This window comes from Marinobacter salinus, assembly GCF_001854125.1.
In the GTDB taxonomy this organism is placed as follows: Bacteria; Pseudomonadota; Gammaproteobacteria; order Pseudomonadales; family Oleiphilaceae; genus Marinobacter; species Marinobacter salinus.
This window is the reverse complement of the sequence record NZ_CP017715.1, coordinates 745,312-802,982: the sequence shown is the minus strand read 5'-3', so window position 1 is coordinate 802,982 and position 57,671 is coordinate 745,312. Positions and strand designations below refer to the sequence as shown.

Genomic DNA, 57,671 nt, shown 5'->3' with positions numbered 1-57,671 from the left:
AGCCTCCGGGGCCGGAGAGCCAGAACGGCGGCTCTGGTAACTCAGCTCGTCCTTGAGGGCCGGTTCCACCTGGCCTTCGAAGGCCTGGAACTCAGACCTTGCAAGTACAACGCGGCCGTTGACCAGGATATCGCTATCGGTGACCGTCAATGCGAGAACATCTTCCGGCTGCTGCTCGGCGGTTGAATCCGGCAATTTGATGGTGCTGTTCTGATTCAGAACCTGAACATCTGACGAAGAATTCACCATCAGGAAAAACACCAGAATGGTAAAGATGTCCATCAGCGACACCAGGTTCATCTTGCCCTGATTCTTGTTGCGTCGATAATGACGTTTAAAACGTCTGGCTTTGGCGGACTCCTTCATGAACTCACCTCATCGCCCGTCTGATCCTGCTCCGGTGCGTCCCCCAGGGAAATATCCGGAAACAGCTCAGCCTCAACCATATTGCCGGCGACAACAGCCTCATAGGAACGGACAGTATCCATCACGGTTACGAGTACCTGATACGACGTTTCCCTTGAGGGCATGATGATGACGTCTTTTTTCTCCGGCACCCGGCTTTTGAGCTCCTTCATGACATCCTTCAGCAGAACGAAGTCGAAGTCGCCTTCACGCTCGGGAATTTTCTTTATGACCCCTCCCTGGTTATCCGCGACTACGAGGTGGTGGTCATAAATGACAACCTGAATCTGGAGCTCTTCCTGCTGCCCTGAAGACACGCTTTCACCCGTGGGGAAGTTGAGCTCCAGCACGCTCGTGTGAGCGAAGACCATGTTCAGCAGGAGTACAGGCACCAGAACGATCATGAGATTCATGAACGGCGTGATGTCGAGGTCCGCCTCACTATGTAGCCGACGATGCTTTCGTCTCATAGCCTGATTTCCTTCTCGCTGATGATCAGGCCACTGATCCGGCCGGCGCTGTCACCGGTGACGCAGAGGGTGCACCCTGGCTCTGTGCCGGGGCACGCTGGCCTGTCCCGTCACTCAGCAGGTTGAGCACCTTGATGCCGGCCATCTCAAAGCTGTCAACAATCTCGTTGGTTTTGGTCTGCAGCAGTGAATGGATGAGAAGCATCGGAATAGCGGACATGAGGCCAAATGCGGTGGTGTTCATGGCCACAGAAATACTCTGAGACAGCAAGCTGGCCTTCTGGGCCGGATCGGCTGCGGCAACCGCGGTAAAGGCCGAGATCAGACCGATAATGGTGCCGAGCAGACCAAGCAGGGTTGCGATGTTGGCCAGGGTAGCCAGATATTGGGTCCGCTTTTCCAGCCGCGGCATCACGTCCAGCAGCCCTTCTTCCATGGCGTACTCGATTTCTTCCCGGCCCTGACGGCGTGCGAGACGTTGCAGCCCGAAACCAATCATGGTGGACATTGCACTGCCGGAATCCTGGGAAAAATTAAGCGCACCTTTCAGGTCTCGCTTGGCAATCATCTGGTGCAGACGATTGAAGTCCCTGCGATTGGTCAGTTTCTGAGCAGATAGATATACGTATCGTTCGATGGCCACAATGAGTCCGACAATCAGTACAACGGCAATCGGATACATAAAAAAGCCACCTTCCTGGAAAAAGCGAACGGCGGTATCAATCATCTTCTGGGCACTCCATGGTCCGGGTTTTGAAACAGTCTAAACGGTCAGATCTTACAAAGGCGTAAGTTCACGAAAGTCTTTGTTGCGGTTTGTTTTACCTTGCACTCAGCCTCAAGGCTTATGTGACAGGGTTCTCACTTGGACGTGTCAGCCTGCTGACGGCTGAAGGCCTGGTAATAGCCCATCAGTCGCTGGAATTCATATCGCTCAAGTGGTGAAAATTCCTGCGCCACCATCAGGCGTTCGTCAGGCGCCTTCAAATCCTCAACTTCGGGTGGCTGCCATGGCACCAGGTACATTACAGTGGGAACCTCCTGGTCGCCGCGAATAGTCGTACCCTCAATGGTCACAACACCCGATTCCTGAGCCTGTGCCAGCCCCACAAGCGAAGTCAAAAGTACAGAAAGAGCAACGACGAATGTTTTTCGGGTGTTCATTGTTCGTACCCCCATTCCATCAAATCCGGTTTTTTGCATCGAAAATCCAGTCCTCCAGCCGTGGATTCGGGTCTGAAGCCAGGGTCTGGTACTGCTCGTAAAGGGACAGTGCTTCATCCGGACGACCGAGATAGATATCCAGAAGGAACGCAAGATTGAGTATGGCAGGTAAATACGCAGGATCCGCCTCAAGCGCCCGCCGATAAAAACGTTCAGCCTGTTCAAATTCGCCCGCTGTCCGGGCGAGCACACCCAAATGATTCAATGCCACCGTATGTGACGGGTCCAGATCAAGAACCGCCGAAAAATACTTCGATGCCAGATCCGGATTGCCAGCCCCGAGAGCCAGTATTCCAAGGTTGGCCAGCGGTCCTGTGTGCCCTGGATGTTGTTTTGCCAATTGTTCGAATCGCTCCGTCGCTTCCTCGACATTACCTTCTTCCATTGACGTCACTGCGGCTCTGAATTCCTCAAGAAGCCTGGCCTGCACCTTCTGCTGTTCCGCCTCCGAGGCAGTCAGAGTAGCTTCGTCGGTCTTGGGACTCACGGCGCACGCAGACACCAGGCCAGTCATAACAGTCACTATTACCAGTCGCTTAACCCAGTTCATCGACCACCCCGGCGGTAACTTCCTGCTTGTTATATCGACCCGGCAGCAGGCTTCTCAGCGCCTCATAACTTCTCTTGACCCACTCGTCATAGATTCCATCCCGGGCCCGGCGAATATTCTGCTCGTGAATGTCGATAGCGTTGTCCTCAAAGGGGTAGGCCTGCTCTTCGAGTAACAGCTCATACTGCGCCAGTTCAAGCTCGCTCAGCCCCGGCGGCCGCTCCGAATCCATCAGATCCGCCCCCAGGCGGCCATAGATATGAGCGATCTGATAACCAGCCTCGGTGGCAAACGAAGACAGACCGTATGTGGCCGTCTTCTGATAGGCGGTCACCGCCGTCTCCAGAGCATCAGTTTTGGCTACCATGCTTTTGTTCAGGGGTAATGTCAGTCTGATGGCGTCGTAACGGGCAAGCGCCTCCCTTGCCAGAGTTGCAGACGCAGACGCTGCAAGCCATCGCATCCGGTCATCAGCCGCTTCAGGATTCTGGTCGACAAAGGTCATCTGTTTCCGCAGCCAGAAGTTCCTGCGGGTGGTATCGTCCACCGACTGGTAAAGCTCGGCCAGCCGGTTAGCCGCCTCCATATAGGAATCCGAGGGCTCAGGGTAGGTATTCGCATATCGGCGCCAGGTATCAATAGCTTTGTCGGTATTCCCTGCCTGGTCATAAAGCTCCGCAGCAATTAACAGGTTTTCACGGCGCTCCTCCGGGGTAGAAGCCAAAGCTACCATGCGACTGAGCTCGTCACCGGCTTTTTCCCATTGCCCCGTTTCCCGGTAGCCGAGCGCCAGTTTGGCCGGTACGGTATCTATCAACTCGTGCTCGGGGAAACGTTCCCGGAAGCCATTCAACACCGATATTGCCTGCTCCCAGCGAGAAGCTGTAATCAGAAGGGAGGCGGCATCGTATTCGGCATTGGCACGCAAAGCAGAGGCTGGCACCACAGTGCCCACCCGGAGGTACTCACTGACAGCTGCGTCTACCTTACCCGCAGCTGCGAGTTGCTCAGCCTGTCGGAAAACCGATGCTGCGAGGTTTTCCGTGATGCCGCCACGCCTGTCGTCGTTTTGAGGCATACCAACCAGTGCCTCGCGATAGGACCGTTCAGCCTCGGCAAATCGCTCCAGTTCAAAGAGGCTATGCCCTGAGAGCAATAGTGCCTCGGTTACCAAGGATTGCCTTGGGGTAGGCTGCCAAGCCACCAGGCGAGCTGACATGGTCACCACTTCTTCCCAGTTTTGTCGCTCAAACTCATGCTGCAGTGCGATATAAAAGACATCCGGGGCCCGGGCATCAGCTGGGAAGGCATTGACGAACCGCAGACGATTCAGTTGCTGCATTTCACGGTAAGAGCGCAACTCGGAAACTGGCTCCTTCTGCCACGTTTTTGCATACTCCCGGAATGCCAGTACGGACGCATACCCAGCCTCTGCAGCCTGCTCCGGCGCTTCGCCTTCATAGGGAAAGTCATAGGCTACACGCTCAAATGCCTCAATGGCCGACGCCCATTCGCGCAATTCGATGTTGGCTTCGCCCAGAAGGAATAACCTCTCCGGTGTCCGGGGATGGACCGGAAATGTGGCTGCAAATTCTGCGTAGTAACCTGCAGCCTTTCGATAGTGGTCCCGAGCCTCGCGCTCATTCCCGGATTCGCGGGCCAGCAGATAATGTCGATCCGCCAGCTCGGGCAGCAACTGCTCAAGCTGTTCTTCGATGTAGGCTACGGTTTCCGGTTCGGCACCTGCCCAGTAGTCGCTGTGGAGCCCGTAACCGCGGACAAATTCCGCTTTGCGCTCGGGAATCGTACTCGTGAACCCGGCAAGTTCCAGAGTCCGGATAATATTGATCTGATACCTCGGCGCCCAGCGACTGTCCGGGTGATCCTCGATAAAGACCTCGTAGACCTCAATCGCATCGCTGTAGCGTTCTCTCTCCAACAGAAGATCGCTATAACGGGAGTAAATCAGGATTTCATAGGGACGACCTCCGGTCTGACGAAACAGGGTCTGAAGTGTCTCTGCGCCATCCAGATAGGAGAGGGACAGCCCAAAAACCCGAAACAGGTCTTCAATCAGGGTCTGGTGTCGCTTATCAACATTCTCTACCAGCTGCCCCTCAGGCATCACCAGATCAAGCACCTCAACATAGCTGAACAGGGCCTGCTGATAGTCACCTTGCTTGAACTGGCTCCACCCTTTCATGTAGTGGGCATTGACAAGAAACGATGCATCGGCCTGCCTTTGTTCGCTGGCAAGGGCCACTTCATCAAACGCCTGCTCAGCTTCACGGTATCGGCCGTCAATAAAGAGCAGATCCGCCCGCCGGAACTGGGCTTCAATCCAGTAAGGCGACTGCGGATAGCCCGTAACCAGTGTATCCAGCGCCGCCAGCTGTTCCGGGGTCATTCCCCGCAGTTCCCAAGCCCGGGCCAGTTGATAGTAGATCTGATCATTACCTTTACGTTCGGGATACTCCGCCAGCAGATCTTCGTAGGCAGCAATGGCGTCGGAAAACTCGTCTTCCGCGGTATCTGCAAATTTACGCTCTGCCCGCATGAACTCAAGATCTGCCAGGCGATGCCGTATGGTCACCCGCTTGAGCGGGTCGTCTACCAACGGTAACAGCGCCCTATAGCTGTCAATGACCATTCCCAGTGAAACCAGCTCGCCCTGTACATCTGTGTCATCGACATTGCCTGTTGCAGGACCTGCGAGAACCGGCTCCCGCACCGCGGGAAGTGATGCCAGAGTACCGGCACGCGCCTGCGGCATTGCTTCCCCGGAACTTCCCGGCAGCCACTGAACGGCCTGGCAGCCGGTGAGCAACAGAATGGCCACACCCTGCAGAACGGAGCAGGCTGATAACCGGGCAAACAGAAGCAAGCCATGCCTAGTCATTGGCTGCCCCCTGTTGCCCTGCCTGGAACAGCTTGTCTGCCAAGCGCGCCTGAGCGTGACGGGACGCCCGCAGATAACCCTGTAACTGAAGGCGGCGCTCGGCGAGTGCTGCGTCCATGCGCCCCATCAGCCTGCCTCGTGCCTCTGCCAGTGCTGCCGACAGCTCACCTCTGAGAGCTTCGACTTCCGCTTCTTTCTCCGCGAGGCGGCGACTCAAGAGATTATGCTGACGATCTTCCGCCATCAGACTCTCAATGATTTGTCGCTGGTCACGAAACGTTGACATGGCATTGCCCAATTCCCTGAGCTGCTTCTGGGCCGCCCACCGATTGACCCCATATTCATCGGCAACCCACCAGTCGAAATAAGCCTGCATGCGGCGGAACTGGGCGCGCTGACTGGCCGTGCTTCCATCATCAGGCAATTCCTTCAGAGTTTCGGCCACTTGATCCAGCCTTGCTTTCAATGCTTTCTGCTCTGTTGTCATGAAAAACTCATGGTCTTCCCTGGCCAGGGCTTCATTGACTTGTACACTTAACCGGGCGTGCTCTGCAGCCCATTTGTCGGCTTCCTGCCTTGCCAGAACGGCCCGAGTCTCCCGGATTCGGATATCCCGTTGCAGCTTGCGGGTTTCCAGCATCACGGCAAAGGAACCGAGCTGTTTTTGCCAGTCTCCCAGGAACGACTGCATCCCGTATAACTGGTGCAATTCGCTCAAGGCCTGCTGAAAGGACTCTGCGGCAAGGATCCCGGCAATGCCAAAGTCTTCCGGAATAACGCGCAGTCGGCCATAGGCATCCGTCATCAGGCCATCACCATCCCGCATGAATTTCAGCAGGGACATGAGTGTCTTTTCGGTTAATTCCTGGCGCGCAGCAACCAGCTCGCGGTCCAGCGCCTGATAATGCCGGGCCGCATCCCGAAAAGCCTTGAGCGCCGGCCCCGGTCGGCCCATCTCTTCAAGAAGGTATCCCCGGGCGTAGGGAACCTGTTGCAGCCATGGCGTAAACAACTGCTTCCGGGACAACGTTTCCAGTGCATTAAAGGCTCTCGCCACCTCCCCCTGACCCGCCGCGGCAACCGCGTAGTCAAACAGTGCCCGGTCCGAAAAAGGCCCGTCGACTGGCAATGCTTCCAGTACCCGCAAGGCATCATCAAAATGGTTTTCATCCAGGTAAAGGCGTGCAAGAGAAAGTCTGGTCCTGTCCAGCAGCCCTTCGTGTTCCAAACGAACGTCTTCAGCGACAGGGGCCCGTTCAGTCATGTGGTCAATCAAAGCACGAAGGGTTTTGCCTGCGGCAGCTGAGTCCCCGGCAGAGATCTGCGCCATGGCCACGTTGTAATCCAGGTATGCTGACCAGATATTCTGGCCCCCCAGTTTTTTCCGCAAACCATCAAGAGCCGCCGGGTCACCGATAGCTGGTGACGACATCACCAGCCGGCACTGGAGGTACAGCCACTCTTGGTAAAGAGCGAGGTCACTGTCTGCGAGAACCCTGCCATCTACGCGTTGTAGATTCGCGTAAGCACCGTCGTAGTCCGCTTCCAGATAAAGCACCTTGCCAAGGTAAAACCATGCCTGATTGCGAATCTCCGGCGACAGTGAGCTCCCGTTGCCACCCTCCCCAAGCAAACTTGTGAACAGACGACCCGCCTCACGGGTCATACCGTAGGAGAGCATCAACCCGCCCTCCACCAGGCCGGGGTGATCACCGTGGCCCTCAATGCCGCCTTTTTCCCGTGCCACGGCCAGCTGAGTCAGCGCATCAAACGCCTGCCCCTGGTGGTAGTTGTAGAGTACCCACCCATATCTAAGATCCTTCACCCGCTCCGGTGCAGGCTCGTCCGCCTGGATAACAGCGGCAAGTAACAACCACAAGCACCCACCGACAACCAGAGATGGCAGTTTGCAGAACCGGTATCGAACCATCATTGCCACAGCCCGACTCACTCCCACTCCACAATGGAGAGCTTTGGCTGGTAATCGGAGGAACTGTCTTCCACCCGGATTTCCAGGGCCGCCGTACCGGTCTCTTTTTCGAACTGCATAGTGGCAGCCTGTTTGTAAGCGCGATTGTCAGGCCCGATGCCCTCCACAAACGCTGTCACCTCATGATTGCCGGTTTTCAGATTACCAACGTACAGGCGCTGCATACCTCCACGCTCCAGTGCACGGACCTGACGGTCCGTGTAGAGGTAGGAAGCGACCACCTCCTCATCCACTTTCAGCTTTACCGCATCAAGTTTCAGGAACTGACCGGTATCAACGCTCAGAAATACAGCAAACTGGGTGCTGGCCGGGAACAGAAGATCTTCTTCCAGAATAAAGAGGTCCCTGTTTAACCGAATGACTTTCTTCTTCAGGGCTTCAACAGTCTCCGCGACAGCTTTGTCCTCAGAGGTATCACCCGATTGGGCCAGTGCCGCCCCCGCCACCATCAGTGAGAGGCCGGCAATGAGGGCATACATAAAGGGCTTCATCGAAATCGCCATGGTCAGTCTTCCTGCAAACTCAGTATTCAAGAATCAACGACGCGCGAGTCACCAGAGCGTCAAATGAATAAAGCGGTTCCTCTCCCGGGAGGTAATTGCCGGAGGCCGTCACATCGCGGAAGTCGTCATATTCGAAATTCAGCCAGTCAACGAGCAGGCTGAACTGTAATCGTTTGATGCCTGGCAGCGATGTCTGCTTCCACTCATAAACCGCTCCGGCCGCCAGGGTTGTTCCAGAGAGCGTGCTCAGCTCTTTGTCACGCGCCAGGTGAGTCTGGGAATTTTCAAAGGGAAACAGGTCACTGTAGAAATCGGCAGCGTCCTGAGTGTAGTAGCGAACCGAACCTTCCAGGGTCCAGCGCGCATTGACCCCGTGTACATAAGCCAGTTCAACCGTATGGGCGTCGATACCCCAGCTATCAGTGAAATATCGGTACTCTCCGCGAATGGAGGCCCGATAGGGCAGATAGTACAAGGCTCGGGTGGCAATCGATGTGCTGGTGCGGGTTTCAGGATAACGTTCGGGCTGATAGAGAAAGGACGTCGGATCGTTGGGATCCACATAACGGTTCTGGCGATAGGGATTCTGAAGAAAGCCCTCATCCGAAACCACTTCAAGGTCGATACCCAGCAGACTGTTCCGCGTAAGAACCTGGCTCAGTCCCAGTTGGTAATTACGACGATCGGCCTGTTCACTGAAGGTCTCATTGCCGACACGGCCAACATCGTCCCAGCCGTTGGCATAGCCCATCGTGATAGTGGACATACCACCAAAGAACTCCTGGCTGACGGAGAAATAAACCGTATTCGCCTCGTAGTCATTCTCGGAGCTGTTGGTGTAACCAAGACTCATAATGGCGTCTTCGTGGAGGTAATCCACGCCTACCGTATACTCGTCACGTTCTTCGGTGTAAGGGCTTGCCGTCGCCAATACATCAACGGAGGCCGCCGATACCGAATCCACATAATACTGTCCGGTAAAAGAGACCTGCGGGCCGGCATTCTTCCGAACCAGAACCGATGGTCCATCAATCACCATGCCACCGCCGTCGTATCGGTGGTAAAGCATATCCACATTATCTGCCGGCAAGGTGGCTGAGACAGCATACGGAGCGCCCAACACCATCGCCGATACGGTTACCATGTGCGCCAGCAACCGACGACAATCAATTACAGCCACAGCCACCTCCCGAGCCACCCTCGGAGCCCCGCGCCGATTCCCGGGACTGATAGACGTGATGCATATAAACGTCAGCCTTGCCGTGACGACTCAAGCTCATGACCGGGTCTGCGAGTTTGTCTCGCTCATAGGGCTTGACCCAGGGTTTGACGGAACTGCATCCCGTGGTCGTTATGATCAGTGATACCAGCAACACCGGTATCACAAGGGATAACTTACGCATAGCTTCTTGCCCACTCAGGATCACTCACGCACCAGCTTTCGAATCTGCTGTTCGTATTCGTCTTCATATCCGGGCTGATAACCGTAATGCACGTAACGGGCGTTACCGTCCCGATCAATCATGATCGTGGTAGGCATCGCCTGAACCTCGTACAACTCGCTGACCGAGCTTTCCGGGTCATACAGGATCGGATAGTCCACCGGCACACTGTCGAGGAAACGCAAAGCCTCGTCCCGATTCTCATCCACGTTGACTGCCAGAATGGTAAACCCCAGATCCTTGTAACGGTCGTATATCTCATTCATCAGAGGCATTTCCTGGCGACAAGGACCGCACCAGGAGGCCCAGAAATTGAGCATCACTACCTCGCCCCGGTGATCCTCAAGACGCAGGTTTTCCCCCGACCGGCTGTGCAAGGTGAAATCGGGGGCCGGAACATTCATAGACTCGGCAGATGCAGCCGTTGCGACACCTGCCAAAACAACCAGCAATGCAAGAGGCTTGAAAAACGGTTTCATATCAAATTGCTCCCGTGTTCAGAAAAAAACCGACAGGCCGGAACTGACTTCGGTGTTCATTGAGGTTTTCTCGGCACCCAATACGTCAATGCGGTAATAGTGCTGGCGCACGCCAATATGGACGGCCACACTGTCCGTCAGCAGTATCTGATAACCGGCACCGGCATTGAGGGTGAAACGTGTATCTCCGGCAAAATCCGTCGCGCCCGCACCTGCAATGAGGTAGAAGTTGGTGTTAAAAGCATAGTTCTCGGAAAAAAACGCTTCGCCGGGTAGCACGTTGTAGCCAAGGTTGATGTTGTAATAGGTGTAATCCCGCTCATCACCCGTCAGAACCTCGACGTTCCCTGCCAGCTTCTCGAAACTGGTTTCGCCACCTTCGGCAAAACCGACACCCGCTTCGAAGAAGAAAGTTTCACTCAGGTGATAGGTAAATTTACCCCCGTACAAGAGCGAGGACTCGAAGTCCTCTATGTTGAGAACACCGACGAACGCGCCAATTTCAAAATCCTCGGTATCGATCAGGGACTCGTCCACGGGAACGGGTTTGACGTCCGGCTCGATTAGCGGACGCTCTTCCTCAGCCGCCATCGCTGTGGTTGAGACTGTCATCAACACCGACAGGCAAAGCCGGGTCAGAAAAAAATACTTAGTCCGATTTTCCATTCTATCGCTTCTTCGTTGGTCGAGCGGGTCGTGAAGATTTTGTAGTCTTTCACCTCGGCTCGAATGAAATATCGATCGGTTATGTAAGCCCTGACGCCAAAGCCGGCATGCCCGATACTGTTATCGCGCTCTTCCGGTTCCGCCAGCGTTACCTTGGGGTCTACCCAGATATGCCCGACCCCGAGGGTGAAAAACGGTGACACACGCCAGTGCGGAAAAGGCTGATGCACAATGTTGGCATTCAGCATCCGGATCTCGGAGGCATTCCCCAAAACCTGTGACCCCCAGAGTTCTGCAGAAAGATTGCGCGTCATCCAGTATCCACCGTACGCTGAAGTCACCGCCGCTCTCTCGAACTCTCCCATCATCAGGCCGACCTCCAAGCGTCGCTCCCTGAACTCGTCGAAGCTTGGCACTCTGAGGTTGACCCTGGCACCGGTTTCATCCCGGGCCTCAGCGATTGCTGCAACGGCAACCCAACCTTCCCTGCCTTTTTTGTCCCGCACCTTGATCCAGCTGGTTTTGCGCTGGAGTATCTCCAGCCATTCCCCTTGCTCACTGGCATGAAACACCGGGTAGCCGACGGCCGGCCCCGTTCTCCATTCAACGAACGGATTCACCACCTGGACTCTGGGCGCTTCTTCGCTGTCTTTTCCCCACAGCCAGCCAGCCCAGGATGTGACAGGCATGAATAGAACAAGAAACAGAATGGCAAGGCGCATGGTTAGGATGTCGGTCCTGTCATCAGTTTTCCGGAGCATCAAACGGATTGTTGTAATACTGGGCACCGATATCCAGCCACTCGGCAATCAGGCGCAGTTCTGCCGGCGACAGGAAGTTTTCGTGTACCCCCCCGGCTCTGAAAACGCCCATGAAGCGACTGCTCGCAGCACCATTGACCGACATGCTGGCGGCCACCGGCACCGGCGCAAAGATCGGTTGCTCCATGCCATTGGCATCCAGAATGGGAACGCCTTCCTCATCCCTCAATACCTCTCCGGTATCTACGCTTTTATCCACCAAAGCTCCGTTCACAAGCTCCTGCTCGTTATCCGGGAACAGCAATTCCCTATAGGCCGTGAAGTGCAATGGCTCGTCCGGTGACGGACCGTCGCTCAGATCGAGCTGCGCCTCCGGGACCTGGGCGACTCCCCCATCGTCGCGATTGGTGTGACAGCTGGTGCAGGTGTAGTTATCGATGACAGCCCCGGTCCCATCAAGGATTTCCCGGTTCAGCTTCCACAACGGATGGATATGTTGCTCGTAGTTAATCACGATTCGGCAGTTCGCTGCCCAGTCGTTCGCACAAACACCTGAAATGGGCGGCGTGGTTTCAAGGTCACTGTAAGCCAGAGTGAAACTCCCGGCCTTGGGCGTCACGGACGGATCGGTCCATTCATCCACATAAACCACGTCGGGCTGGGGCTTCCGGATGTCGTCATTCACCCTGGTCCAGGTCTGAGCCATGGTGTCACCCATGTTCGCGAACAACGACGACTCAGTATTTGGAAATGGCAGCCCCGTTGTTGTCGCGCCGGCCCAGACCGATGCAGGTCCGGCGCCCTCACGCCCGTGGGGCACCGGGTTGTTTGGATTATGGCAGCCTTTGCATTCGAGCGTCTCACCCGGGCGCACGGTGAGCCAGTTCTGATGTCGCGGCCCTATTCTCTGCCCCTCTGAGTCCAGAATGCTGATGGCGAAAGCCACATTGGCAGGCACTGCAACCTTGATCGACCCGTCCGGCTCCACGGGCACGTAGCCAAGAATCTCCCGCATCAGCTGCCCGCGGCTGCGCCCGAAGGCACTGTTATCAAAATCACGGACATTATCGTCGGGGATAGAGACCGGCTTCTCAAGCCGCAGGAACCGTGCCGGGCGATCCGCCGGCGGAGTCTGCACCGGGTCGGCAATGGCGGCTATACCCACTGGCAAAGTGTCATCAACACCATCAATATCGTAAACACTGCGGATATCCAGAACACCGTACCCGGCGTCCCCCAGTAACCCCTCATCGCCGGGAAACTGCGATTCCGGAACAAAGGTTTCCAGAGCCCGCTCCCTGAGAAGCACAGCCTCATCAAACTGTTCACCCTCTGCGGGCTCAACTACCGGACGCTGGGTACCGCTGGCGACATCAAGCAACCAGAGGCCATAAACAGGAGGAGCCGGCGAGTAGTCCTCGGATTCAAGGCGCTCTTCTGTGCAATTCACAATACGCTCAGTGACAATCTCCTGCAGCCGGCAGGGTGTCCAGCTCACCAGATAGCGTCCGGTGCCATCAAGAAGGGGTGAGACAGCACCGTAGCTTCCTTGCAGGGAGGGCTCACCGCCCAAACCTGTCCCGGTTACCAGCATCTGTTGGCCTGAACCGGGAGTTCCATCAACCCGAAGATCCGATTCCACATACAGGCCAACGTCGACTTCGGCCAGCACGGACGCATAATCTGTGCTTTCAAAGGGCCTGAGCTGAACCAGCAGGGAGCCATTATCTGTCTTTCGTGGCTGAAGATACTGAACGTCTGTGGTTTCAGAGACGGAGTCATGCGAATGACGCCCGTAAAGGTAATCAAGCCCTGTTCCGTCCGGGTTTACCCGATAAAGATTTACGCCGTTGTTGCCAGTCTGGCCAGCGTTGTCCCAACGACTGAAAATAATTCGACCATCATCTGCGACCACCGGGTCCAGATCATGACTCTGGTTGAATGTAATCTGCTCAATGTTTTCGCCATCATCATCCATAACATGGAGGACGAACGCCGAAACATCACCATCCTCTTCCAGCGCCGCATACTGAGGCTTGCCTTCATCCAGCAGGATCGCCTTGGAGGTCCGCTGTCGCGTCGATGAAAAAACGATTCGGCTGTCCGGCAAGTAAGCCGGGGCTACATCCTGGCCGGCGTGAGCGGTGACATCTGAGGAAATAATCCGGCGGAGCGAATCCGTGGTGACCACGTATTCCCAGATATTCCATGTGGGTTGGTCTTCGTCATCAGCGCCTTCAATGTCCGGAGCACGCATGGCAAATAGCAGGCGCGAACCATCCTGGGACACATGGAGGTCTTTTACATCGTACCGCAACTGCCCATTTTCATTCAGGAATGAGCTTCCGGCAAAGGCCTGCGAGGTAATGTCTTCAGACTTGGCACTGGCTGAGGCGCTGGCTTTGAGGTACAACCTTGCGCCCGGCCGGAATTCAGACGGATCAGCGAGGTTGTCGCCGACCAGAGCGCCGGAGTTTTCATCGAACAACAGCGGGCGCTTGACGAACGCGACCGCGTTTTCCACGACCACCGGATCCGCCTGCTGGCTGTCGCTGCTAGACAGGCATCCGGCCAGTAACAGCAGCGGCCCGAGGCAAAGCATGGCCCTGGCAGCCCAATGGATTTTCCGAAGCAATGACTTAATCTCCAACGCAACTCATCCCGTGTGATCGACATTCCATGACATAAATTAAGTCTGTTCGGTTATCAGGCTCCAAAGCTTTTAGGTAACGCAATGTAATAACGTGGGCCAGCACCCAAAACGGAGGATATAGCAACGCCTAAACTTTTAACAATTGCAAAATCGTATTAATGTGCGGATGCGAACGACCATCGAGGACCAGGAAATGAAAGCCCGATACAGGACCAGAGCCATGATACGCAAGGCGTGCAGTACATCGCTCTTCGTTGCGGTTGTTCTCGGACAGGCAGGACTTGCCCAGGCAGGCCCCCGGGAACAGGCGAAACGGATCCACGACAGAATCGCGGGCGTTCCTCCCTCCGCCTCCACACTGAATACCATGACGACCTACATCCAAAACGGCAATGAGATCGAAGCGGCTCGCACTGCGATGGCGGACAGTGCCTTTTACGACGTCACGCTGAAGAATCTGGCTGCCCCCTGGACCAACGAGGCGATGTCAAGATTCGTGCCCCTGAATGATTACACAGCCACAGTGATTGGTCTGGTTCGTGATGGCGAGGACTTCCGGAAAGTGCTGTATGGTGACGTCCTCTACATCGGGGCCGACTCCCTCGGATTGCCTGGCTATTCCACAACCAACAACAATCACTACGAGGCACTGGAGAACGGTGGTTACAGCCTCAAAGACAATCTGGTGAGAGTCAATCAGTCCACGTACACCGGCCTGCCAGTTTCTGCGACAGCAGGCGTGATCACATCCCGCGCCTCTGCCAGGGCCTTTTTCAGCGCCGGAACCAACCGCGCCATGTTCCGCTTCACACTGCTCAACCATATGTGTAACGACCTGGAACAGGTCGCGGATGTTACCTTGCCGCCGGATCGCATTCGCCAGGACGTATCACGGAGCCCCGGAGGCGACAGCCGTGTCTTTCTGAACAACTGCGTGGGGTGTCACAGCGGCATGGACCCCATGACCCAGGCCTTCGCCTATTACGATTACGAATACGATCCGAACAATGACCCGGATGGCGAACTTGGCCGACTGGTTTACAACACGGCCAACGACCTGGACCCGGTCACCGGCAGCCGGGTTCAGGAAAAATATCACATCAACTCAACCACCTTTGAGCAGGGCTACGTTACACCCGATGACCACTGGGATAATTACTGGCGCTCTGGAAACAACCGCCGCCTGGGCTGGGATTCTTCCCTCAGCGGCAGCGGCGTTGGCGCCAAGAGTCTCGGGAAAGAGTTTGCACACTCCGATGCATTCGCTGAATGCCAGGTTAAAAAAGTGTTTAAAAATGTCTGTCTGCGCCCGCCCTCGAACAGCGCGGATCGCTCCAAAGTCAGCAGTATGGTTGCCAGCTTCCGCAGTCAGGGTTTCGACCTGAAGCAGGTATTTGCAGAGTCCGCTGTTTACTGCATGGGGGAGTAAGGAAGCCATGACCATTTCAAGCCGTCAGGGAAAACGCTCCCTCAAATCGATTCTGGCTATCTTTACTGCCGCCATACTGCTGACAGCCTGCGGTGGTGAATCCACCGAGCAGCTTCCAGACACCTCCGCCAACACCGGGACTGTTTCCTATAATGGCCCTGCCCCAGCCACAGATGACGTGCTCAATTTCAAACAGAGTGTCTGGGACAATCTGGTCACTCAGGACAAGTGCGGCGCCTGTCACAATGCCGGAGGACAGTCACCTGCGTTCGTTAATGAGCAGGACATTAACGCAGCTTACGCACAGGCAAACACCGTCGTTAACCTCTCGGATCCCTCTCAGTCGGCCATGGTGACCAAAGTCGCCGGTGGCCATAACTGCTGGGTCAGCAGTACGTCCGTCTGTGTCGACCTCCTCACAACTTATATCTCAAACTGGGCCGGCGGCTCCGCAGGTTCTGTCAAAACCGTGGAGCTGAGGGCGCCAACGCCCAAAGACCCCGGCACAACCCTCGCCTTTCCTGCAGACAGTGGCGAGTTTGCATCCACGGTCTACCCGGTGCTCACAACCTACTGCAGCGATTGTCACGTGGAAGGCATCCAGACGCCTTATATTGGCAGTACCGATATAGATACAGCCTACGAACAGTCCAAGAGCCGTATCAGTCTTGAATCACCTTCGGACTCTCGCTTTGTCCAGCGGCTGCGTACCGACTTCCACAACTGCTGGGACGGCGACTGTGCAACCTCAGCAGATATCATGCAGATGGCCATTGAAGACTTTGCCGGCCTTCAGCAAGCATCACCTGTGGACCCCGCACTGGTAACAAGCAACGCCCTTAACCTGGCTGATGACGGCCTGCTGGCCAACTCCGGTGGCCGCTACGAAGACAACATCATCGCCCTGTACGAATTCAAGACCGGTGAGGGCCAGACAGCCTTTGATACCAGTGGCATATCCCCTGCCCTGAACCTGACACTCAGCGGTAACGCCGAATGGGTCGGCGGCTGGGGCATCGACCTTGGCCCCGCCTATGAGAACGAGCAGCAGCTCATGGTTCCGGCCGGTAAAGCTCAGGGCTCAACGTCCGACAGCAGTAAGCTCCACAACCTGCTGACGGCATCAGGTGAATACAGCATTGAGGCCTGGGTCGCTCCGGGTAACATCACCCAGGAAGACGCCAGGATTATCACTTATTCCGGTTCTGCGACTACCCGCAACGTAACCCTGAGCCAGACCCTTCAGCGTTACGAAGTGCTTCACAGAAGTACCGCCAGCGATGAGAACACGCCATTCGCAACCCAGGACGCGGACGAGCTGCTTCAGGCAACGCTTCAGCACGTGGTGGTGAACTACTCCCCTGGAACTGGCCGGCAAATCTTCGTTAATGGTGAGCCAACCGGCGACATAGATCCGGACGGAGCGGGCCTTCTGTCCGAATGGGATGACAGTTTCGCTCTGGTACTGGGAAACGAAACTGACGGCAATTCGCCATGGCAAGGTGCCATCCGAATGGTGGCCATACACAATCGGGCGCTGACACCTGAACAGGTCAAGGTAAACTTCGATGTGGGCGTTGGGCAGAAGTTCTACCTTCTTTTCGGAGTCTCGGATCTTGTCAGCCTGCCCCAGAGCTATATCGTATTCGAAGTAAGCCAATTCGACAGTTACAGCTACCGGTTCACCAGCCCCTTCTTTATCAGCCTGGATAACTCCGTGGAGCCCTCCAACATTCCACTAAAAGGCATGCGACTGGGCATCAATGGCAAAGAAGCGACGGTTGGCCAGGCCTGGGCCAATCTGGATGTAGTGCTGACCGGCGACGACTATGAGCCAGGCACCGGCCAGCCACTCTCAAGACTGGGCACTGTCATTGCGCTGGAAAACGGACCGGAAAGCGACGAATTCTTCCTGACTTTCGATCAGCTGGGGAGCGGCAACACCTTCGTCAGGTCTGAACCAGCCGCGCCCCCGGCCGCAGAAGCCGGAGATCTGGACCCATCGCCGGAGATTGGCCTGAAGACCTTTGACGAGATCAATGAGTCCATGGCACGCATGACTGGTGTTTCAAAAACACAAACTGATGTCTACGACACCTACATCACGGTAAAACAACAGCTGCCAACGGTTGAGAACATCAGAGGCTTCCTGTCCTCCCACCAGATGGCTGTCACTCAAATGGCGATCCAGTACTGCAATGTGCTGGTTTCCAACAGCCAGCTGCGGTCAGACTTCTTTCCGGGCTTTGACTTCTCCGCGCCAGTCGCCACAGCCTTTGACCATGGCGGAAGAAGCCTGATCATTGACCCCCTGCTACTGCGCTTCGTTGGCGTCAACCTGGCCTCGCAGCCAACCGATCTGGAGATCGAGAACGAACTGAACAACCTTATGGATAGTCTGACCAGCTGTAGTGGATCCTGCCCCGCAGACCGCACAGAAACCGTTGTTAAGGCCAGCTGTGCCGCCGTTCTGGGCAGCGCTACCACCCTGGTTCAGTAGAGGATACCAACATGTTTATTCGCAGATCACGCAAGAAGACCCTCGCCAACGGTGAACCGCTCCGCCACTCTGATCATGGCAAGCCGCGCACTCGACGGGAGTTTATCGCCCAGGGTTTTCAGATGGGCGCGGCGACGGTGTACGGTGCATCCGTGTTCAGCCTGTTTGGCAATCCCCGATCCGCCTCCGCAGCACTGTCTGCTGACCTTAATACGCTGAAGGAAAGCTGCGGCATCGCCGTCCAGGGTGCAGGAAAGATTCCTTTCATCTGCTTTGACCTGGCCGGCGGCGCCAACATTGCCGGTTCCAACGTACTGATGGGCAAGTCCGGCGGACAAATGGATTTCCTGAGCACCGCGGGCTACAGCAAGCTTGGATTACCGGGGGATATGCTCCCGAACAATCCGGCATTCGTGAATAACGAAATGGGACTGGCTTTCCATTCTGACAGCGGCTTCCTTCGGGGTATCCTGCAAAGCACCCGTGCCGGCACCCGTGCCGCGGTTAACGGAGCCATTATTGCTGCCCGCTCGGAGAACGACACCGGCAACAACCCTCACAACCCCATGTATGGCATCCATAAAGCGGGGGCGGATGGCTCTCTTCTGTCACTCGTTGGATCCCAGAGCTCAGAGTCTGGCGGCAACTCCATGGCGCCCATGAACCTTATCGACCCCAAGGTTCGGCCCACGAAAATTGACCGCCCCTCTGATGTAACCGGCCTGGTGGATGTGGGGGATCTGATTGGCATTCTTGATCAGAATGACGCAGTGGCCGTCATGGAAGCCATTCAGCGCATCAGCGATGCCAAGATGAAGAACGTCAGCACCAATCTTAGTGTCTCTACCGATGAAGCCATCAAGGAGTTGGTGAACTGCGGCTATGTCAAAAGCGCCGATCTGGCGGACCGTTTCGGCAATCCTGCTGCCCTGGATCCGATGGCGGACCCAGACATAGTGGGGCCTGCCGGAATATTCACCAGCGAGGAGTTCAACAGCAATCGGGAATTCCGGAAAACCGCTTCCGTCATGAAGCTGGTGCTGGAAGGGTACGCCGGTGCCGGTACCATTACCATGGGTGGTTACGACTACCACACGGGCGAACGCGGAACCGGAGAACGCCGGGATGAGCAGGCTGGCCGGTGCATGGGTGCCTGCCTCGAATACGCCGCACGGGTGGGAATGCCACTGATGCTTTACGTATTCAGCGACGGGTCGGTCGCCAGCAATGGTCGTATCGACGACTCTATGGACGGCCGTGGCAAAGGTGAGTGGACAGGCGACAACCAGCAAACCGCTGCCTCGTTTTTCATGGTGTACAACCCTACGGGACGGCCTCAGACCATTCGCAATCAAATCGGTTTCATGCGGTCCGATGCGTCGGTGGAGACAGCATCAAGTCCTGCAGCCAATAACGTCAACCAGCTGGTTCAGACAGTTCTGCTGAACTACATGGCGCTTCACGGTGAGCAGAACCTTTTTGACAGCAGTTTCAATGGCCATGGCCTCGGCAATTCCACCATGCAGGATAGCCTGATTGCCCTGCAAAGTGTGGTCAGTGGCACCATTCCTCCTTCACCCTGAGGCACCGGCTGCATAGAACAGCCGCCAATATCAGTTCACTGATTCCGGCGGCTGCAACCCCTCCGAATAATGCATTCGCCGGTGTTCGTCGATGATAATGGCATCAATACCCGGCAACCGGTTAATCATCTCCAGACCTTGTTCCGAACCAAGCACAAACACAGCCGTGGAAAGCCCGTCAGTGGTGAGTGCATCCTCCCCCAGTATTGTCACGCTCTGAACGCCTCGAACCGGCTTGCCGGTGCCAGGTGCAATGATGTGATGGATCCGGTTTCCGGCCTCATCAATGAAAAACCGCTCATAATCACCCGACGTGGAAACAGCGGTATCGACCAGAGGCAAAACAACAGCATTTCGGTCTTCCGTGCGCGGGTCCCGGACACCAACAACCCACGGTCTGCCCCGGCGATCGCCAATCAGCCTCATATCGCCGCCAGCGCTGAGCCGTGCGTGACGAACGCCAGCCTTTTTCAGAATGCCGACGCCCAGGTCAACGGCGTACCCCTTGGCAATGCCTCCCAGGTCCACGAGCAAGCCCTGCTGGCGATAGGCTACCGAAGAGTTCTCTTCATCGAGGACAATGTCACGGTAATTGATCTGGCCCAGGTGTGATGCGATGTCTTCGTCGGTCGGCTGTTGCTTCGCGCGGTAATCGTAAAGGTACCCCACAGAGCCGAAGCTGATATCAAATGCGCCGTTGCTCAGATCAGAGACCATCCTGGCCTTCTGCAGCACTCGTAAAAGACCGGAACTGACCTTGACGGGATGACCAGCCGCTTCCCGGTTTACCCGGGAGAGTTCAGAGTCCTCCCGATAACGGCTCATCTGTTGGTCAACCTGATGAAAGACAGAGAGCACCCGATTCGCAGTCCGCTCAGCAAATGCCCTGTCTTCGGCCCAGAACTCAAGGTCGATGGATGTGGTCATCGCGGTATCGGTATAGCGATACCACTGTGCCTGCACAAGCGTGGGCAATAGCATCAGCACTGCGAGCACTCCGATGCTCACCAGGCTTCGACGCAAGGTCTCGCTTTCTGGCCTGACTGGAATAACCCGCACTTGATTCTCCCGATTAAAAACCGGCAGCGTACGCCCGCCGGTGACCCGGCAAGTTTATCCAGCTCTGCAATTTAATCCAATCCTGTTTTTCTGCTTGATCCGGTATCAACGCTCGGACAACGATTGCTCATGAGTCAGCAAAGCCTGTTTGCGCCTGACACCCCACCTGTAACCTGACAAGCTACCATCGCCTCTGAGAACCCGGTGACAGGGAACCAGCACCGCCAGGGGATTGGCAGCACAGGCGCTGGCAACCGCTCGCGATCCGGAGGGCACCCCCACCATTCGCGCCACTTCGCCATAGCTGGCACTGCTTCCGGCTGGAATTTGACGGAGCGTCTGCCAGACCCGTCGCTGGAAGTCGGTTCCCCGTATATCGAGACTGACCGGCAGGGTTTTCCGACTATCCACCAGATAATCCATAACACTGGCAAACCAGTCATCCCTGGAACCGTCGGCATGTGTGAGGGTCGCGCCCGGAAACCGCCGGTCGAGTTCCGTCACAAGCTCTTCTTCAGAGTCTCCGGGCAGCACGGCGCAGACCCCCTGGGACGTTCGAGCAACCAAAACCGTTCCGAGATAGCAACTGCCAACCTGCCAGGTAATGGCCTCACCCTGAACACTGTTTTTTCTGGTCATGGCTTAACCGCTCCCCTACGGTGTGCTTACCCCGGAGTTCGTATACAGGCACCCTTTCTAAAATAGGCAGAACACCCGGTTACTTCAGTATGGCTCAAGTCCGGTTGGGTGGAAACGAATAATAAGGATCACCACTAGTAACCCCCAGTCTACAATTCGTTACGCAAACTTCCACTTAAGTCCCATTGTTGACCCCATAATCAAAGCTGACACTACTGCCTGACTAACAAATAACCAAAAAAATGCGCAATTCCGTTGCCTTGCGGGATCGCAGCCCGGAGACCAACACCCATGAATTTCAGAAAAGTGCTCTTTTCTGCCTGCCTGCTGTTGCTGGCATGCACCACTGTATCCGCCGAAGCCCTGAAAATTGGTCTGAACTACCCACAAACCGGCCGATATAAGGACCAGGGGCTGCAGCAGCGCCTTGGGGCCTTTCTGGCGGTTGATGAGATCAACAAGGCTGGCGGCGTTATGGGGCAGCCACTGGAGCTGGTGATTCGAAACACTCGCGGAGAACCGGCTCGCGGCGCAAAAAACACAGCAGAATTGATCGATCGTGAAGGCGTCAAAATGGTGTTCGGGGGCGTATCCAGTGCTGTGGCTATTGCTTCGGGCAAGGCCGCAAAGGAGCGCGACCGTATCTACTTCGGCACGCTGACCTACTCCAACGCCACCACCGGCAGCGAAGGCCACTCTCACATGTTCCGGGAACCGTACAATGCCTGGATGACCGCCAAGGCTCTTAGTAAATACCTCAGTGCCAATCATGCCGATGAAAAATATTTTTACATCACAGCTGACTATACCTGGGGCTGGTCTGTTGAAGAGTCTGTCCGGAAATTCTCCGAAACAGAAAACCCTGATGCCCACCCGGGTGTCAAAACACCGTTCCCTCGCGCCCTGATCAGCGACTTCCGTGAAGCTCTCAAAAAAGCCGAAGAGAGCGATGCCAAGGTTCTCATGATGGTACTGTTCGGTGACGACATGGTTCGTGCCCTCAACGTGGCCTATGAAATGGGGATTACAGAGAAAATGCAGATAGTTGTCCCCAACCTGACCCTCGGCATGGCGCGGCAGGTAGGCCCAACAATCATGGAAGGCATTGTCGGAGGTTCACCCTGGGTCTGGAATGCCCCTTACGAGCTGAACTACCCCCGTGGCAAAGAGTTCGTGGAAGCATTCTCCAAGCGCTATGAAATGCGCCCGTCAACAGCAGCGGCCTCAGCCTACAGCATTGTCTATCAGTTCAAGGATGCCGTGGAACGGGCGGGCACCACAAACACCCGACAGCTTATTGGCGCCCTCGAAGGCCACCGCTATACCTTCTTGAAAGACGAGCAATACTGGCGGGAATTCGACCACCAGAACGTCCAGACCGTCTATGTAGTCAAGGTCAAGCCACGGAACACCATCGTTGCTGACGAGTACAGCTCGGACTACTTCAGCATCATCGATTCCATGCCTGGCGATGAAGCGGCCCAGACCCGTGAGGAATGGGAGGCAAGGCGTCGTGAAGCAGGCAAGCCATTGACGCTATAACCCGTACCCGACTCAGAAAAGGCCTCCCCGGACATAACCCGGGGAGGCCTTTTTGTTTTGAAAGCATGTCAAAGAACACCTAAACTTTCGTTTCCGAAAATAACCGAAAGGCTAAAACATGCACCAGAATCGCCGCCTCGACCAAATAATGGAAATCATCGGGCGAAATGGTTTCGTTACCACGGAACAGCTGGTGGAACACTTCCAGGTCACTCCACAAACCATCCGGAGAGACCTGAATGAACTAGCCAAACAGAACAAACTGCGTCGCCATCATGGGGGCGCGGGAATCGACTCAAGCACCGTCAATACCGCTTATCAGGATCGAAAGATCATGAACCTCGCAGCCAAGGAACGGATTGCAGAGTCTCTGGTCGAGCACATTCCCGATGGCGCATCAATGTTCATAAACATTGGCACCACCACGGAAACGATTGCCCGGGCATTGCTTTCCAGGCATGGTTTAAGAGTTGTTACCAACAACCTTCACGTTGCCTCCATACTGTCTGCCAAAGAAGATTTTCACATCATCATTGCCGGTGGAGAGGTTCGGAATCGTGACGGAGGTATTGTGGGAGAAGCTGCTGTCGATTTCATCAGTCAGTTCAAAATGGACTTTGGGATTATCGGAATTAGCGGTATCGACAATGACGGCTCACTCCTGGACTTTGACTACCGGGAGGTTCGCGTCGCCCAGTCCATTATTGGCAACTCCAGCCAGGTGCTTCTGGCAGCTGACCATTCGAAATTCGGACGAAACGCCATGGTGCGCCTGGGCAGTATAGAGCAGGTCGACCATGTGTTCACCGATGCCAGACCACCAAGAGAGATCCTCCAGATACTTAACCGCCACGACATTGCCCTGCACATTGTTTAATGTTGCCGAATAGGTCCAACATTTTCCTTTACGAACCTTTTAGCGTTATTCATAATCGAAAACACACATTTGCATACGATTCGGGAAATAACGCGTGGAAAAGGAATCCAATTTTTATGATGTCGTCATTGTTGGCGGCGGCGTCAACGGTACGGGCATTGCCATGGATGCGGCGGGGCGGGGTCTCAAGGTGCTGCTGTGCGAAATGAACGATCTGGCATCAGCAACATCCTCAAGCAGCAGCAAGCTGATTCATGGTGGTTTGCGCTACCTTGAGCATTATGAGTTTCGACTTGTGCGCGAGGCGCTGGCCGAGCGCGAGTCTCTGCTTCGCAACTCACCACATATTATGTGGCCGATGCGATTCCGACTCCCCTACCGCCCCCACCTTCGTCCTGCGTGGATGATAAGGGCCGGGCTATTCCTTTACGACCACCTGGCAAAACGGGAAATACTGCCGGGTTCCCGCGCTATCAGGTTTGATGAAAGCGGCCCGCTGAAGCCTGACATTACCAAGGGGTTCGAATATTCAGACGGCTGGGTAGACGATGCCCGCCTGGTGGTGCTCACGGCAAAGAAAGCGCAGCAGTCCGGCGCCCGGATAATGACCCGGACAAAATGCGTCAAGGCCGAGCGTGGCGCGGATGACTGGGCTGTTACGCTTCATGACACCCGCAATGAAACCGAGAGCACCGTGCGGGCAAAGGCAGTTGTGAATGCCTCTGGACCCTGGGTCAGCAAACTGTTCAGTGAGACACTTTCCATGCCCGCGCCCAGGACGATCCGCATGGTCAAGGGCAGCCACATCGTAGTGCCCCGCCTTAACCAGGGCACCGAAGCCTACATTCTCCAGAATGAGGACGAACGCATCGTTTTCGTCATCCCCTACGAAGATGAATTTTCGCTCGTGGGCACGACCGATGTGGACTACGAGGGAGACCCCAAAAAAGCCAGGATCTCGCCGGAGGAAACGGACTACCTGCTCAACATTGTAAACGCCCATTTCAAGCGCCAGCTCACGCCCGAGGAAGTGATTTGGTCATATTCAGGTGTTCGCCCATTAATGGAAGGCGAGGAAGAGAACGCGCAAAAGGCCTCACGAGACTATACATTCGAAGTCAATAGTGATGAAAACAGGGCACCCCTGATTTCTGTATTCGGCGGCAAAATCACCACATACCGAAAGCTCGCCGAAGCAGCCACCGATAAACTATGCCAGTTTTTCCCCAAAGCAGGCGGCCGGTGGACGAAAACGGCACTGTTGCCTGGTGGTGACTTTGACAATCACGAACAGCTTGAACAGCGGTTGCACAAAGATTTCCCATGGCTATCAGGAAAAGTTATCAACCGTTATGTTCGCACCTATGGCATGACCTCATACGACATCCTGAAAGACTGTGGCTCAATGGAAGACCTGGGCATCCTCTTCGGGGGCACCTTGTATGAAAAGGAAGTTGAGCACCTTGTTAAAAACGAGTGGGCGATGACCTCCGAGGACATACTCTGGCGCAGAACCAAACAGGGACTCTACGCAAACCAACGGGACAGGGAGGCTCTGGACACGTTCCTCGGACGCCAGCCATCGTTCCGGACGCCAAAAGCGGTCGTTCACGACGGCGTCTGACGCGCCCGACCATCAGCTCTCATCATTGTCCGAGAGCAGCGCAGAGATTCGTGCCCGGAGGACAGGTATTACCTCCTCCTCAAACCAGGGATTTCGACGCAACCAAAGATTGTTTCGGGGGCTGGGATGGGGCATTGGCAGAACATTCGGCCAATAGTCCTGCCAGTTACGCACGTTTTCGGTTACCGACCGGACACCATGGGGAAGATGCCAGGCATGGGCGTATTGGCCAATCACCAGGGTGAGGCTAATATCAGGAAGCCGCTCCAGCAGTGCCACCCGCCATGCAGGGGCGCATTCAGGTCGAGGCGGCAGGTCGCCGGATTTCCCGGTACCCGGATAACAGAAACCCATGGGCAGAATGGCCATTTTCTGCTCATCATAGAACGTGTCCCTGGTAACGCCCATCCATTGACGTAACCGGTCCCCGCTCGGGTCATTAAATGGTAATCCGGTCTCATGGACTTTTCTCCCGGGCGCCTGCCCAACCACAAGAATCCGCGATGCTTCGGACAACTGTATGACCGGCCGGGGGCCCAAGGGTAAAGCATCAGCGCAAATTCGACAGGCTCGCACTCTGCGAACCAGTTCATCGAATGACAGCTCGTCAGGATTGTCGTTCATTTTTCCCCAGCATTGCAGCAATTGCATAAAGATGTGTTTAACGTAACCTTAGAGCGACGAAAACAACACAACAAGTCAGCTTTCAAGGACACAACATGAATGCTAAGGCAGATGCTGGGCTTCCGGTGATCGACGTAGAAGAATTCCGAAAGGTTGTCCGAAGCCGTCGCTCGGTTCGCCGCTTCACCGAAGAACCTGTACCCGATTCCGTGCTGGACGACTGCCTCGAGCTGGCGACCCTGGCGCCGAATTCCAGCAATCTCCAGCCCTGGGAGTTTTTCGTCGTAAAAACACCGGCGTTGCGGGCCAAACTGGCGGAAGCCTGTTTGGGACAGAATGCCGCAAAAACAGCTCCGGTCCTTATCGCGATTGTCGCTCGTACCGACACTTGGCGGGAGCATGCTCGCCTTGCTGTGGAAGAGTGGCCTGAGGAAAAGCTACCCTCCATTGTGGAGAAGTATTACCGTAAAATCACGCCGATTCATTACAACCAGGGACCCCTGGGGCTTCTGGGCGTGGCCAAGAAAGCTGCCGGCCTGGTTGTCGGCTTGTCCCGCCCGGTTCCCAGGGGGCCCTACTCTGCCAACGAAATGAAAGTCTGGGCCACTAAATCCACCGCCCTGGCCGCTGAGAATCTCATGCTTGCACTTCGGGCCCACGGATACGACTCCTGCCCAATGGAAGGATTTGACGAATGCCGGGTGAAGAAACTACTGAAAATTCCGCGCAAGGGACTTGTCACTATGGTACTGGCCGCGGGTCGACGAGCGGAGAACGGCGTTTATAACCGCCAATACCGGTTTGACCGTGACAATCTGATCCACTACATGTGAGCCCGCTGGACTCCCTAACAGGCCTCACACACCGGTTCAGACTTCCGGATTTGCCAGCGCTTCGGCGGCTCCAAGCAACCCTGTAAGGGGCTCTGTAACCACAAAAACCGGAGTGAACTCTACCAACGGCCGCATTCGCCCCTTGCCTTCGAAGCCTTTACGAAATGGGCTCTCCAGCAAGAACTTGATAAAGTGCGGCAGGATACCGCCGCAGAGGTAGACTCCTCCCGTGCTCCCGAGTGTCAGCACGGCATTGCCCGCGGTTCGGCCAAGAATCTCACAGAAATGGCTCAGCGTGTAACGGGCCAGAGAATCCGACCGCTCCAGCGCGGCTGCAGTGATCTTCTCCGGCGCGTCCAGCGGCGCGACGACGCCCTGAATCTCAGCGTGGGCCTGGTAGAGGTTGACCAAACCCTGACCGCACAGGATGCGTTCCACTGAAACCCGCCCGAACCGGGATTTCAGAATGCGCAACACCGCCATTTCGGTGTCATCCGTGGGGGCAAAATCCACATGACCACCCTCAGTCACCAGGGGCACCCAGCCGTTCTTTATAGGCACCAAGCCGGAAACCCCAAGCCCGGTACCCGGCCCCATTACCAATCTAGGACGATGTTCATCGCCAGGGCCGCCACACACATGAACCAGGCTGTCTTGCGAGACATGGAGAACACCCAGCGCCATCGCGGTGAAATCATTGATGACCTTAAAGGTCTGCCAGCCAAACTGCTGGCGAATCTCCTCGGTATCGAACTTCCAAGGGTTATTCGTCATTTGGATCCGGGTCCCGCGCACCGGCGAGGCGACGGCAAAGCAGGCCTTGCTCACTTCACTTACACCGGCACGCCCAAGGTAGTCGATGACTGCTTCATCCAGGTTGGCGTAGTTTCCGCAAGGCAGGATTTCTATGGCGCGCGGACGCACACTTCCCTGTTCTAACAGAGCGAAGCGGGCGTTGGTTCCACCGATGTCACCGACCAGTAAGTAGTCCACTGCGGTCATGCCTCATGATTCCAGAAGAAACTGGCGCCTTCTTCCGGGGTACTCGCCGAGCGGCGTAGCCAACCAAAAAGCTCCCGCCCATAGCCGTGGTGATAATGGGTGAGATCAGCGATTGCAGGCTTCCGATCAGCAAACTCGGCCTCAGGAACATCCAGACTCAACTGCCCGGTCTCGGCGTCGAGACTGACCACATCACCAGTCCTGACTCTGGCCAGCGGGCCGCCATCAAGCGCTTCCGGATAGACATGGATAGCCGCCGGTACCTTTCCAGAAGCACCCGACATGCGACCATCTGTCACCAGCCCGACTTGGAAGCCCCGATCCTGGAGCACGCCGAGGTACGGGGTAAGCTTGTGCAGTTCCGGCATTCCGTTGGCCTTGGGTCCCTGAAACCGCACGACCACAATACAGTCTTTATCAAGATCACCTGCGTCAAACGCTGCCTTCAGCTCGTTCTGATCATTGAAAACAACCGCAGGCGCGGTCACTTTACGGTGTTCTCTGGCCACCGCAGAAACCTTGATGACACCACGACCCAGGTTGCCATTCAGGACTCTCAGTCCCCCGTCTGGCGCGAAGGGCCTGGACGCTGAACTCAGGACTTCCGGGCGCAGACTGTTTTCTGGTGCCGGCGCCCAGGCCAGCTTGTCATCTTCCAGTTCGGGACCGTGGGTGTAACGTTCAAGGTCCCGCCCTACCACGGTATTCACATCATTATGTAAGAAGCCGCCTTCAAGCAACTCCCGGATCAGGAACGGTGTGCCACCGGCCTCATGGAAAGCATTCACATCTTCCTGGCCATTCGGGTAAATACGCGTCATGGAAGGGACAACAGAGGACAGCTCGGCGTAATCATTCCAGTCGATGACAATACCGGCTGCTCGGGCAATTGCGATCCAGTGGATGGTGTGATTGGTTGAGCCGCCGGTAACCAGCAGCGCCACCACTGCGTTGACAATGCTTTTTTCATCCACCATGTCACCCAGCCCCAACTCACCTCCATGGGGCTTTGAAAGGCGGATAACCTGCTCTGTGGCGGCGCGGGTAAGCTCATCCCGCAGCGGAGTATTCGGGTTGACAAAGGCGGCCCCCGGCAAGTGCAGACCCATCACCTCAACCAACAACTGGTTGCTGTTGGCGGTGCCGTAAAAGGTGCAGGTACCAGGGCTGTGATAGGACTGGCTTTCGGCCTCCAGTAATTCATCCCTGCCAATCTTGCCTTCGGCATAAAGCTGACGAATACGCTGTTTTTCCTTGTTTGGCAATCCTGACGGCATCGGACCGGCAGGTACCAGCACGGTCGGAAGGTAGCCGAAACTGAGGGAGCCAATCAGTAGACCCGGCACGATCTTGTCACAAATTCCCAGCAGCAAGGTGGCATCAAACATATTGTGGCTGAGCGCCACGGCAGTGCTCATGGCAATGGTGTCACGGGAGAAAAGGCTCAACTCCATCCCTGGCTGACCCTGTGTAACACCGTCACACATGGCCGGGGTGCCGCCGGCAAACTGGGCGACGGAACCCATGTTATGGGCCGCTTTGCGAATAATATCCGGGAACGTTTCGTAGGGCTGATGGGCCGAGAGCATATCGTTGTAGGCTGAAACAATCGCCACGTTGGCCTTGTTCATGAACTTGAGCGTGTCTTTGTCGTTCTGGCTGCATGCCGCGAAACCGTGGGCAAGGTTGCCGCAGGAAAGGCTGCTTCGATGCGGGGATTGCGCCTTCAGTTCATTCATTCGCGCGAGATAGTCCTGACGGGTGGCACGACTACGTTCGATGATCCGCTGTGTGACCTTGCCAACGATTGGGTGCATGGTGGGCTCCATTAATTGACTTCGTTACATTCCATTTTAAACGTAACGTTACTTCCTTTTTTTGTATTTTTCACGCGCTAGTCGTTCATTTGCGGCCCTTATATTGCTATATTTACTACAAAGCAACTCTAGGTCGTGACTTTCAATGGCGTGGGCTGCCGGGAAATGAACGCCCTGCTCCTACTTTATAGTATGTACAACATGTACAACGCTAACCACACCCGCGCTCTCCACCGTCACGTAAAAGTCATGGCTTGGTATAATAATGAACAGGGATTCTTTGACCGCCTTGTAAAACCTGGCGGCCCTGCTCAAACCCACTAACCTGATCTCAGAAGCCTCCGATAAATCAAAGGACACCAAACATGCTCAGGCGTACCAAAATTGTCGCCACCCTCGGTCCCGCTACCGACTCTCCGGAATCCCTGGCCGCCATTATCAGCGCGGGCGTGGACGTGACTCGACTTAACTTCTCTCACGGCAGTGCTCAGGAGCACATTGACCGCGCCCAACGGGTTCGCGAAATCGCCTCGACCCAAGGACGCTTCGTGGCCCTTCTGGCCGACCTCCAGGGCCCGAAGCTCCGCATCGCACGCTTTAGCGACAACAAAGTCACTCTCGTCACCGGCCAGACCTTTGTTCTCGATGCGGCGATGGACAAGGAAGCCGGCACGGTGGAAAAGGTCGGAATCGACTATGAACAGCTGATCCAGGATGTTGAGCCAGGTGACATTCTTGTCCTGGACGACGGCCGAATCGAGATGGAAGTGAAATCGGTGAATGACCACAGCATCACTTCCACTGTTCTGATCGGCGGGCCACTGTCCAACAACAAGGGCCTGAACAAGCGCGGCGGAGGGCTCTCGGCGGATGCCCTGACAGAAAAGGACAAACAGGACATAGTGACTGCGGCAAGGCTTGGTGCAGATTATGTTGCCGTATCCTTTGTGCGCACGGCCGAGGACATGCATATTGCCCGACGACTACTCAAGGAAGCAGGATCGGATGCCGGCCTTGTCGCAAAGATCGAACGGGCAGAGCTGGCTGACGACGAGGCAGCCCTGGATGCCGTCATAGAGGCCTCGGATGCCGTTATGGTTGCCCGCGGTGATCTGGCAGTAGAAATCGGTGATGCGCAATTGGTCGGGGTGCAGAAGCACATTATCAGTCGCGCCAGGGTTCTCAACCGGGCCGTGATCACCGCCACCCAAATGATGGAGTCCATGATCACCAGCCCGATGCCTACTCGAGCTGAAGTCTCGGATGTTGCTAACGCGGTGATGGATTATACCGATGCCGTCATGCTGTCTGCGGAAACCGCAGTGGGGGATTATCCAAAGGAGGCTGTGGAAGCCATGGTGCGCATCTGTATCGGGGCCGAGAAGCACCCATCCATGCACCAGTCAAAGCATCGAATCCATGAAAGCATGGAGCAGGTAGACGAGGCCATTGCACTGTCCGCCATGTATGCAGCCAACCACCTTGAAGGTGTCTCCGCGATCATTTGCATGACCGAAACCGGTGCAACTCCACGATTGATGTCACGCATCAAGTCCAGCCTGCCCATTTTCGCGTTCTCCCGCCATCACTCAACCCAGCATCGGGTTGCGCTCTTCCGGGGCGTACAGACGGTGCCATTCGATTCGGCGATGGTTCCGAACGAGCAGACCAACGCCTTGGCCGTATCTGAACTGGTCAACAAGAAGGTCGTGAATGAAGGCGATCTGGTAGTCATCACCAAAGGTGACTATGTGAATGCCCAGGGTGGAACCAACACCATGAAAATTGTCCGCGTTGGCTCGGATATTCGCTAACCCGCCTACCCTGAAAATACCCGGAAGCCTGGCGGCTATAGATCCGCCAGGCTTCCGCGGGCAATCTCGGTAATCCGGGGCCAGTCCTTGCAGGCAACAGCGTCTGCCGGCGTCAGCCAGCTTCCACCCACTGCCTGAACATTACCCAGGGCGAGGTAGTTCTTGGCGGTGTCCCGACGAATCCCCCCGGTCGGACAGAACGTCACATCACCAAACGGGCCACTAAACGCCTTCAGTGCCGGAACGCCACCTGCAACTTCCGCCGGGAAAAACTTGAACTCCCGGTAGCCAAGGGCATAGCCCATCATCAGTTCGGATACGGTGGAAACGCCGGGCAGCAATGGCGCTTCCGAAGTGACACCAAACTCAAGGATGGATTCCGTGACGCCAGGCGTAATCACGAACTGGGCACCGGCGGCTTCAACCTGGCGATACTGGGCAACACTGGTAACCGTGCCAGCCCCCACCCACGCATCGGGAATAGCTCTGCGCACCTCCTCAATAGCTTTTAGGCCATGCTCCGTTCGCAGAGTTATTTCGAGCACGTTGATACCACCATCAACCAGCGCCTGACAAAGAGGAACTGCATCCTCCAGTGCATTGATCGCAATGACGGGCACCAGGGGGGACGCACTCAGCACAGCCCTGACGCGCTCCCGGTGAAACTCGGACAGTTGATTCATGGTCTTCTCCGTAGACTATTCAGGGCAACTATCAGGGACTCCAGAACACCTGCAGGCCAGGCTTGAGAAATCCGCGAATGGGCATGGCCATCACATCGTCCGGATCGCTGAGGGCCTGCCTGAGAGTGTCGAGCTTGTCGTCACCCCTGAGGTGCAAGGCGGTAAAACGTGCATCCCGAAGCGGCGGGAACGTAAGGGTAATACGCTTTTGGGGCTGGGAAGGAGGCGTCATGGCGGCGACTATGTCCTGGCACTCCGGGTCCATGGCAACGGGCAACTCCGGCGCATCGGGAAACAGGGACGCAGTATGGCCATCATTGCCCATACCCAGTACCAGTACGTCCAGCGGCAAGGGCAGCTCCGCCAGTTCGGACTTAACGGATTCGAGACCCTCCCGCGGTGTCTCGGCTTCCTGCTTGAGGGAGAGAAAGCGGGCCTTCGAGGCCTTATTCTTCAGGAGACTGCTCTTGACGAGGCGGGCATTACTGGCTGAATCATCTTCGGCTACCCAGCGCTCGTCCGCCAGCACTACATCTACACGGCCCCAGTCCAGAACCTCACGGGAGAGCGCCTCGAAAAACGGCAGGGGCGTGGATCCGCCAGAGACCACAAGACTGGCGCGGGGCGCTTCCGTCAGACGATTTCTCAAAAAGCCGGCCACGGCTTCCGCCAGCTCACTCGCGACCTGATCAGGCGTGTCGCCAAACCGGGCCATCACACCCTCCGGAAAACGGATATCAGGCGTCTTCATACCAGCTCCTTCCATCCCGGGTAATCATGGCGATGGAGGCCACCGGCCCCCAGGTTCCGGCCGCATAACGTTTTGGTGGCTCGCCGCTGTCACGCCAATTCCGGATGACTTGATCAACCCAGCGCCAGGCAAACTCCACTTCGTCCCGACGGACAAACAGGTATTGATTGCCTTTCATGACCTCCCACAGGAGCCGCTCATAAGCATCCGGTATCCGATCGGTATCGAAGGTTTCCGAGAAAGTCAGCTCCAGCGGCCCCTGGCGCAGACGCATCCCCTTGTCGAGCCCCTGATCCTTGGTGAGAATCTTGAGCGACATGCCTTCATCCGGCTGCAGGCGAATGATCAGCTTGTTATTGGCCAAGTGCTTCTGATCCGGATCAAAAATATAGTGTGGTGCGGGCTTGAAGTGGATGATGATCTGGGACAGCTTCTCGGGAAGCCGCTTCCCGGTCCGGATGTAAAATGGCACTCCAGACCAGCGCCAGTTATCGATCTCGGCTTTCACAGCAACAAAGGTCTCGGTATCGCTGCCCTTGTTAGCTCCTTCTTCTTCCAGGTAACCCGGAACCGGCTTGCCATTGCTGGTGCCCGCTGTGTACTGTCCCCGCACGACATAGCGTTCCATCATGTCGGGTGTAATGTGACGCAGGGCTTTAAGCACCTTCACTTTCTCATCCCGGATACTGTCAGCGGAAAGATCTGACGGTGGATCCATGGCAATCAGGCAAAGAAGCTGGAGCAGGTGATTCTGGATCATATCGCGAATCTGGCCAGCCTGATCGAAGTAACCCCACCGACCCTCGATACCCACACTCTCCGCAACACTTATCTCGACATGGGAAATATGGTTCTGGTCCCACTGAGAGGCAAACAGGTTATTGGCGAAGCGCAGGGCTATCAGGTTCTGAACCGTTTCCTTACCCAGGTAGTGGTCAATGCGGAACAGCTGGTTCTCATTGTAGACTTCGCCCAGCTCGTCGTTGATCACCTTGGAGGACTCCAGGTCGTGACCTATGGGCTTCTCCACTACAACCCGGGTTCGCTCTGTACAGCAACTCGCTGACCGCAGGTTCCGTGCTAACACGCCATACAGGGATGGCGGCGTTGCCATATAAACAATCAACTCGTTATTGGCGCTATCCCGCCATTCGTTCAGGACACTGAACTCCTCCGGTTCATTAAAGTCGAGAATCTGATAATCCACACGCTGCAAGAACGTTTCAGCAACGGACTCCTCGAATTCTTCCTCCTTCACATGATGCCGAAGCTTCTCGAACAGCAGTTTGCGCACCGCAACAGTGTCCGAGTCGGTGCGTGCGACAGCCAGTACACGGCTGCCTTCCGCCAGCAGGTTCGCGCGCTCAAGCTGGTAAAGTGCCGGGAACAGCTTGCGTTGCGCCAGGTCACCAAGGGCGCCAAACAACATAAGGTCACAACGGGTATCAGTCTTGTTGACCATTGGTTCCTTCTCTCTGGTGGGTCGAGCAACCTCAAGAACACCCGACTCGGATTTCAATGTAGTAGTTTTATGAAAATAGTGACATTATTTATAGGGGCTTCCAAGGATAAAATGCTTATAATGACATTTTTACTACCCAAAATCCCAGAAAAAAGGGGTATAATCGGCGCAACTGGAAAACAACGATCGCCAAGATTCAGGGAGTACCATTGATGGCTGCGAACCAGGCGCGCCGTGACGACAACTTGCTTGAGGACATCCAGTCCCGACTCGACAACCTCAACAAATCCGAACGAAAAGTGGCCGAAGCCATTCTTCGCGACCCCAGTGCCGCTACTCGTTATAGCATAGCCGCTCTGGCCCGCGCCGCAGACGTAAGCGAGCCGACGGTAAACCGTTTCTGTCGTGGCTTTTCGGCAACAGGCTTTCCGGACTTCAAGATTCGCCTCGCTCAAAGCATCGCCACGGGCACCCCCTACATCGGTCAGAATATTGAGCCAGACGACACTGTCGCTGAGTTCGCCGACAAAATCATGCTCAGCACCATCGCCAGTCTCGACAAGGCCCGCCAGGCATTAGACCCCAAAGCTCTGGCAACAGCCATCGACTACCTTATCCAGGCGAAGCAGATCAATTTCTTTGGCATGGGCGGATCCGCTTCCGTCGCCCTGGATGCCCAGCACAAATTTTTCCGCTTCAATATACCAGTCATGGTCTACGACGACGCCTTGATGCAGCGCATGGTTGCAGCCGGCGCCAACGTCGGAGATGTCATTGTGTTAATTTCATACACCGGCCGCACCCGAGAAACGGTAGATATCGCACAAATTGCCCGGGCCAATGGCGCCACGGTGATTGGCATCACAAATCCCAACTCTCCCCTGTCAGAGATATGCACCGCCGTCCTGGGCGTAACCGCCCCTGAAGACACCGAGGTTTATATGCCCATGTCATCCCGGATCATTCATCTGGCAGTCATCGATATTCTCGCAACAGGCGTCACCCTCAAGCGAGGCGCCGATTTCCTGGGGCACCTGAAAAAGATCAAGGAAAGCCTGAAGCCAACCCGGTTTCCTCCGAACTGAGTATAAAAAAACCCGGGACAAATCCCGGGTTTTTTTCAGGTAAACAGCGACTTCATGTCACTGCTACGGCCTTTCAATCTCTGCACGGTTTCTGAGGAACTGCTGATACGCCCCATACTCACGCTGCCCCTCAAGGGAGGACAGAAATTGCCCGAGCTGCCTGAAGTCGGCACCATCTCGCTCAACCTCACCATCGTTTACCGCGTCCAGCGCCACAACGGCCGCACTCTGAGAATTAACTGATTCACCGTAGTTGACCTCACCCTCGGCCGGGCGCGCCAAAGAGAAGACAGTCTGGATTACCCCAGGCGCAACGCCGGGTGCGCTACGAGACTGCGCCTCATAGCTGACCCATTCCCCCGCGCCCAGATCCTGCAGAGACTGCCCACTCTCAAGGCCGGCTATGATCTCCCGGACGCGACTTCCCAGGGCATCACGGGTTTCCCGGGCCATCAGAGTCGCACGGATATCCTCACGCACCTGATCCAACGTCAGTTGCTGAGCATCATGATACTCTCGTACCCGCGCCACAACCGATACACTGTCGCCCACATCAATTAGCTCGGTGTTGTAACCGTCTTCAAGTACATCGGCAGAAAACAGCTGTCGCACCAGTCCCTGATGATCGAACGGCGCAGTTCCACCGTCCTGGGTAATACCTTTCGCCTCCCGGATTTCCAGGCCCAGCTCTTTGGCTGGTCCGGCAAGGTCGTCAGCTGCGTAGGCAGAGTCCGCCAACTGGGCGCGAACTTCTGCATAGCGTTCCGCGGCACGATCACGGGCCAGTTCGTTACGCAACTTATCGCGAATGTCATCCAGCGGCGGCACTTCGGACCGACGGATGTCATCCAGCCTGATCAGATGCACCCCGAACCGGGTTTTCACCGCATCAGAAATCTCGCCCTTATCTAACTCAAACAAGGCCTGCTCAAATGCTTCGTCGTAGACGCCGCGACCCGCAAAACCAAGGTCGCCGCCTTCCCTCGCAGACACTTTATCTATCGAGTATTCCTTCGCCAGATCCGAAAAGGATTCTCCGGCCGCCAGCCGCTCTTTAATCGTCGCCATTGTTTCAACGGCTTTTTCACCATCTTCGATCAGGAGGTGAGAAGCGCGACGCTCCTCCCGTGCCAGATCATCGGCTCGCTCCTGATAGTAAGCTTCAAGCTCGTCTTCGCTGATACTGATATTCTCAGCGAGTGCGCCAAGAGAAAGCGTAATGTAGGCGGCATCTACCTGCTCAGGTTGCTGAAACGCGCCGCTGTTTTCATCATAGAACGCCTGAATCTCTTCGTCGGTAACCTCAACTTCCCCGGAAACGGCGCTGTCAGGGATAGTCACCATCCTGAAATCACGGGTCTGATTCTGAATTCGGAGCAGTCTTGCAACATTCTCATCAGCTGCTATTGCGCTTTGAACAACCCCTGCCCGAATCTGGTTGGTCACATACTGCTTGCGGAGTGCCTGACGGAACTCTGCTGGCCCCATTCCCATATTACGAACGGCCGCCTTGAAGCGCTCAGGATTAAACTGGCCATCCACCTGAAACTGTGGCATCTGAGTAATCAGGTTATCGATGTCCGACTCGGACAGCGCCAACCCCTGATTTTCGGCATCCTGGGTAAGCACCTCTTGCTGGATCAGCGATTCCAGCACGTCTTTGCGAACCTGGTCTTCGTTCAGCAGGGAGGGGTCCGGAGTTTCCATCCGCGACAACCTGCGCTGGCTTTCCATCTGAACCAGGCGGAGGAATTCCCGCTCCGTAATGTCCTGACCATTCACCGTTGCCACTTCCGGTTCACCGGAGAATCCACCAATAATGGCATCCATTCCCCAGATAGATAGGGACACTATCAGCAGACCGATGATGATCTTGGCAATGGTGCCCTGGGCATTTTCCCGAATATCTTGAAGCATGTTTCTCCCGAATCCCTGTTCAAGGTCGTGCAGTTTTTGTCGTTTAGCGAAGAGCGACAGGTTTGCTTAACGTAAAAAGGCGCATCCTGTCCGGAATGCGCCTTGAATTCTTCTTGGACAGCTCCCTGCGACAGGAGCTGCCAGAGAAAGAACCGTTACTTAACGGCGTCTTTCAGGGCCTTGCCTGCTTTGAACCCAGGCACTTTGGAGGCCGGAATCTTGATCTCGGCACCAGTCTGGGGGTTACGACCGGTACGAGCAGCACGCTCTTTTACGGAGAAAGTACCAAAACCAATCAGGGTAACCTGATCGCCTTTTTTCAGGGCGCCGGTAATGGAGTTGGTCATTGCGTCCAGAGCACGGCCAGCGGCGGCTTTGGAGATATCTGCGGACTCTGCAATTGCATCGATAAGTTCGGACTTGTTCACACTAAACCCCTTCGATTTCAGGTTGAAGATGTTATAGGTTGGTTTGTTTTTTCTTAGGCGTTCTCGACTATCGCATAAGCGGTCAGAGAATTCCATTCTTCAGTTTTTTTATTCCTTTCGGCCTTTAACCAGCATTCGGAATAGACACTTACTGCGCGGGAGCCCTTGGTATTGGCTGCTTCACGGCGAAACAGTTATACCAACGGGCTCTCCGGCGTGTCAACAACTCATCCAGCCTTTAATGTGTATTTATGCGTTCTGAACTGTCGCCATCCTCTTCACGAGGCTTGCCCGAACCAGCATCAGAGGGCACATTTTCACCCCGAGGTTCCGGCGGATAAGCCAGTGCGATATCCAGCACTTCGTCAATCCATTTGACCGGACGAATCTCCAGAGACTCTTTGATGTTGTCCGGTATCTCCTTGAGATCCCTGACATTATCGTCTGGAATCAAAACGGTCTTGATACCGCCACGATGGGCCGCAAGCAGCTTTTCCTTGAGGCCGCCAATGGGCAGCACCCGACCCCGAAGCGTGATCTCACCGGTCATCGCCACGTCCGCCCTGACCGGAATTTTAGTCAGTGCAGAAACCAGGGCCGTACACATGCCAATACCTGCGCTGGGGCCATCTTTCGGTGTTGCGCCTTCCGGAACATGAACATGGAGGTCGTGTTTCTCATGGAAATCATCAGCGATACCAAGACCAGGTGCACGGCTACGGACAACGGTCAAAGCTGTCTGAATGGACTCCTGCATGACATCACCAAGCGAGCCGGTTTTCACAACACGGCCTTTGCCGGGTGTGAGAGCACACTCTATCGTCAGCAATTCGCCACCGACCTGCGTCCATGCCAGCCCGGTCACCTGACCAATCTGGTTTTTCTCTTCCGCCAAGCCGTACTTGAATTTCTTCACGCCGGAATAATCTTCCAACATATCCGGCTGCAGCGTCACAGAGGCCTTTTCACCGGCTTCAACATGCTCACGCACCACCTTGCGACAGATTTTCGCAATCTCCCGCTCAAGGCCACGCACGCCCGCCTCACGAGTGTAATAACGGATAAGGTCGCGCAAGGTCTCTTCCGGAAGCTGGAGCTCGTCTTTGCGCAGACCGTTCGCCTTGATCTGCTTCGGCAACAGATAACGCAGAGCGATATTCACTTTTTCATCCTCGGTATAGCCGGGGATCCGAATGATCTCCATCCGGTCCAGCAGAGCCGGAGGAATGTCCATTGAGTTGGAAGTACACACGAACATCACATCGGAGAGGTCGTAATCGACTTCCAGATAGTGGTCATTGAAGGTGTGGTTCTGTTCCGGATCCAGCACTTCCAGAAGCGCTGAGGCCGGGTCACCTCGATGGTCCATACCCATCTTGTCGATTTCATCGAACAGGAACAGCGGGTTCTTGACACCGACCTTGGACAGCTTCTGCAGCAGTTTGCCTGGCAGCGCGCCAATGTAGGTTTTACGATGCCCCCGGATTTCAGCTTCGTCGCGCACGCCACCGAGCGCCATCCGCGTGTACTTGCGGTTGGTTGCCCGTGCGATGGACTGCCCCAGGGATGTCTTACCGACACCAGGAGGGCCGACAAGGCATAGCACCGGCCCCTTGACCTTTTTCACCCGGCTCTGGACTGCAAGGTATTCAAGTATGCGCTTCTTGACTTCGTCCAGGCCATAATGGTCTTGGTCCAGTATCTCACGGGCCTTCTCGATGTCGTGGCGAACACGGCTGCGCTTTTTCCAGGGCACAGCCAACATCCAGTCAATGTAACCCCGGACCACGGTGGCTTCAGCAGACATGGGAGACATCATCTTCAGCTTGTTCAGCTCGGTCTCTGTTTTCTTGCGGGCCTCTTCCGGCAGTCCGGCTTCTTCCAACTTCTGCTCAAGCTCCTCGAAGTCGTTATTGCCTTCGCCCAGGTTACCCATTTCTTTCTGGATAGCCTTCATCTGTTCATTCAGATAGTACTCTCGCTGGCTACGTTCCATTTGCTTCTTCACGCGGCCACGAATGCGCTTCTCGACCTCGATCAGGTCGATCTCGCCATCCAGCTTACCGAGCAACAGATCGACGCGCTTGCGAATGTCCAGCGCCTCCAGCAATTCCTGCTTCTCTGGAATGCGCATCTCCAGATGCGCCGCCATGGTGTCGGCCAGGCGCTCCAGCTCTTCAATTCCCGTCAGGGCATTAGAAACTTCCGACGGAACCTTTTTGGAGAGCTTCACATACTTTTCGAACTCGTCCATCAGGGTCTTGATCAGGACGTCCTGCTCGCGCTCAGGCAAAGACTCTTCATCCATCAAAACAGCCTTGCCAGAGAGGTACTCCCCTTCGGTTATATCACTGATGGTGGCGCGGGCATTACCCTCAACGAGCACCTTGACGGTGCCGTCCGGAAGACGAAGCATCTGGAGTACGGTTGCCAGGGTGCCCATATCGAACACATCACCGGCCCCCGGCTCATCAGTGGAAGCATCCCGCTGGGCAACTAACAGGATTTCCTTGCTTCCTTCCATCGCAGCCTCAAGGGCCTGAATGGATTTTTCACGGCCCACAAACAGGGGGACCACCATGTGCGGAAACACCACCACATCACGCAGCGGAAGCAGCGGGTATTCTTGCACAGTATTTTCGGGTATCCGGGTCATAGGGATTCCTCTGACGGTGTTTCATTCAGCATATCACCCTTCATTGGGGCGCCCTTAAAAATTGCAATCTTTTTACGAAATGAAACAGGACGGGAATGAGGGGATACAAAACGTGAAAAAGGGGCGTTTCCGCCCCTTTTTCCCTCAGCCGTTTTCCAAAGATATTATCAGTCTTCAGGAACAGCTTTGGCGTGATCACTACTTGCGTAGATTTTGAAAGGTTCGGAGTCCCCGTTAATCACGCTCTCATCAATAACCACCTTGGTTACGTCGTGCTCGGAGGGGATCTGGTACATGGTATCCAGCAACGTACCCTCCATAATGGAGCGCAGCCCCCGGGCACCGGTCTTCCTCTCCATAGCCTTGCGAGCGACCGCACGAAGAGCATCTTCCCGGAAGTCCAGTTCGACGCCTTCCATATCAAACAGTTTCTGATACTGCTTGGTCAGCGCATTCTTTGGCTCGGTCAGAATCTGAACCAGGGCTGCCTCGTCCAACTCAGTCAGCGTGGCAACAACGGGAAGACGCCCCACGAATTCGGGAATCAAACCGAATTTCACCAGATCCTCAGTCTCCACATCCTTGATAATCTCGCCAGCACTCTTCTTGTCACTCTCACTGGCTACCGTCGCGGAAAAACCAATGGAGCTACGCTCAGAGCGCTCCTGGATCACTTTATCCAGGCCGGCAAACGCACCACCGCAAATGAAGAGAATATTGCCGGTATCTACCTGCAGAAATTCCTGCTGGGGATGCTTGCGGCCACCCTGTGGCGGAACTGACGCAACCGTGCCCTCAATCAGCTTCAACAAGGCCTGCTGCACACCCTCCCCGGAAACATCCCGGGTAATAGAAGGATTATCCGACTTACGGGAAATCTTGTCGATTTCGTCTATGTAGACGATGCCACGCTGGGCCTTATCGACATCGTAGTCACATTTTTGCAGCAGCTTCTGGATAATATTCTCGACATCCTCACCGACGTAACCGGCTTCGGTCAGCGTAGTGGCATCTGCAATCGTAAACGGAACATTCAACATGCGCGCCAGGGTTTCAGCCAGCAGCGTCTTGCCGCTGCCCGTTGGGCCAATCAGCAGAATGTTGCTCTTTCCAAGCTCAACATCCGCCTTGCCTTCACCATAGCGCAAACGCTTGTAGTGGTTATAAACCGCTACTGAAAGCACCACTTTCGCACGATCCTGACCAATCACGTACTCGTTAAGCGTGTCACGGATCTCAGCGGGTGTCGGGAGCCGGTCGCTGGCCTCTTCCTGAGCATTTTCCTGAATTTCTTCACGAATAATGTCATTACAAAGGTCAACGCACTCGTCGCAGATGAACACCGAGGGCCCTGCAATGAGCTTACGGACTTCATGCTGGCTCTTTCCGCAAAACGAGCAGTAAAGCAACTTGCCGTTATCGTCGCCTCTGCCGTTTCTTTCATCTGCCATTGAATTACCTCTGATCTTGGTTTGCCGGCGTTACTGGCTACTACGCCGGCCAAGGATGATGCGATTATTTCCAGTATTATTTATTCGGTACGCGCTTATCAAGTATAGAATCAATTAGCCCGTAGTCTTTCGCCTGGCCCGGATCCATAAAATAGTCGCGATCCGTATCCTTGGCGATGGTCTCAAGATCCTGGCCGGTGTGATGGGCCAGAATTGAATTCAGGGTGTGACGTATCTTGAGAATTTCACGGGTGTGGATCTCAATATCGGTCGCCTGACCCTGATAGCCACCCAGCGGTTGGTGGATCATCACTCGTGAATTGGGCAAGCAGGCACGCTTGCCTTCCGCACCACCGGCAAGCAAAAAGGCCCCCATACTCGCGGCCTGACCAATACAGAGCGTCGCCACATCCGGCTTGATGAACTGCATGGTGTCATAGATGGACATTCCCGCGGTTACTGACCCGCCGGGGCTGTTGATATACAGGTGGATATCCTTGTCCGGATTTTCGGATTCCAGGAACAAAAGCTGGGCCACAATCAGGTTCGCCATGTGATCTTCCACTTGGCCAACCATAAAAATCACCCGCTCCTTGAGAAGACGGGAGTATATGTCGAACGAACGCTCGCCGCGGGCAGTCTGCTCGATAACAATTGGCACCAGGCCAGAGCTGGTAACCATTGCGGGACCATCAATTGGTTTCTGCGTCATGATGCGCCTGAACTCCTTATGGACAATGGGTCGTGGACTCGGGCCACGACGTGCACTACAGGTGTTATTGCACCTTCTACTTTGCCAGCAGCGGGCCCAGATGAAAACAGCCGGACAAGCCGGCTGTTTTCTCGGGTCGGCCAGCAGGGCCGGAAACCTTTCCGGCCCCGGCACACTCAGCGCTGGGGCTGACCAGCCTGAATGGCCTCTTCGTACTTGACCTTCTTCTCTTTGACACTGGCCTGCTCAAGCACGAAATCGACAACAGAATCCTCAAGAACCGAAGACTCAATCTGGGACTTCTGCTCGGGATTGCCATTAAAGTGCGCAATCACCTCGTCAGGTTGTTCATACGTAGATGCGATCTCCTGGATCTTTTCATCCACCTTCGCCGGATCCGCTTTCAGGTCATTTTTCTTGACCACTTCCTGGAACAGAAGACCAGTCTTCACACGACGCTCAGCCTGCTCCTGGAAAATTTCCTTGGGAAGCTGCTGAAAATCAACCTGACCACCGAAGCGCTGAACGGCATCCTGACGCAGACGGTCGATCTCCTGGTCAACCAATGCAGCAGGAATGTCCAGCTCGGTGCTCTCCAGCAGGCCATCAACGACATCGTTCTTGACCTTGTTGGAGACAGCCTGCTTCAGCTCCCGCTCCATGTTCTTTTTCACTTCTTCGCGGAAAGTCGCTTCATCTTCCGCCTCAATACCGAATTTCTTGAAGAATTCGGTATCCAGCTCAGGAAGCTGAGGCTCCTCCACCTTGTGGATCTTGACCTCGAACTTGGCCGGCTTACCCGCCAGCTCTTCGTTGTGGTAATCCTCAGGGAAGGTCACTTCAATTTCCAGGTCCTCACCGGCTTTACCACCCTGGATGGCTTTTTCAAAGCCTGGAATCATCTGACCGGAACCCAGGGTCAAACGATGACCTTCCGCGGCACCGCCCTCGAACTCCTCACCGTCGATTGTGCCCTTGAAATCAATTGTCAGCACATCCTTGTTCTTGGACTTGCGCTTGACTTCCTTCATGGTGGCCTGCTGGCGACGCAGGTTATCGATCATGTTATCGATATCCTTGTCGGTAATTTCAGAAGTCAGCTTCTCGACGGAGACCTTGCTCAGATCACCCAGTTCGATTTCCGGTAACACCTCGAAAATGGCAACGAACTCGAGGTCCTTGCCTTCTTCCATGGTCTTCGGCTCGAACTTGGGCCAGCCTGCGGGATTAACATCCTGCTCCTGCAGTGCCTTGACATAGCTGTCCCGCATAACCTCGCCGACGATTTCCTGGCGAACGCTGTCACCGAAACGACGCTTGACCACGCTCATGGGCACCTTACCCGGACGGAAACCATTGAGCCGCACAGTGCGCGCTGTTTCCTGCAGGCGCTTCTGGACCGCCTGGTCGATTTCCTGGGCGGGCACACCAATCGTCATGCGACGCTCGATGTTGGAGGTCGTTTCAACAGACACTTGCATGGAAGATCCTCAAATTACAGGTTCGGTATGTGAATGAAATTAAACTAAAAGTCCGTTTCTGGGCGAAATCCCGAAAAAGGACCTGAAATTAAAAGCCGGTAGTTTATCACGGTTTGCCCCACAGAGAGAATCACCTGTAACCGGCAGTTTCAGTGAATGCGATTTACGCTGCCATAACATCAGAGAAGAAAATGGGGACGAATACCAAAAAAGAAAGGGTGGTGCGAGAGGAGAGACTCGAACTCTCACGGGTTGCCCCACTGGAACCTAAATCCAGCGCGTCTACCAGTTCCGCCACTCTCGCACATCGTTTGCAGAATCCAGCGTGACCGCAAGAGTCAGGAATTCAGCAAAAGCGGAAAAACAAAAGGAAAAGTGGGGTGGACGAAGGGGATCGAACCCTCGACCGCAGGAGTCACAATCCTGAGCTCTACCAACTGAGCTACGTCCACCACATCGGGATGCACCTTTCGGCGCTTTCGAATCAACAACTTTTCAACTTTGCTGGTTACGGTCGCTCCGGCGCGGACCCAAGCCGACGACTTGATGGCGCGCCCGGCAGGACTCGAACCTGCGACCACCCGCTTAGAAGGCGGGTGCTCTATCCAGCTGAGCTACGGGCGCTTGACCGTTCGCCCACCTGAACATTCAGAAAATGGTCGGGGTAGAGAGATTCGAACTCCCGACATCCTGCTCCCAAAGCAGGCGCGCTACCAGACTGCGCTATACCCCGTCTGAACTGAACAACAAGTGCTTCAGCAAAGTTGGCGCGCATATTACCGGCGCCAAACACGTCCGTCAACACACATTTCGAATTTACTTGAATAACAATCCGTTCGATCGTCTTTTAGGGGTCGAAAGCATACCGCCTATACTTCCCTGCCTAGCGCCAATTGGACTTCCGCCGGAAGCATGAGACAATGCCCGGCCTTCATTTACCGATGCCCAACCGACAAGACGAGACATGAGCGCCAAACTGATCAACGGAAAAGAAATTGCCGCCACAGTAAGACAGCAGGTCGCGGCCGGCGTAGAGGCCCGAACACAGCAGGGCTTACGCGCCCCCGGACTGGCTGTTGTGCTGGTAGGAAATGACCCCGCTTCACACATTTATGTGGGCAGTAAAAGAAAGGCCTGTGACGAAGCCGGTATTCTTTCGCTTTCCTACGACCTTCCGGAAGACACCTCCCAAGCAGCACTGGAAGCGTTGGTCGACGAATTGAACGATAATCCGGCGGTAGACGGCATACTCGTTCAACTGCCGCTCCCGGCTCACCTGGACGCTGATCCGATTCTGGTGAAGATTCGCCCGGACAAGGATGTGGATGGCTTTCACCCCTATAATATCGGCCGCCTGATGCAGCGTAAGCCTACCCTACGCCCATGCACCCCAGCAGGCATCATCACCCTGCTGGACAGCATCGGCACTCCCTACAAGGGCCAACATGCGGTTATCGTTGGCGCATCCAACATCGTTGGCCGGCCAATGAGCATGGAATTGCTGTTGAAAGGCGCTACGACCACCGTTTGCCACCGATTCACACCGGATCTCGAAAAATTCGTTCGGGAAGCCGACATCCTGATAGCCGCCGTGGGCAAGCCAGGCCTGATCAAGGGGGAGTGGGTGAAACCGGGGGCCACCATTATCGACGTGGGCATGAACCGGATGGAAGATGGCAAACTCCGTGGCGATGTGGACTTTCAGAGCGCCGCTGAGCGAGCCGCATTCATCACCCCGGTTCCCGGTGGCGTGGGCCCGATGACCATTGCCACCCTTCTGCAAAACACCCTGTATGCGGCGGATGTCCTGCATAAGGATTGAGGCCCATTTGCTGGAGGATTACGGCAGCGCCTAATCCAAGTTCCCATAAAAAAACCCGCCGAAGCGGGTTTTTTTATGTCCGGATCTTATTGACCGTACTTGGCTTTCGCCTTCAGGCGGTAGGCGTGCAGAAGCGGCTCGGTGTAGCCGTTTGGCTGCTCGCGCCCCTTGAGAACCAGATCCATCGCCGCCTGGAAGGCAACGCTGTCATCAAAGTTCGGAGCCATGTTCCGATAATCTGCATCGCCGGCATTCTGCTTATCGACCACGGCAGCCATGCGCTTCATGGTTTCTTCGATTTGCGCCTCCGTGCAAACGCCATGGTACAGCCAGTTGGTCAATAGCTGGGACGAAATACGCAATGTGGCACGATCTTCCATCAGACCCACGTTGTTGATATCGGGAACCTTTGAGCAGCCAACACCATGCTCTACCCAGCGGACAACATAGCCCAGAATGCCCTGCGCATTGTTATCCAGCTCCTGCTGAATGTCTTCTGCGGACAGGGCGCCCGGATCGGTCATAACCGGCACGGTCAGGATGTCATCCAGGCTTGCGCGGGCGCGGCTCTCAAGCTCTTTTTGCACGTCCACCACACTCACCTGGTGATAATGTGTCGCGTGCAGGGTTGCAGCCGTCGGTGACGGAACCCAGGCGGTGTTGGCACCGGATTTCGGATGGCCAATCTTGGCTTTCAGCATATCCGCCATCAGGTCCGGCATCGCCCACATCCCCTTACCAATCTGGGCCACGCCACGGAAACCGGTCTCCAGACCAATATCCACGTTCCACTGCTCGTAAGCATTGATCCAGGCCGCCTGCTTCATCTCACCCTTGCGGATGAACGGCCCCAGCTCCATGGAGGTGTGCATTTCGTCACCGGTGCGATCAAGGAAACCGGTGTTAATAAAGACTGCACGTTCTTTAGCCGCATGAATACAGGCTTTGAGGTTAACCGTCGTGCGGCGCTCCTCGTCCATGATGCCAACCTTCAGAGAGAAGCGCGGCAGGCCAAGAGCGTCCTCAACGCGACCAAGAAACTCATTGGTAAACGCCACTTCTTCGGGGCCATGCATCTTCGGCTTGACGATGTACATGGAACCTTTTGTGCTGTTCTGGAACTGCCCCTTGCCTTTCAGGTCGTGGATGGCAATCAGGGAGGTAACCAGACCATCCATCAGGCCTTCCGGAACTTCCTGACCATCTGCAAGAAGAACAGCCGGGTTAGTCATCAGATGACCCACGTTACGGATAAACATCAGGCTGCGACCTTTCAGCGCCAGCTCGCTGCCATCCGCCGCCGTGTATGTGCGGTCGGCATTCATTTTACGAGTGAGCTGCTTGCCACCCTTTTCGAAGGTCTCCTGCAGATCTCCCTTCATCAGGCCAAGCCAGTTGCTGTAGGCCAGGGCCTTGTCATCGGCATCAACCGCAGCGACTGAGTCTTCGCAGTCCATGATGGTGGTCAGGGCCGACTCCATCAGCACATCTTTGACGTTGGCTCCATCGTCCTTGCCAATCGGATGGCTGGCATCGACCTGAATCTCGAAGTGCATGCCGTTCTTGACCAGCAAAATGCCCGTCGGTGCATCGGCGGCGCCGGTGTAACCTACGAACCCGGATTCGTCTTTCAGACCAGTGGTTTCACCATTCTGGAGTTTGACGACCAGCTTGCCATCGGCAACATAATACTTCGCCGAGTCTTTGTGGCTACCGGCGGCCAGCGGTGCAGAGCTATCCAGCAGATTCCGGGCCCACTCAATGACTTTGGCGCCGCGCACCGGGTTATACCCGGGACCTTTATCTGCACCACCCTCTTCAGAGATAGCGTCGGTGCCATAGAGCGCATCATAAAGACTACCCCAGCGGGCATTAGCCGCATTCAGGGCGAAACGGGCATTCATGATCGGTACAACCAACTGCGGACCGGCCATGTTGGCCACTTCCGGATCAACGTTAGAAGTAGAGATTTTGAAGTCCGCCGGCTCTTCAACCAGATAATCAATGTCTTTCAGGAACGACTTGTACTCAGCCATGTCCAGCTTCTGGCCTTTGTGGTCACGATTCCAGCTGTCCATCTTTTCCTGAATCGCGTCACGCTTGGCCAGCAGTTCGCGGTTACGCGGGGCGAGCTCGTTAACGATTTTGTCGAATTCCGCCCAGAATTTATCCGCGTCGACACCGGTACCCGGAATCGCCTCGTTGTTTATGAATTCATACAGATTCTTCGCGACCTGAATGCCGCCAACTTTTACGCGTTCTGTCATCGTTTTCTACCTCAATGAGTTACGGTTCCCGTCTCCCCCTTTATCAATTAGGGGGCCTTATAGTCTGAGTGCCGCATTGTAAGGAAAAACACTTATATGGTCATTTCCACCAACACAATACTGCGTTGGTCGGAGCTTCCGATCCCGATCATCCCCGCCGCCAGGTGGTTCCTTCGCGGGAATCGTCCAGAATGATGCCTTTGTCCGCAAGATCGTCACGAATGCGATCTGCTTCCGCGAAGTCTTTCGCCTTGCGGGCATCGGCGCGCGCCTGGATCATGCCTTCAATGTCCTCCGCACTCAGCTCTCCACCTGTATCGGCCTGGAAGAACCCTTCCGGATCCTGCTGCAGCAACCCTAGAATGGCACCAAGGCGCACCAGTACTGTGGCACTTTCACTGGCTTCGCGGTCACGGCCTTCCCTGCGATGGTGATTGATATCATTGGCAACAGCATGGAGCACCGCAATGGCACCGGCCGTATTGAAGTCATCATCCATCACGTCCATGAAGCGGCGGTCGTATTCAGTCTCCGCGACATCCCCGGCTTTAGCCGGCACGATACCCCGCAACGCGTGGTACAGCTTCGTCAGGGTCCGGCCAGCCTCCGCCAGATTTTCCTCGGAATAATCCACCTGGCTACGGTAATGGCTGGATACCAGGAAGTACCTCACAACCTCTGCCGGATAGCTTTCCAGAATCTCGCGGATGGTGAAAAAGTTGCCCAACGACTTGGACATTTTTTCCTTGTTCACCCTGATCGCGCCAGCGTGCATCCAGACCTTGGCGAAATCATGCCCTGTTGCGCACTCGGATTGTGCAATTTCGTTTTCATGATGTGGAAAAAGGAGGTCCGGGCCACCGCCGTGAATGTCAAATGTGTCGCCCAAACAGCAGGTAGACATGGCGGAACACTCAATGTGCCAGCCGGGACGGCCGTCACCCCAGGGTGAGGGCCAGCTTACCTCGCCTTCACCAGCGGCCTTCCACAGTGCAAAGTCGGCTGGGCTTCGCTTCGCCTCCTGAACATCAATGCGAGCACCCGCCAGCAGGTCTTCCAGCTTTTTCTTGCTGAGCTTGCCGTAACCCGCAAACGAGTCGACGGAGAAATAGACGTCGCCATTTTCTGCCGCATAAGCGTGCCCGCCCTGGATCAGCTTGTGGATCATCGCGACGATTTCGTCGATATACTCCGTGGCCCGGGGCTCCTGGGTCGGAGACAAAACACCCAACCGCGCCTCGTCCTCGTGCATGGCCTGGATCATGCGATCGGTCAGGTCGGAGAACACCTCACCATTTTCACTTGCACGACGCAGAATTTTGTCGTCAATATCCGTGATATTGCGAACGTAATCGACGGCGTAACCACGGTGCCTCAGATAACGGGTAATCACATCGAAGGCAACCAGCACCCGCGCGTGCCCAAGATGGCAGTAGTCGTAGACCGTCATTCCGCATACGTACATGCGCACCTTGCCGGGCTGAATCGGCCGGAATTCTTCTTTTTGCTGTGTGAGCGTGTTGTAGATACGGATCACTTGCCCCCCTTACCCCAGGAATCCCGCAGAGTAACGGTTCGATTGAATACCGGCCGACCCGCGCTGGCGGTGAGTTCAGGATCGCAGTAGAAATAGCCCTCACGCTCGAACTGGTAAGGAAGATCGGTACGAGGCTTGACCAGGCCTTTTTCCGCGCGCGCTCCCCTGAGAACGACCAGCGACTCCGGATTCAGGTGATCGACAAAATCTCCATCTTTGTCGCTATCCGGAGATTCATGGTTGAACAGGCGATCGTAAAGGTTCACATTGACCTCGACGCTGTCCGTGGCAGACACCCAGTGCACCACGCCATTCGGCTTATAGCCCTCCGGGTTTACGCCAAGAGTGCCCGGATCGTATTCGCACCTGAGTTCGACAATTTCCCCGCTGTCATCGCGAATGATCTCGCGGCAGGTCATCACATACCCACCCCGCAGGCGGACGGCCTGATCCGGCGCAAGGCGTTTCCACTTGCGCGGAGGCTCTTCCGCAAAATCCTCTCTGTCGATGAACAGGGTCTGACTCCACGTTACTTCCCGCTCACCCATGTCCGGGTTCTGGGGATGCACCGGCAACACCAGCGTTTCCGTCTTGTCAGCCGGATAGTTGGTCAGAGTCACCTTCAACGGGCGCATCACGCACATCGCACGCGGCGCCCGGGTATTCAGGTCCTCGCGGATGGCGTGCTCGAGCATACCCACATCCACAGTACCACCCGCCTTATTGACCCCAACCATGTCACAAAAGGTGCGAATAGACTCCGGGGTAACGCCACGACGACGCATACCAGAAATAGTGGGCATCCGCGGATCGTTCCAGCCGTCCACAAAATTCTCATCAACCAGACGCTTCAGTTTCCGCTTGCTGGTGATGGTGTAGTTCAGGTTCAGCCGGGCAAATTCGATCTGGCGCGGATGGCAGGGTACCGAAATGTTGTCCAGCACCCAGTCATACAGCGGGCGATGGTCTTCGAATTCCAGAGTGCACAGGGAGTGCGTAATCCCCTCCATGGCGTCGGAAATCGGATGGGTAAAATCGTACATCGGGTAGATGCACCATTTGTTACCGGTCTGATGGTGATCTGCGTAACGAATACGATAGAGAATGGGGTCCCGCAGGTTGATGTTCGGGGACGCCATATCGATCTTGGCACGCAACACCAGTTTACCGTTCTGGTATTTGCCGTCGCGCATGTCCCGGAACAGTTGAAGATTCTCCTCCACCGGACGATCCCTGAATGGGCTGTTCCGGCCGGGCTCTCTCAGGCTGCCACGGTACTCGGCCATGGCATCCGCCGATAATTCACAAACGTAGGCCTTGCCCTTTTCAATCAGCTCTTCGGCAAAAGCGTACAGCGCGTCAAAGTAGTCTGAAGCGAAATGGACATCACCGGCCCACTCGTAGCCAAGCCATTCTACATCCTGCTTGATCGCGTCGATGTACTCCTGGTTTTCCTTTTCCGGGTTGGTATCGTCAAACCGCAGGTTGCACTCGCCACCAAATGTTTCAGCAATGCCAAAGTTGAGGCAAATGGATTTGGCATGGCCAATATGCAGGTAGCCGTTCGGCTCTGGTGGAAAACGGGTCACCACCTTTCCGGTGTGCTCGCCCTTGGCGATGGCGTCTTCAATCAGGCTCTGGATAAAGTTGTGGGCTTTCTTCGACTCGGCGCTCATACATTCTCTGTCAAAAGGGAGTGAATCTGAAACCGCCTATTATACTCACAAATCCGTGCCAGACTCATGCATACGGGCAAACTCTTGAGTACAATACCGGCTTTGACGTTATTCAACCTTCTGAACAGGAAACCCTGATGATTCTGCTGACAACCAACCACGGCGACATCAAGCTGGAACTCGATTACGACAAGGCTCCGGAAACTGCCAGGAATTTCGAACAATATGTACGCGACGGCTTCTACGACGGCCTGATCTTCCACCGTGTCATCAGTAACTTCATGGTTCAGGGTGGCGGCTTTGAACCTGGAATGACCCCGCGCAAGACTCGGGATCCGATTCAGAACGAAGCTGATAACGGCCTGAGCAACATGCAGGGCACCGTTGCCATGGCCCGGACTATGGATCCGCACTCAGCCACCGCGCAGTTCTTCATCAACGTCGAAAATAATGGCTTCCTGGACCACACCGCCAAAAACGCCGAAGGCTGGGGCTACTGCGTGTTCGGCAAGGTTGCCGAGGGTATGGATACCGTCAACAGGATCCGCGCAGTTCGCACCACCATGCGATCCGGCCATCAGGACGTGCCCGCCGAAGACGTCATCATCGAGAAAGCCGAGGTTCTGGAGGACGCGTGACCACGCTGTTTATCTCTGACCTGCACCTGGAAGAATCGCGCCCCGATATCACCGACGCTTTTCTGGATTTTCTGAAAAAGAAAGCCACGGGTGCGGAGAAGCTTTATATCCTCGGAGACTTTTTCGAAGCCTGGATCGGCGACGATGAGCGGACCCCCCTGCAAGAACAGGTTGCAGCCGCGTTGCGGGAAGTGAACGCCAGCGGCACAGATGTCTTTCTGATGCACGGCAACCGGGACTTTCTGATCGGCGAGGATTTTTGCCGGCGTGCCGGCGCAACGTTACTGGATGACCCCACCGTCGTGGATTTATATGGCACGCCCACGCTGCTCATGCACGGCGACAGCCTATGCACGGCCGATGTGGAATACCAGAAGTTCCGAGCCAACATGCGCAACCCCCAGTGGCAACAGATGATTCTTCAGCGCCCGCTGGCCGACCGCCAGCAGATGGCTCGCCAACTTCGGGAAATCAGCATGGCCAAAAACCAGGGCAAGGAAGAGACCATCATGGATGTCACGCCAGAAGAGGTCGTGAAGGAAATGGAGGCGTACGGGGTTCAGCTTCTGATCCACGGCCACACCCATCGTCCGGCCGAGCATGATTTGGAGACCAGCGGAAAACCAGCGAAACGCGTAGTTCTCGGTGACTGGGACACCCACGTCTGGTGGCTGGAGGTACAGGCCGGCGAAGAGCCGGTGTTAGCAAAGTATCCGCTCTGATCAGAAAGGCCGGGCACGCGCCCGGCCTTTCTGATACCCGATGATTCTAGTGCTGCAGAATCTGCTGCAGGAACTTCTGGGTCCGCGCTTCCTGAGGATTGCTGAAAAACTCGTGAGGCGGTGCTTCCTCCACGATTTCGCCGCCATCCATGAAAATAACCCTATCCGCAACGGTCTTGGCAAAGCCCATCTCATGGGTTACGCACAGCATGGTCATGCCACTGCCCGCCAGCTCAATCATGACATCCAGAACTTCCTTGATCATTTCCGGATCCAGGGCCGATGTTGGCTCATCGAAAAGCATAATTTTCGGTTTCATACACAGCGCCCGCGCTATCGCAACACGCTGCTGCTGACCACCGGATAGTTGGCCCGGATACTTGTTGGCCTGGTCAGGAATTTTTACCCGCTCCAGGTATTCCATCGCGGCAGCTTCAGCCTCTTTACGCGGGGTCTTCCTTACCCATATAGGCGAAAGACAACAGTTTTCCAATACCGTCAGGTGCGGAAAAAGGTTGAAATGCTGGAACACCATGCCGACTTCCCGGCGAACGGTATCGATCTGCCGAATATCGTCCGTCAACTCAACATCATCAACAATGATTTTGCCCTGCTGATGCTCTTCAAGCCGGTTGATGCACCGGATGAATGTCGATTTGCCGGAGCCCGAGGGACCGCAGATAACGATGCGCTCGCCCTGCTTGACCGTCAGGTTCAGGTCCTTAAGGACGTGAAAATCACCATACCATTTGTGCATCCCCTCTACCCGGATGATGTCGGGCGATGCCTCACTCTTTGCCGGTGGTACGGATTTCGCTTCAGAAGCTTGAGATTGTTCTGTCATAGGGTTACCCATCAGGTTTTATGACCGGTGTCTAATTTGCGTTCCAGATTCTGGCTGTATCGCGAAATTCCGAAGCAGAAAATCCAGAAACAGAAAGCCACGAAAACATAGCCTTCCACAGCAACGTTCTGCCAGGCCGGATCGGTTATGGTTGACTGAACCGTTCCCAGAATATCGAACAGACCGATGATCAGGACCAGTGTCGTGTCCTTGAACAACGAGATGAATGTGTTCACGATCCCGGGAATAACCAGCTTTAACGCCTGCGGCAGGACAACTAGCCCCATCTTGCGCCAATACCCGAGCCCCAGCGCATCTGCCGCTTCATACTGTCCCCTTGGAATAGCCTGCAAGCCGCCGCGGATAACTTCCGCCATGTAAGCCGATTGCCAAAGCGTTATGCCAATCAGCGCACGCGCCAGTTTCTCAAAGTTCATGCCCTCGGGCAGAAACAGCGGCAGCATGACGGAGGCCATAAACAGGACTGTGATCAACGGAACCGCTCGCCATACCTCAATGAAGATCACGCAAAGGCCACGTATCATTGGCATTTCCGAACGCCGTCCAAGCGCCAGAACGACACCAATCGGCAGGGAAGCCAGGATTCCGATGTACGCCAGAATCAGCGTCAGCATCAACCCGCCCCATTTTGTGCTTTCCACTTCTTCCAGGCCAAAAGTTCCACCCGGAATCAGGAAGTAGCCAATAACAGGCAGGCCGGTCATGCCAAATATGCCCAACCATTTCCGGCCGGGAAAGTTCTCAATGAATTGGGGTACGAAGGCGACCGCAAGCAGCAGGAACATAACATCCACACGCCACTGCAGTTCGTCCGGATAGAACCCGTAAATAAAGAAGTTCAAGCGCTGGTTAACAAACAGCCAGCAGGCACCTGCACCCGTGCAGTCGCTCGGCTCGCTGCCCTGAAAACTCGCATCCAGAATGACCCAGTTGAGCAGGGGCCCGATACTGGTTACAAGCAGATAGCCAACCACCAGTGTAAGCAGCGTGTTGTACCAGTTGGAAAACAGATGCTGCTTCATCCACTTGAGCGGACTGAATGCTTTTTTCGGTGCTTTAATGGTTGATTCAGTCATCATCGCTCCTTAATCGCCACGGCCCGGTTGTAGATGTTCATGAACAGAGAGATAAGCAGACTGATGGTGAGATACACCGCCATGGTCATTGCCACAACCTCCACTGCTTGCCCCGTCTGGTTCAGGGTCGTTCCCATGAATACAGCTACCAGGTCCGGATAACCGATGGCAGTAGCGAGCGATGAGTTTTTGACGAGATTCAGATATTGACTGGTCAGCGGCGGGATAATCACCCGCATGGCCTGGGGGATAACCACCAGCCTCAAGGTCAGTCCGTTTGGAAGCCCCAGAGCCTTGGACGCTTCGGTCTGGCCCTTGCTGACGGATAAAATCCCTGAACGCACAATTTCAGCGATAAAACTGGCTGTATACAGGGACAGAGCAATCCACAGAGCTGCCAGCTCGGGAATTATGGTTATACCACCGCCGAAGTTGAAGCCTTTGAGGGCCGGGATCTCCCACTCGAGGGGACGTCCGGCAACAAAGTAGGATATCAGCGGCAGTAATATCAGAATGGCGACCCCCACCTTGAAGGTAGGGAAAATCTGCCCCGTCGCCAGTTGCCGCCTCTTCGCCCAGATGCGGAGCCCCACAACAGCGGCAATGGCAATTAGAATGCTACTCCATACAAGGCCGAAACCGTCTTGTGTCAGTGGCTCCGGAAGGTACAGGCCGCGGTTGTTCAGAAACATGGTGCCGCCCACATCGACGCTTTGTCGGGGTGACGGCAGATTACTAAGAACCGCGAAATACCAGAAGAAAATCTGGAGCAATAGCGGGATATTCCGAATCACTTCGATGTAAACCAGTGCGATCTTGGCAACCAGCCAGTTGCTCGACAGGCGCGCCACACCGAGGATGAAACCGAGAATCGTTGCTGCGACGACCCCCATTACCGAGACCAAAAGTGTGTTGGTAAGACCAACCCAGAAGGTTCGGCCATAAGACATGGTGGCATCGTAAGGCACGAGGTGCATGATTATGCCAAAACCGGCGGACTCATTCAGGAATCCAAAACCAGTGCTTATGCCTCGGCTCTCCATATTCGAGAGCGTATTATCAACCAGTGTCCAGCCAGCCCAAAAAACCAGCGATAGGGCGATGACCTGGAAGACGATTGAGCGTACCCGCGGATCATACCAGGGCTTTGGCCCTGCGGGTCTGGTGTCAACAGTTTGTTTTTTCATGCATTGTCCTGAAAAGCTTCCCTGCGATTCACTAAATCAGAGATCGCAGCGAGCGTCCCGGATGGGAACGCCCGCTGCGCGCTTTCAGGTCTTAACGAACGGGCGGGGCATACAGGACGCCACCGTCGGTCCAGAGCGCGTTGACACCGCGGTCCAGTCCAAGCGGGGTATCCGGGCCCACATTGCGGTCATACATTTCCGCGTAGTTACCCACGCCTTTGATGGCCGCGTAGCCGAAATCATCCGGCAGGCCAAGTTTTGCGCCCATGTCACCGTCGGTGCCCAGCAAACGCTGAACATTGGGGTTGTCAGATTTCAGCATGTCTTCCACGTTGGAACTGCTCACACCCAGCTCTTCCGCATTGATCTGAACAGCCAGAACCCACTTCACGATGTTGAACCACTGATCGTCGCCCTGACGGACAACAGGACCCAAGGGCTCTTTGGAAATCGTGTTCGGCAGGATCTTCGCAGAGTTCGGGTCCGACAGCTTGGAGCGCAGAGCCGCCAGCTGTGAGCGATCCGAAGTCAAAACATCGCAGCGGCCCGCTGCGAAGCCCTGAACGGTCTGCTCTGAGGTATCAAACACGATTGGCTTGAACTCCATACCCTTGGCACGGAAGTAGTCAGACAGGTTCAGCTCGGTGGTTGTACCCGACTGGATACAAATGGTCGCGCCGTCCAACTGGGTCGCGTCATCGACGCCAATACCCTTATTGATAAGGAAGCCTTGACCGTCGTAGTAGTTTACACCGGCGAAGTTGAGACCAAGAGATGCATCACGGGTCAGCGTCCAGGTGGTGTTCCGGGAAAGCATGTCAATTTCGCCGGACTGCAGGGCAGTGAAGCGTTCTTTGGCAGTCAAAGGGGTAAACTCAACAGCTTTCGGATCACCGAAAATAGCGGCAGCAACGGCCCGGCAGGTGTCGACATCAATTCCGGTCCAGTTGCCCTTTTCGTCAGGCTGGGAGAATCCGGGAAGACCACTGGTCACGCCACACTGAAGGTGACCTTTTTCCTTAACATTTTCGAGGGTTGTTGCCGCCATTACATTGGAGGCTGCAAATGAGCCCACGGCCAGTGCCATCCCCAGGGCAATCGATTTCGTCTTTTTCATTGTCTGTATCTCCGAACTTCAGTTGGTTACTTCATAACGACCATCAGCAAATTGCGAGCCATGCAAGCCAGGTTATTGAAGTTAATCATTTTTATTGAGCCTCTCGATCTCGCGGCATGCTCTGGCCAAATATAGCCATCAAACCAGCACCAATTTGGCGCATCCACCGCAGACCTCTGCCCCCTAACGAGGCACGTTGAAAGACCGTGCCATTACAAGGTAGAACAAAGTTCGATAAATGAACTAATTTTTACGAAAATTATTCGGAAGCATTCAACCCGTCAGGCTCTCGATAGGTCATCAGCCGCTTAAGCCAACCTTCGAGCCAGCGCTCTTTCTCGACAGGGTTTTCTGCGTTATTGGCACGGCGCGTCAGGATTTGTGCAGCAGCGTCCCGAAACTGCTCGAGAGGGGTTGTGTTGGAGGCCGACTCCATGGCCAGGAGTACTTGTAACAACCCCCAGCCCTGGCCGTGATATTGTTCGGTCGCTGACAGCCCTTCACCCTTGAAGTTGACGTAATCCATCAAGGCGTAAATGCCCCCTGGCGTTGAGCTAAGCGATGCCAGATCCTCCCTTATCTGCTCGCGCCGCTCCTCGGGTGCAGCCATCACAATTCTTGTAAGGGCTGCCTGAGCACGACGGAAAATAAACTCGGCCTGAAAACCCTGAGTAGTCGCGAGAAACTCCCGCAGCTCGATAACCTGATATGAGTCTTCTTCTTTCGCGAAGCCTGCCTTGTCCGGCCAGGGCG

Annotated in this window: 48 protein-coding genes and 4 tRNA genes (2 of these 52 only partly in view); 12 read left to right on the top strand and 40 right to left on the bottom strand. The window is 55.4% G+C overall.

Going from position 1 to position 57,671, the window contains the following annotated elements:
* The 14 genes from BKP64_RS03725 to BKP64_RS03665 form a co-directional block, all read right to left on the bottom strand.
* Positions 1–366, bottom strand: the 5' portion of a protein-coding gene (locus BKP64_RS03725; protein ID WP_070966198.1) for an ExbD/TolR family protein. Its footprint begins 135 nt before the window's first position; 366 of the gene's 501 nt are visible here — the first part of the coding sequence; it begins with the start codon at positions 364–366; its stop codon lies off the left edge, out of view.
* Positions 363–875, bottom strand: a complete 513-nt coding sequence (locus BKP64_RS03720; protein ID WP_070966196.1) for an ExbD/TolR family protein — start codon at positions 873–875, stop codon at positions 363–365. The genes BKP64_RS03725 and BKP64_RS03720 overlap by 4 nt, the downstream gene beginning before the upstream one ends.
* 25 nt (positions 876–900) lie before the next feature.
* The gene (locus tag BKP64_RS03715; protein ID WP_070966193.1) at positions 901–1,602 is read right to left on the bottom strand and encodes a MotA/TolQ/ExbB proton channel family protein; all 702 of its coding nucleotides are present in this window, start codon (positions 1,600–1,602) and stop codon (positions 901–903) included.
* Between the two features lie 134 nt (positions 1,603–1,736).
* Positions 1,737–2,054 carry a hypothetical protein gene (locus BKP64_RS03710; protein ID WP_227515492.1) on the bottom strand — a complete coding sequence of 106 codons (318 nt, stop codon included), beginning with the start codon at positions 2,052–2,054 and terminating at the stop codon, positions 1,737–1,739.
* Positions 2,055–2,058: 4 nt separating this feature from the next.
* Positions 2,059–2,649, bottom strand: a complete 591-nt coding sequence (locus tag BKP64_RS03705; RefSeq protein ID WP_070966190.1) for a tetratricopeptide repeat protein — start codon at positions 2,647–2,649, stop codon at positions 2,059–2,061.
* Positions 2,636–5,548 (bottom strand): tetratricopeptide repeat protein, encoded by a 2,913-nt coding sequence (locus BKP64_RS03700; RefSeq protein WP_070966187.1) that lies wholly within the window; start codon positions 5,546–5,548, stop codon positions 2,636–2,638. Before BKP64_RS03700 ends, BKP64_RS03705 begins: the two co-directional genes overlap by 14 nt.
* Positions 5,541–7,499, bottom strand: coding sequence for a tetratricopeptide repeat protein (locus BKP64_RS03695; protein ID WP_227515491.1), 1,959 nt, complete (start codon positions 7,497–7,499; stop codon positions 5,541–5,543). Before BKP64_RS03695 ends, BKP64_RS03700 begins: the two co-directional genes overlap by 8 nt.
* Positions 7,496–8,041: an AraC family transcriptional regulator gene (locus tag BKP64_RS03690; RefSeq protein WP_070966183.1), complete on the bottom strand. Its 546-nt coding sequence runs from the start codon at positions 8,039–8,041 to the stop codon at positions 7,496–7,498. The genes BKP64_RS03695 and BKP64_RS03690 overlap by 4 nt, the downstream gene beginning before the upstream one ends.
* A 19-nt stretch (positions 8,042–8,060) precedes the next feature.
* Positions 8,061–9,221: a DUF3570 domain-containing protein gene (locus tag BKP64_RS03685; protein WP_083329135.1), complete on the bottom strand. Its 1,161-nt coding sequence runs from the start codon at positions 9,219–9,221 to the stop codon at positions 8,061–8,063.
* The gene (locus BKP64_RS19000) at positions 9,208–9,444 is read right to left on the bottom strand and encodes a DUF4266 domain-containing protein (RefSeq protein WP_083329134.1); all 237 of its coding nucleotides are present in this window, start codon (positions 9,442–9,444) and stop codon (positions 9,208–9,210) included. The genes BKP64_RS03685 and BKP64_RS19000 overlap by 14 nt, the downstream gene beginning before the upstream one ends.
* Before the next feature lie 20 nt (positions 9,445–9,464).
* Positions 9,465–9,962, bottom strand: coding sequence for a TlpA family protein disulfide reductase (locus BKP64_RS03680; RefSeq protein ID WP_070966181.1), 498 nt, complete (start codon positions 9,960–9,962; stop codon positions 9,465–9,467).
* A gap of 18 nt (positions 9,963–9,980) precedes the next feature.
* Positions 9,981–10,628 carry an outer membrane beta-barrel domain-containing protein gene (locus tag BKP64_RS03675; RefSeq protein ID WP_070966178.1) on the bottom strand — a complete coding sequence of 216 codons (648 nt, stop codon included), beginning with the start codon at positions 10,626–10,628 and terminating at the stop codon, positions 9,981–9,983.
* Complete coding sequence (locus BKP64_RS03670; protein ID WP_070973533.1) at positions 10,598–11,350, bottom strand: SH3 domain-containing protein; 753 nt, start codon at positions 11,348–11,350, stop codon at positions 10,598–10,600. The genes BKP64_RS03675 and BKP64_RS03670 overlap by 31 nt, the downstream gene beginning before the upstream one ends.
* A gap of 22 nt (positions 11,351–11,372) precedes the next feature.
* Positions 11,373–14,024 (bottom strand): HzsA-related protein, encoded by a 2,652-nt coding sequence (locus BKP64_RS03665; protein WP_227515490.1) that lies wholly within the window; start codon positions 14,022–14,024, stop codon positions 11,373–11,375.
* 211 nt (positions 14,025–14,235) lie between these two features.
* Here BKP64_RS03665 and BKP64_RS03660 point away from each other — a divergent pair, with 211 nt between their 5' ends.
* The 3 genes from BKP64_RS03660 to BKP64_RS03650 are packed head-to-tail and all read left to right on the top strand — an operon-like array spanning position 14,236 to position 19,554.
* Positions 14,236–15,471: a hypothetical protein gene (locus BKP64_RS03660; RefSeq protein WP_083329279.1), complete on the top strand. Its 1,236-nt coding sequence runs from the start codon at positions 14,236–14,238 to the stop codon at positions 15,469–15,471.
* 7 nt (positions 15,472–15,478) lie between these two features.
* Positions 15,479–17,971: a LamG domain-containing protein gene (locus tag BKP64_RS03655; RefSeq protein ID WP_070966170.1), complete on the top strand. Its 2,493-nt coding sequence runs from the start codon at positions 15,479–15,481 to the stop codon at positions 17,969–17,971.
* 11 nt (positions 17,972–17,982) lie between these two features.
* Entirely contained in the window at positions 17,983–19,554 is a 1,572-nt protein-coding gene (locus BKP64_RS03650; protein ID WP_070966167.1) for a general secretion pathway protein GspF, read from the top strand.
* A gap of 30 nt (positions 19,555–19,584) precedes the next feature.
* Here BKP64_RS03650 and BKP64_RS03645 read toward each other — a convergent pair whose 3' ends face one another.
* Entirely contained in the window at positions 19,585–20,613 is a 1,029-nt protein-coding gene (locus BKP64_RS03645) for an FAD:protein FMN transferase (protein WP_227515489.1), read from the bottom strand.
* Positions 20,614–20,718: 105 nt separating this feature from the next.
* Entirely contained in the window at positions 20,719–21,252 is a 534-nt protein-coding gene (locus tag BKP64_RS03640; RefSeq protein WP_070966164.1) for a methylated-DNA--[protein]-cysteine S-methyltransferase, read from the bottom strand.
* Between the two features lie 291 nt (positions 21,253–21,543).
* On the opposite strand from BKP64_RS03640, the gene BKP64_RS03635 reads away from it, so the two are divergent.
* From BKP64_RS03635 to glpD, 3 genes are all read left to right on the top strand, one after another.
* Positions 21,544–22,794 carry a substrate-binding protein gene (locus BKP64_RS03635; RefSeq protein WP_070966161.1) on the top strand — a complete coding sequence of 417 codons (1,251 nt, stop codon included), beginning with the start codon at positions 21,544–21,546 and terminating at the stop codon, positions 22,792–22,794.
* Between the two features lie 118 nt (positions 22,795–22,912).
* On the top strand, positions 22,913–23,671 hold the full coding sequence (locus BKP64_RS03630; RefSeq protein WP_070966159.1) for a DeoR/GlpR family transcriptional regulator: 759 nt from the start codon (positions 22,913–22,915) through the stop codon (positions 23,669–23,671).
* 163 nt (positions 23,672–23,834) lie between these two features.
* Complete coding sequence (glpD, locus tag BKP64_RS03625) at positions 23,835–25,295, top strand: glycerol-3-phosphate dehydrogenase (RefSeq protein ID WP_236954017.1); 1,461 nt, start codon at positions 23,835–23,837, stop codon at positions 25,293–25,295.
* A gap of 12 nt (positions 25,296–25,307) precedes the next feature.
* Here the strand turns inward: glpD and BKP64_RS03620 are convergent, their stop codons facing one another.
* A complete protein-coding gene (locus BKP64_RS03620; RefSeq protein ID WP_070966153.1) occupies positions 25,308–25,919 on the bottom strand; it encodes a uracil-DNA glycosylase family protein in 612 nt (203 codons plus the stop codon).
* 95 nt (positions 25,920–26,014) lie between these two features.
* Here BKP64_RS03620 and BKP64_RS03615 point away from each other — a divergent pair, with 95 nt between their 5' ends.
* The gene (locus BKP64_RS03615; RefSeq protein ID WP_070966151.1) at positions 26,015–26,752 is read left to right on the top strand and encodes a nitroreductase family protein; all 738 of its coding nucleotides are present in this window, start codon (positions 26,015–26,017) and stop codon (positions 26,750–26,752) included.
* A 36-nt stretch (positions 26,753–26,788) separates the two neighbouring features.
* Here the strand turns inward: BKP64_RS03615 and glk are convergent, their stop codons facing one another.
* A complete protein-coding gene (gene glk / locus BKP64_RS03610) occupies positions 26,789–27,754 on the bottom strand; it encodes a glucokinase (RefSeq protein ID WP_070966149.1) in 966 nt (321 codons plus the stop codon).
* On the bottom strand, positions 27,751–29,571 hold the full coding sequence (gene edd / locus BKP64_RS03605; RefSeq protein WP_070966139.1) for a phosphogluconate dehydratase: 1,821 nt from the start codon (positions 29,569–29,571) through the stop codon (positions 27,751–27,753). The genes glk and edd overlap by 4 nt, the downstream gene beginning before the upstream one ends.
* 365 nt (positions 29,572–29,936) lie before the next feature.
* On the opposite strand from edd, the gene pyk reads away from it, so the two are divergent.
* The gene (gene pyk, locus BKP64_RS03595; RefSeq protein ID WP_070966133.1) at positions 29,937–31,385 is read left to right on the top strand and encodes a pyruvate kinase; all 1,449 of its coding nucleotides are present in this window, start codon (positions 29,937–29,939) and stop codon (positions 31,383–31,385) included.
* A gap of 35 nt (positions 31,386–31,420) precedes the next feature.
* Here the strand turns inward: pyk and BKP64_RS03590 are convergent, their stop codons facing one another.
* From BKP64_RS03590 to zwf, 3 genes are read right to left on the bottom strand one after another with little or no spacing between them, the layout of a single operon-like run.
* A complete protein-coding gene (locus BKP64_RS03590; protein WP_070966131.1) occupies positions 31,421–32,068 on the bottom strand; it encodes a bifunctional 4-hydroxy-2-oxoglutarate aldolase/2-dehydro-3-deoxy-phosphogluconate aldolase in 648 nt (215 codons plus the stop codon).
* A gap of 31 nt (positions 32,069–32,099) precedes the next feature.
* The gene (gene pgl, locus BKP64_RS03585) at positions 32,100–32,819 is read right to left on the bottom strand and encodes a 6-phosphogluconolactonase (protein ID WP_070966128.1); all 720 of its coding nucleotides are present in this window, start codon (positions 32,817–32,819) and stop codon (positions 32,100–32,102) included.
* Positions 32,806–34,281 (bottom strand): glucose-6-phosphate dehydrogenase, encoded by a 1,476-nt coding sequence (gene zwf, locus BKP64_RS03580; RefSeq protein WP_070966125.1) that lies wholly within the window; start codon positions 34,279–34,281, stop codon positions 32,806–32,808. The genes pgl and zwf overlap by 14 nt, the downstream gene beginning before the upstream one ends.
* Before the next feature lie 212 nt (positions 34,282–34,493).
* Between zwf and BKP64_RS03575 the strand changes: the two genes are divergently transcribed.
* Complete coding sequence (locus BKP64_RS03575; protein WP_070966121.1) at positions 34,494–35,366, top strand: MurR/RpiR family transcriptional regulator; 873 nt, start codon at positions 34,494–34,496, stop codon at positions 35,364–35,366.
* Between the two features lie 63 nt (positions 35,367–35,429).
* Here BKP64_RS03575 and BKP64_RS03570 read toward each other — a convergent pair whose 3' ends face one another.
* From BKP64_RS03570 to BKP64_RS03525, 10 genes are all read right to left on the bottom strand, one after another.
* Entirely contained in the window at positions 35,430–37,283 is a 1,854-nt protein-coding gene (locus BKP64_RS03570) for a SurA N-terminal domain-containing protein (protein ID WP_070966118.1), read from the bottom strand.
* A 155-nt stretch (positions 37,284–37,438) separates the two neighbouring features.
* A complete protein-coding gene (locus tag BKP64_RS03565) occupies positions 37,439–37,711 on the bottom strand; it encodes an HU family DNA-binding protein (protein ID WP_008174603.1) in 273 nt (90 codons plus the stop codon).
* Positions 37,712–37,949: 238 nt separating this feature from the next.
* The gene (gene lon / locus BKP64_RS03560) at positions 37,950–40,367 is read right to left on the bottom strand and encodes an endopeptidase La (RefSeq protein ID WP_070966115.1); all 2,418 of its coding nucleotides are present in this window, start codon (positions 40,365–40,367) and stop codon (positions 37,950–37,952) included.
* Between the two features lie 167 nt (positions 40,368–40,534).
* The gene (clpX, locus tag BKP64_RS03555) at positions 40,535–41,818 is read right to left on the bottom strand and encodes an ATP-dependent Clp protease ATP-binding subunit ClpX (RefSeq protein ID WP_070966113.1); all 1,284 of its coding nucleotides are present in this window, start codon (positions 41,816–41,818) and stop codon (positions 40,535–40,537) included.
* 76 nt (positions 41,819–41,894) lie between these two features.
* A complete protein-coding gene (clpP, locus tag BKP64_RS03550) occupies positions 41,895–42,530 on the bottom strand; it encodes an ATP-dependent Clp endopeptidase proteolytic subunit ClpP (protein ID WP_070966110.1) in 636 nt (211 codons plus the stop codon).
* Between the two features lie 176 nt (positions 42,531–42,706).
* Positions 42,707–44,011, bottom strand: coding sequence for a trigger factor (gene tig / locus BKP64_RS03545; protein ID WP_070966107.1), 1,305 nt, complete (start codon positions 44,009–44,011; stop codon positions 42,707–42,709).
* Positions 44,012–44,230: 219 nt separating this feature from the next.
* Positions 44,231–44,315: transfer RNA gene (locus tag BKP64_RS03540), tRNA-Leu, on the bottom strand.
* A 72-nt stretch (positions 44,316–44,387) separates the two neighbouring features.
* A tRNA-His gene (locus BKP64_RS03535) sits at positions 44,388–44,463 on the bottom strand.
* 95 nt (positions 44,464–44,558) lie between these two features.
* Positions 44,559–44,635 (bottom strand) — tRNA-Arg (locus BKP64_RS03530).
* Positions 44,636–44,667: 32 nt separating this feature from the next.
* Positions 44,668–44,744, bottom strand: a tRNA-Pro gene (locus BKP64_RS03525).
* A 231-nt stretch (positions 44,745–44,975) separates the two neighbouring features.
* On the opposite strand from BKP64_RS03525, the gene folD reads away from it, so the two are divergent.
* Positions 44,976–45,833, top strand: coding sequence for a bifunctional methylenetetrahydrofolate dehydrogenase/methenyltetrahydrofolate cyclohydrolase FolD (gene folD / locus BKP64_RS03520; RefSeq protein ID WP_070966103.1), 858 nt, complete (start codon positions 44,976–44,978; stop codon positions 45,831–45,833).
* 86 nt (positions 45,834–45,919) lie between these two features.
* On the opposite strand, the gene BKP64_RS03515 is transcribed toward folD, so the two are convergent.
* From BKP64_RS03515 to BKP64_RS03505, 3 genes are all read right to left on the bottom strand, one after another.
* Positions 45,920–48,100, bottom strand: coding sequence for a malate synthase G (locus BKP64_RS03515; RefSeq protein WP_070966100.1), 2,181 nt, complete (start codon positions 48,098–48,100; stop codon positions 45,920–45,922).
* Positions 48,101–48,248: 148 nt separating this feature from the next.
* Positions 48,249–49,637 (bottom strand): cysteine--tRNA ligase, encoded by a 1,389-nt coding sequence (gene cysS, locus BKP64_RS03510; RefSeq protein WP_070966096.1) that lies wholly within the window; start codon positions 49,635–49,637, stop codon positions 48,249–48,251.
* Positions 49,634–51,313, bottom strand: a complete 1,680-nt coding sequence (locus BKP64_RS03505) for a glutamine--tRNA ligase/YqeY domain fusion protein (protein WP_070966093.1) — start codon at positions 51,311–51,313, stop codon at positions 49,634–49,636. Before BKP64_RS03505 ends, cysS begins: the two co-directional genes overlap by 4 nt.
* A 137-nt stretch (positions 51,314–51,450) precedes the next feature.
* Here BKP64_RS03505 and BKP64_RS03500 point away from each other — a divergent pair, with 137 nt between their 5' ends.
* Both BKP64_RS03500 and lpxH read left to right on the top strand, forming a co-directional pair.
* On the top strand, positions 51,451–51,951 hold the full coding sequence (locus tag BKP64_RS03500) for a peptidylprolyl isomerase (RefSeq protein ID WP_070966090.1): 501 nt from the start codon (positions 51,451–51,453) through the stop codon (positions 51,949–51,951).
* Positions 51,948–52,673 (top strand): UDP-2,3-diacylglucosamine diphosphatase, encoded by a 726-nt coding sequence (gene lpxH / locus BKP64_RS03495; protein WP_070966087.1) that lies wholly within the window; start codon positions 51,948–51,950, stop codon positions 52,671–52,673. Before BKP64_RS03500 ends, lpxH begins: the two co-directional genes overlap by 4 nt.
* Positions 52,674–52,719: 46 nt before the next feature.
* On the opposite strand, the gene BKP64_RS03490 is transcribed toward lpxH, so the two are convergent.
* The 5 genes from BKP64_RS03490 to BKP64_RS03470 form a co-directional block, all read right to left on the bottom strand.
* The gene (locus BKP64_RS03490) at positions 52,720–53,430 is read right to left on the bottom strand and encodes an amino acid ABC transporter ATP-binding protein (protein ID WP_198402668.1); all 711 of its coding nucleotides are present in this window, start codon (positions 53,428–53,430) and stop codon (positions 52,720–52,722) included.
* 98 nt (positions 53,431–53,528) lie between these two features.
* Positions 53,529–54,614: an amino acid ABC transporter permease gene (locus BKP64_RS03485; protein WP_070966085.1), complete on the bottom strand. Its 1,086-nt coding sequence runs from the start codon at positions 54,612–54,614 to the stop codon at positions 53,529–53,531.
* Positions 54,614–55,801 (bottom strand): amino acid ABC transporter permease, encoded by a 1,188-nt coding sequence (locus BKP64_RS03480; protein WP_070966082.1) that lies wholly within the window; start codon positions 55,799–55,801, stop codon positions 54,614–54,616. The genes BKP64_RS03485 and BKP64_RS03480 overlap by 1 nt, the downstream gene beginning before the upstream one ends.
* A gap of 91 nt (positions 55,802–55,892) precedes the next feature.
* The gene (locus BKP64_RS03475) at positions 55,893–56,918 is read right to left on the bottom strand and encodes an amino acid ABC transporter substrate-binding protein (protein ID WP_070966079.1); all 1,026 of its coding nucleotides are present in this window, start codon (positions 56,916–56,918) and stop codon (positions 55,893–55,895) included.
* Positions 56,919–57,177: 259 nt separating this feature from the next.
* Positions 57,178–57,671: the 3' portion of a hypothetical protein gene (locus BKP64_RS03470; protein ID WP_070966077.1), read on the bottom strand. 394 nt of this gene lie beyond the right edge of the window; 494 of the gene's 888 nt are visible here — the last part of the coding sequence; the start codon falls outside the window, past its right edge — the gene reads right to left on this strand; the stop codon is at positions 57,178–57,180.

What these genes read in the sequence shown, in the direction of transcription:
- BKP64_RS03720 (WP_070966196.1), bottom strand. Translation starts at nt 875, where the DNA reads ATGAGACGAAAGCATCGTCGGCTACATAGTGAGGCGGACCTCGACATC.
- BKP64_RS03715 (WP_070966193.1), bottom strand. Translation starts at nt 1,602, where the DNA reads ATGATTGATACCGCCGTTCGCTTTTTCCAGGAAGGTGGCTTTTTTATG.
- BKP64_RS03710 (WP_227515492.1), bottom strand. Translation starts at nt 2,054, where the DNA reads ATGGGGGTACGAACAATGAACACCCGAAAAACATTCGTCGTTGCTCTT.
- BKP64_RS03705 (WP_070966190.1), bottom strand. Translation starts at nt 2,649, where the DNA reads ATGAACTGGGTTAAGCGACTGGTAATAGTGACTGTTATGACTGGCCTG.
- BKP64_RS03700 (WP_070966187.1), bottom strand. Translation starts at nt 5,548, where the DNA reads ATGACTAGGCATGGCTTGCTTCTGTTTGCCCGGTTATCAGCCTGCTCC.
- BKP64_RS03690 (WP_070966183.1), bottom strand. Translation starts at nt 8,041, where the DNA reads ATGGCGATTTCGATGAAGCCCTTTATGTATGCCCTCATTGCCGGCCTC.
- BKP64_RS19000 (WP_083329134.1), bottom strand. Translation starts at nt 9,444, where the DNA reads ATGCGTAAGTTATCCCTTGTGATACCGGTGTTGCTGGTATCACTGATC.
- BKP64_RS03680 (WP_070966181.1), bottom strand. Translation starts at nt 9,962, where the DNA reads ATGAAACCGTTTTTCAAGCCTCTTGCATTGCTGGTTGTTTTGGCAGGT.
- BKP64_RS03675 (WP_070966178.1), bottom strand. Translation starts at nt 10,628, where the DNA reads ATGGAAAATCGGACTAAGTATTTTTTTCTGACCCGGCTTTGCCTGTCG.
- BKP64_RS03670 (WP_070973533.1), bottom strand. Translation starts at nt 11,350, where the DNA reads ATGCGCCTTGCCATTCTGTTTCTTGTTCTATTCATGCCTGTCACATCC.
- BKP64_RS03660 (WP_083329279.1), top strand. Translation starts at nt 14,236, where the DNA reads ATGAAAGCCCGATACAGGACCAGAGCCATGATACGCAAGGCGTGCAGT.
- BKP64_RS03655 (WP_070966170.1), top strand. Translation starts at nt 15,479, where the DNA reads ATGACCATTTCAAGCCGTCAGGGAAAACGCTCCCTCAAATCGATTCTG.
- BKP64_RS03650 (WP_070966167.1), top strand. Translation starts at nt 17,983, where the DNA reads ATGTTTATTCGCAGATCACGCAAGAAGACCCTCGCCAACGGTGAACCG.
- BKP64_RS03640 (WP_070966164.1), bottom strand. Translation starts at nt 21,252, where the DNA reads ATGACCAGAAAAAACAGTGTTCAGGGTGAGGCCATTACCTGGCAGGTT.
- BKP64_RS03635 (WP_070966161.1), top strand. Translation starts at nt 21,544, where the DNA reads ATGAATTTCAGAAAAGTGCTCTTTTCTGCCTGCCTGCTGTTGCTGGCA.
- BKP64_RS03630 (WP_070966159.1), top strand. Translation starts at nt 22,913, where the DNA reads ATGCACCAGAATCGCCGCCTCGACCAAATAATGGAAATCATCGGGCGA.
- glpD (WP_236954017.1), top strand. Translation starts at nt 23,835, where the DNA reads ATGGATGCGGCGGGGCGGGGTCTCAAGGTGCTGCTGTGCGAAATGAAC.
- BKP64_RS03620 (WP_070966153.1), bottom strand. Translation starts at nt 25,919, where the DNA reads ATGAACGACAATCCTGACGAGCTGTCATTCGATGAACTGGTTCGCAGA.
- BKP64_RS03615 (WP_070966151.1), top strand. Translation starts at nt 26,015, where the DNA reads ATGAATGCTAAGGCAGATGCTGGGCTTCCGGTGATCGACGTAGAAGAA.
- glk (WP_070966149.1), bottom strand. Translation starts at nt 27,754, where the DNA reads ATGACCGCAGTGGACTACTTACTGGTCGGTGACATCGGTGGAACCAAC.
- edd (WP_070966139.1), bottom strand. Translation starts at nt 29,571, where the DNA reads ATGCACCCAATCGTTGGCAAGGTCACACAGCGGATCATCGAACGTAGT.
- pyk (WP_070966133.1), top strand. Translation starts at nt 29,937, where the DNA reads ATGCTCAGGCGTACCAAAATTGTCGCCACCCTCGGTCCCGCTACCGAC.
- BKP64_RS03590 (WP_070966131.1), bottom strand. Translation starts at nt 32,068, where the DNA reads ATGAATCAACTGTCCGAGTTTCACCGGGAGCGCGTCAGGGCTGTGCTG.
- pgl (WP_070966128.1), bottom strand. Translation starts at nt 32,819, where the DNA reads ATGAAGACGCCTGATATCCGTTTTCCGGAGGGTGTGATGGCCCGGTTT.
- zwf (WP_070966125.1), bottom strand. Translation starts at nt 34,281, where the DNA reads ATGGTCAACAAGACTGATACCCGTTGTGACCTTATGTTGTTTGGCGCC.
- BKP64_RS03575 (WP_070966121.1), top strand. Translation starts at nt 34,494, where the DNA reads ATGGCTGCGAACCAGGCGCGCCGTGACGACAACTTGCTTGAGGACATC.
- BKP64_RS03570 (WP_070966118.1), bottom strand. Translation starts at nt 37,283, where the DNA reads ATGCTTCAAGATATTCGGGAAAATGCCCAGGGCACCATTGCCAAGATC.
- lon (WP_070966115.1), bottom strand. Translation starts at nt 40,367, where the DNA reads ATGACCCGGATACCCGAAAATACTGTGCAAGAATACCCGCTGCTTCCG.
- clpX (WP_070966113.1), bottom strand. Translation starts at nt 41,818, where the DNA reads ATGGCAGATGAAAGAAACGGCAGAGGCGACGATAACGGCAAGTTGCTT.
- clpP (WP_070966110.1), bottom strand. Translation starts at nt 42,530, where the DNA reads ATGACGCAGAAACCAATTGATGGTCCCGCAATGGTTACCAGCTCTGGC.
- tig (WP_070966107.1), bottom strand. Translation starts at nt 44,011, where the DNA reads ATGCAAGTGTCTGTTGAAACGACCTCCAACATCGAGCGTCGCATGACG.
- folD (WP_070966103.1), top strand. Translation starts at nt 44,976, where the DNA reads ATGAGCGCCAAACTGATCAACGGAAAAGAAATTGCCGCCACAGTAAGA.
- BKP64_RS03515 (WP_070966100.1), bottom strand. Translation starts at nt 48,100, where the DNA reads ATGACAGAACGCGTAAAAGTTGGCGGCATTCAGGTCGCGAAGAATCTG.
- BKP64_RS03505 (WP_070966093.1), bottom strand. Translation starts at nt 51,313, where the DNA reads ATGAGCGCCGAGTCGAAGAAAGCCCACAACTTTATCCAGAGCCTGATT.
- BKP64_RS03500 (WP_070966090.1), top strand. Translation starts at nt 51,451, where the DNA reads ATGATTCTGCTGACAACCAACCACGGCGACATCAAGCTGGAACTCGAT.
- BKP64_RS03490 (WP_198402668.1), bottom strand. Translation starts at nt 53,430, where the DNA reads ATGCACAAATGGTATGGTGATTTTCACGTCCTTAAGGACCTGAACCTG.
- BKP64_RS03485 (WP_070966085.1), bottom strand. Translation starts at nt 54,614, where the DNA reads ATGACTGAATCAACCATTAAAGCACCGAAAAAAGCATTCAGTCCGCTC.
- BKP64_RS03480 (WP_070966082.1), bottom strand. Translation starts at nt 55,801, where the DNA reads ATGAAAAAACAAACTGTTGACACCAGACCCGCAGGGCCAAAGCCCTGG.
- BKP64_RS03475 (WP_070966079.1), bottom strand. Translation starts at nt 56,918, where the DNA reads ATGAAAAAGACGAAATCGATTGCCCTGGGGATGGCACTGGCCGTGGGC.